Annotated in this window: 49 protein-coding genes and 1 other RNA gene (2 of these 50 running past the window's edge); 33 read left to right on the top strand and 17 right to left on the bottom strand. The window is 32.6% G+C overall.

The genetic code is table 11. The features are described from left to right. The 3 genes from BQ4446_RS01275 to BQ4446_RS01265 form a co-directional block, all read left to right on the top strand. Positions 1 to 175, top strand: partial view of a hypothetical protein gene (locus tag BQ4446_RS01275; RefSeq protein WP_135100570.1) — the 3' portion only. 86 nt of this gene lie to the left of the window's left edge; only the last 175 of its 261 coding nucleotides appear in the window; the start codon falls outside the window, past its left edge; it ends in the stop codon at positions 173 to 175. Positions 176 to 297: 122 nt separating this feature from the next. Then, positions 298 to 1,899, top strand: a complete 1,602-nt coding sequence (locus tag BQ4446_RS01270; protein WP_071025959.1) for a Na/Pi cotransporter family protein — start codon at positions 298 to 300, stop codon at positions 1,897 to 1,899. Between the two features lie 62 nt (positions 1,900 to 1,961). Beyond that, positions 1,962 to 2,249, top strand: coding sequence for a putative quinol monooxygenase (locus BQ4446_RS01265; protein WP_071025957.1), 288 nt, complete (start codon positions 1,962 to 1,964; stop codon positions 2,247 to 2,249). 229 nt (positions 2,250 to 2,478) lie between these two features. Here BQ4446_RS01265 and BQ4446_RS01260 read toward each other — a convergent pair whose 3' ends face one another. From BQ4446_RS01260 to BQ4446_RS01240, 5 genes are all read right to left on the bottom strand, one after another. Next, a complete protein-coding gene (locus tag BQ4446_RS01260) occupies positions 2,479 to 3,666 on the bottom strand; it encodes a restriction endonuclease subunit S (protein WP_071025956.1) in 1,188 nt (395 codons plus the stop codon). A gap of 219 nt (positions 3,667 to 3,885) precedes the next feature. Then, positions 3,886 to 5,583 carry a gamma-glutamyltransferase gene (gene ggt / locus BQ4446_RS01255; protein ID WP_071025954.1) on the bottom strand — a complete coding sequence of 566 codons (1,698 nt, stop codon included), beginning with the start codon at positions 5,581 to 5,583 and terminating at the stop codon, positions 3,886 to 3,888. A gap of 235 nt (positions 5,584 to 5,818) precedes the next feature. Further along, positions 5,819 to 6,925, bottom strand: a complete 1,107-nt coding sequence (locus tag BQ4446_RS01250) for an SH3 domain-containing protein (protein WP_071025952.1) — start codon at positions 6,923 to 6,925, stop codon at positions 5,819 to 5,821. Positions 6,926 to 7,042: 117 nt separating this feature from the next. Beyond that, entirely contained in the window at positions 7,043 to 8,167 is a 1,125-nt protein-coding gene (locus BQ4446_RS01245) for a DUF3048 domain-containing protein (RefSeq protein ID WP_071025950.1), read from the bottom strand. Positions 8,168 to 8,170: 3 nt separating this feature from the next. Further along, a complete protein-coding gene (locus tag BQ4446_RS01240; RefSeq protein ID WP_071025948.1) occupies positions 8,171 to 9,052 on the bottom strand; it encodes a LysR family transcriptional regulator in 882 nt (293 codons plus the stop codon). 183 nt (positions 9,053 to 9,235) lie between these two features. On the opposite strand from BQ4446_RS01240, the gene BQ4446_RS01235 reads away from it, so the two are divergent. Continuing rightward, positions 9,236 to 10,597, top strand: coding sequence for an MATE family efflux transporter (locus BQ4446_RS01235; protein ID WP_071025946.1), 1,362 nt, complete (start codon positions 9,236 to 9,238; stop codon positions 10,595 to 10,597). A 73-nt stretch (positions 10,598 to 10,670) separates the two neighbouring features. Here BQ4446_RS01235 and BQ4446_RS01230 read toward each other — a convergent pair whose 3' ends face one another. After that, positions 10,671 to 11,189 carry a nitroreductase family protein gene (locus tag BQ4446_RS01230; RefSeq protein WP_071025944.1) on the bottom strand — a complete coding sequence of 173 codons (519 nt, stop codon included), beginning with the start codon at positions 11,187 to 11,189 and terminating at the stop codon, positions 10,671 to 10,673. A gap of 429 nt (positions 11,190 to 11,618) precedes the next feature. Between BQ4446_RS01230 and BQ4446_RS01225 the strand changes: the two genes are divergently transcribed. Continuing rightward, positions 11,619 to 12,272, top strand: coding sequence for an S-layer homology domain-containing protein (locus BQ4446_RS01225; protein ID WP_245149635.1), 654 nt, complete (start codon positions 11,619 to 11,621; stop codon positions 12,270 to 12,272). A 48-nt stretch (positions 12,273 to 12,320) separates the two neighbouring features. Here the strand turns inward: BQ4446_RS01225 and BQ4446_RS01220 are convergent, their stop codons facing one another. Beyond that, the gene (locus BQ4446_RS01220; protein WP_071025940.1) at positions 12,321 to 12,791 is read right to left on the bottom strand and encodes a nucleoside deaminase; all 471 of its coding nucleotides are present in this window, start codon (positions 12,789 to 12,791) and stop codon (positions 12,321 to 12,323) included. A 109-nt stretch (positions 12,792 to 12,900) separates the two neighbouring features. Between BQ4446_RS01220 and BQ4446_RS01215 the strand changes: the two genes are divergently transcribed. The 8 genes from BQ4446_RS01215 (at position 12,901) to hydF (ending at position 22,231) form a co-directional block, all read left to right on the top strand. Next, positions 12,901 to 14,538, top strand: a complete 1,638-nt coding sequence (locus BQ4446_RS01215; protein ID WP_071025938.1) for a M20/M25/M40 family metallo-hydrolase — start codon at positions 12,901 to 12,903, stop codon at positions 14,536 to 14,538. Between the two features lie 140 nt (positions 14,539 to 14,678). Further along, a complete protein-coding gene (locus tag BQ4446_RS01210; RefSeq protein WP_071025937.1) occupies positions 14,679 to 15,557 on the top strand; it encodes a DegV family protein in 879 nt (292 codons plus the stop codon). A gap of 48 nt (positions 15,558 to 15,605) precedes the next feature. Continuing rightward, on the top strand, positions 15,606 to 17,099 hold the full coding sequence (glpK, locus tag BQ4446_RS01205) for a glycerol kinase GlpK (RefSeq protein WP_071025935.1): 1,494 nt from the start codon (positions 15,606 to 15,608) through the stop codon (positions 17,097 to 17,099). Between the two features lie 83 nt (positions 17,100 to 17,182). Continuing rightward, positions 17,183 to 18,136: a thioredoxin-disulfide reductase gene (gene trxB, locus BQ4446_RS01200; protein WP_071025933.1), complete on the top strand. Its 954-nt coding sequence runs from the start codon at positions 17,183 to 17,185 to the stop codon at positions 18,134 to 18,136. A 205-nt stretch (positions 18,137 to 18,341) separates the two neighbouring features. Then, the gene (locus tag BQ4446_RS01195) at positions 18,342 to 18,578 is read left to right on the top strand and encodes a TM1266 family iron-only hydrogenase system putative regulator (protein ID WP_071025931.1); all 237 of its coding nucleotides are present in this window, start codon (positions 18,342 to 18,344) and stop codon (positions 18,576 to 18,578) included. Beyond that, positions 18,579 to 19,607, top strand: a complete 1,029-nt coding sequence (gene hydE / locus BQ4446_RS01190) for a [FeFe] hydrogenase H-cluster radical SAM maturase HydE (protein WP_071025929.1) — start codon at positions 18,579 to 18,581, stop codon at positions 19,605 to 19,607. Positions 19,608 to 19,643: 36 nt separating this feature from the next. Then, positions 19,644 to 21,059: a [FeFe] hydrogenase H-cluster radical SAM maturase HydG gene (gene hydG / locus BQ4446_RS01185; RefSeq protein WP_071025927.1), complete on the top strand. Its 1,416-nt coding sequence runs from the start codon at positions 19,644 to 19,646 to the stop codon at positions 21,057 to 21,059. Then, entirely contained in the window at positions 21,059 to 22,231 is a 1,173-nt protein-coding gene (gene hydF, locus BQ4446_RS01180; protein WP_071025925.1) for a [FeFe] hydrogenase H-cluster maturation GTPase HydF, read from the top strand. Before hydG ends, hydF begins: the two co-directional genes overlap by 1 nt. A gap of 37 nt (positions 22,232 to 22,268) precedes the next feature. On the opposite strand, the gene epsC is transcribed toward hydF, so the two are convergent. Continuing rightward, a complete protein-coding gene (gene epsC, locus BQ4446_RS01175) occupies positions 22,269 to 22,823 on the bottom strand; it encodes a serine O-acetyltransferase EpsC (protein WP_071025923.1) in 555 nt (184 codons plus the stop codon). Beyond that, positions 22,816 to 23,697 (bottom strand): cysteine synthase A, encoded by an 882-nt coding sequence (gene cysK / locus BQ4446_RS01170; RefSeq protein ID WP_071025921.1) that lies wholly within the window; start codon positions 23,695 to 23,697, stop codon positions 22,816 to 22,818. Before cysK ends, epsC begins: the two co-directional genes overlap by 8 nt. A gap of 462 nt (positions 23,698 to 24,159) precedes the next feature. Here cysK and BQ4446_RS01165 point away from each other — a divergent pair, with 462 nt between their 5' ends. The 4 genes from BQ4446_RS01165 to BQ4446_RS01150 all read left to right on the top strand — a co-directional run bounded on the left by BQ4446_RS01165 (position 24,160) and on the right by BQ4446_RS01150 (position 29,423). Then, entirely contained in the window at positions 24,160 to 24,390 is a 231-nt protein-coding gene (locus tag BQ4446_RS01165) for a preprotein translocase subunit SecG (RefSeq protein ID WP_071025919.1), read from the top strand. Between the two features lie 22 nt (positions 24,391 to 24,412). After that, entirely contained in the window at positions 24,413 to 26,416 is a 2,004-nt protein-coding gene (locus tag BQ4446_RS01160; RefSeq protein ID WP_071025917.1) for a sodium-translocating pyrophosphatase, read from the top strand. A gap of 140 nt (positions 26,417 to 26,556) precedes the next feature. Then, positions 26,557 to 27,858, top strand: a complete 1,302-nt coding sequence (locus tag BQ4446_RS01155) for a pyrimidine-nucleoside phosphorylase (RefSeq protein ID WP_071025915.1) — start codon at positions 26,557 to 26,559, stop codon at positions 27,856 to 27,858. Positions 27,859 to 27,869: 11 nt separating this feature from the next. Continuing rightward, positions 27,870 to 29,423, top strand: a complete 1,554-nt coding sequence (locus BQ4446_RS01150) for an S-layer homology domain-containing protein (protein WP_071025914.1) — start codon at positions 27,870 to 27,872, stop codon at positions 29,421 to 29,423. Between the two features lie 137 nt (positions 29,424 to 29,560). Here the strand turns inward: BQ4446_RS01150 and ssrA are convergent. From ssrA to BQ4446_RS01135, 3 genes are all read right to left on the bottom strand, one after another. Then, positions 29,561 to 29,912, bottom strand: a transfer-messenger RNA (tmRNA) gene (gene ssrA, locus BQ4446_RS01145). Between the two features lie 49 nt (positions 29,913 to 29,961). Then, on the bottom strand, positions 29,962 to 30,561 hold the full coding sequence (locus tag BQ4446_RS01140) for a VanZ family protein (protein ID WP_071025912.1): 600 nt from the start codon (positions 30,559 to 30,561) through the stop codon (positions 29,962 to 29,964). After that, positions 30,558 to 31,196: an HAD family hydrolase gene (locus BQ4446_RS01135; protein ID WP_071025910.1), complete on the bottom strand. Its 639-nt coding sequence runs from the start codon at positions 31,194 to 31,196 to the stop codon at positions 30,558 to 30,560. Before BQ4446_RS01135 ends, BQ4446_RS01140 begins: the two co-directional genes overlap by 4 nt. Before the next feature lie 162 nt (positions 31,197 to 31,358). Here BQ4446_RS01135 and BQ4446_RS01130 point away from each other — a divergent pair, with 162 nt between their 5' ends. Continuing rightward, positions 31,359 to 31,766, top strand: coding sequence for a metal-dependent transcriptional regulator (locus tag BQ4446_RS01130; protein WP_071025908.1), 408 nt, complete (start codon positions 31,359 to 31,361; stop codon positions 31,764 to 31,766). A gap of 44 nt (positions 31,767 to 31,810) precedes the next feature. Then, complete coding sequence (gene ymfI / locus BQ4446_RS01125) at positions 31,811 to 32,545, top strand: elongation factor P 5-aminopentanone reductase (RefSeq protein ID WP_071025906.1); 735 nt, start codon at positions 31,811 to 31,813, stop codon at positions 32,543 to 32,545. Positions 32,546 to 32,573: 28 nt separating this feature from the next. Here ymfI and BQ4446_RS01120 read toward each other — a convergent pair whose 3' ends face one another. Further along, positions 32,574 to 33,113, bottom strand: coding sequence for a phosphatase PAP2 family protein (locus BQ4446_RS01120; RefSeq protein WP_071025904.1), 540 nt, complete (start codon positions 33,111 to 33,113; stop codon positions 32,574 to 32,576). 15 nt (positions 33,114 to 33,128) lie between these two features. Then, positions 33,129 to 33,374, bottom strand: a complete 246-nt coding sequence (locus BQ4446_RS01115; RefSeq protein ID WP_071025903.1) for a CDIF630_02480 family spore surface protein — start codon at positions 33,372 to 33,374, stop codon at positions 33,129 to 33,131. 98 nt (positions 33,375 to 33,472) lie between these two features. Here BQ4446_RS01115 and BQ4446_RS01110 point away from each other — a divergent pair, with 98 nt between their 5' ends. Beyond that, complete coding sequence (locus BQ4446_RS01110) at positions 33,473 to 35,215, top strand: ABC transporter ATP-binding protein (protein WP_071025901.1); 1,743 nt, start codon at positions 33,473 to 33,475, stop codon at positions 35,213 to 35,215. Next, entirely contained in the window at positions 35,202 to 37,067 is a 1,866-nt protein-coding gene (locus BQ4446_RS01105; protein ID WP_071025899.1) for an ABC transporter ATP-binding protein, read from the top strand. Before BQ4446_RS01110 ends, BQ4446_RS01105 begins: the two co-directional genes overlap by 14 nt. Before the next feature lie 203 nt (positions 37,068 to 37,270). Here the strand turns inward: BQ4446_RS01105 and gap are convergent, their stop codons facing one another. Then, on the bottom strand, positions 37,271 to 38,287 hold the full coding sequence (gene gap / locus BQ4446_RS01100) for a type I glyceraldehyde-3-phosphate dehydrogenase (protein WP_071025897.1): 1,017 nt from the start codon (positions 38,285 to 38,287) through the stop codon (positions 37,271 to 37,273). Between the two features lie 207 nt (positions 38,288 to 38,494). Here gap and glmU point away from each other — a divergent pair, with 207 nt between their 5' ends. From glmU to pyk, 10 genes are all read left to right on the top strand, one after another. Then, complete coding sequence (glmU, locus tag BQ4446_RS01095) at positions 38,495 to 39,871, top strand: bifunctional UDP-N-acetylglucosamine diphosphorylase/glucosamine-1-phosphate N-acetyltransferase GlmU (protein WP_071025895.1); 1,377 nt, start codon at positions 38,495 to 38,497, stop codon at positions 39,869 to 39,871. A gap of 9 nt (positions 39,872 to 39,880) precedes the next feature. Further along, complete coding sequence (locus tag BQ4446_RS01090; RefSeq protein ID WP_071025893.1) at positions 39,881 to 40,834, top strand: ribose-phosphate diphosphokinase; 954 nt, start codon at positions 39,881 to 39,883, stop codon at positions 40,832 to 40,834. Continuing rightward, on the top strand, positions 40,835 to 41,413 hold the full coding sequence (pth, locus tag BQ4446_RS01085; RefSeq protein WP_071025892.1) for an aminoacyl-tRNA hydrolase: 579 nt from the start codon (positions 40,835 to 40,837) through the stop codon (positions 41,411 to 41,413). A gap of 8 nt (positions 41,414 to 41,421) precedes the next feature. Continuing rightward, positions 41,422 to 44,895 carry a transcription-repair coupling factor gene (gene mfd / locus BQ4446_RS01080; protein WP_071025890.1) on the top strand — a complete coding sequence of 1,158 codons (3,474 nt, stop codon included), beginning with the start codon at positions 41,422 to 41,424 and terminating at the stop codon, positions 44,893 to 44,895. A gap of 54 nt (positions 44,896 to 44,949) precedes the next feature. After that, positions 44,950 to 46,062, top strand: a complete 1,113-nt coding sequence (locus BQ4446_RS01075) for a peptidylprolyl isomerase (RefSeq protein WP_071025888.1) — start codon at positions 44,950 to 44,952, stop codon at positions 46,060 to 46,062. 143 nt (positions 46,063 to 46,205) lie between these two features. Beyond that, positions 46,206 to 47,150, top strand: a complete 945-nt coding sequence (gene whiA, locus BQ4446_RS01070) for a DNA-binding protein WhiA (RefSeq protein WP_071025886.1) — start codon at positions 46,206 to 46,208, stop codon at positions 47,148 to 47,150. Beyond that, on the top strand, positions 47,140 to 47,406 hold the full coding sequence (locus BQ4446_RS01065; protein ID WP_071025884.1) for an HPr family phosphocarrier protein: 267 nt from the start codon (positions 47,140 to 47,142) through the stop codon (positions 47,404 to 47,406). The genes whiA and BQ4446_RS01065 overlap by 11 nt, the downstream gene beginning before the upstream one ends. Before the next feature lie 80 nt (positions 47,407 to 47,486). After that, positions 47,487 to 50,924, top strand: coding sequence for a DNA polymerase III subunit alpha (locus tag BQ4446_RS01060; protein ID WP_071025883.1), 3,438 nt, complete (start codon positions 47,487 to 47,489; stop codon positions 50,922 to 50,924). An 11-nt stretch (positions 50,925 to 50,935) separates the two neighbouring features. Next, positions 50,936 to 51,892 carry an ATP-dependent 6-phosphofructokinase gene (locus BQ4446_RS01055; protein ID WP_071025881.1) on the top strand — a complete coding sequence of 319 codons (957 nt, stop codon included), beginning with the start codon at positions 50,936 to 50,938 and terminating at the stop codon, positions 51,890 to 51,892. A gap of 8 nt (positions 51,893 to 51,900) precedes the next feature. Beyond that, positions 51,901 to 53,640: a pyruvate kinase gene (gene pyk, locus BQ4446_RS01050; protein ID WP_071025879.1), complete on the top strand. Its 1,740-nt coding sequence runs from the start codon at positions 51,901 to 51,903 to the stop codon at positions 53,638 to 53,640. Positions 53,641 to 53,686: 46 nt separating this feature from the next. Here the strand turns inward: pyk and BQ4446_RS01045 are convergent, their stop codons facing one another. Both BQ4446_RS01045 and murJ read right to left on the bottom strand, forming a co-directional pair. Then, on the bottom strand, positions 53,687 to 54,679 hold the full coding sequence (locus BQ4446_RS01045; protein ID WP_071025878.1) for a hypothetical protein: 993 nt from the start codon (positions 54,677 to 54,679) through the stop codon (positions 53,687 to 53,689). A gap of 310 nt (positions 54,680 to 54,989) precedes the next feature. Beyond that, on the bottom strand, positions 54,990 to 56,582 hold the full coding sequence (murJ, locus tag BQ4446_RS01040) for a murein biosynthesis integral membrane protein MurJ (protein WP_071025876.1): 1,593 nt from the start codon (positions 56,580 to 56,582) through the stop codon (positions 54,990 to 54,992). A gap of 169 nt (positions 56,583 to 56,751) precedes the next feature. Here murJ and BQ4446_RS01035 point away from each other — a divergent pair, with 169 nt between their 5' ends. Further along, positions 56,752 to 57,336: a nitroreductase family protein gene (locus tag BQ4446_RS01035; RefSeq protein WP_071025874.1), complete on the top strand. Its 585-nt coding sequence runs from the start codon at positions 56,752 to 56,754 to the stop codon at positions 57,334 to 57,336. A gap of 27 nt (positions 57,337 to 57,363) precedes the next feature. Next, positions 57,364 to 57,671 carry the 5' portion of a LamB/YcsF family protein gene (locus BQ4446_RS01030; RefSeq protein WP_071025872.1) on the top strand. The gene runs 466 nt beyond the window's last position, so only the first 308 of its 774 coding nucleotides appear in the window; its start codon is at positions 57,364 to 57,366; the stop codon falls past the right edge of the window.

Below are 57,671 nucleotides of genomic sequence, written 5' to 3'. Positions count from 1 at the left end.
AAGAAAAGAAGCTGAAGAAAAATATTTTAAACCGATTTTAGAAAAATATAAAGATAAAATTTTAAGATTAAATAAGCCCTGCATCAAGCAGGGTATTTTATTATGTAATTTACTCTCCCAGTGTTACTCGGTCAAATCTCGTCAAAAATCGTCAAAAATAAATAGTATTTTTTGATATTATTTGGATTTTTAATTTTTAAAAACATTGATATTTATGGCTAAATGCTCTAATATATAGACTATATTATTAAAAAATTAAATTTAAAAAATTAATATATAAATTATGTGGAGGAGATAATGGAAACATCTTATTTTATCGGTCTTTTGGGAGGACTCGCCCTATTTTTATATGGGATGGAGCTGATGAGCAAGGGGCTTGAACTGGTAGCAGGAACGAGATTAAGAATAATAATTGAGACTATGACTTCAAATCTTTTTAAGGCTATTCTTGTGGGTACAGTTGTAACTGCAATAATTCAGTCTTCTTCCGCAACGACTGTTATGGTTGTGGGATTTGTAAATGCCGGAGTCATGAATATTTACCAGGCCGTGGGAATTATTATGGGTGCAAATATTGGTACAACAATTACTGGTCAATTAGTAGCCCTAAATATAACATCCATGGCACCTTTAATTGCCTTTATAGGTTTTGTTTTATTTACATTTTCTAAGAAAAAAGTTAAAAAATATTTTGGACAAGTTGTTATAGGACTTGGATTTTTATTTATGGGTATGGGCTTTATGTCAGAATCTATGGCACCCCTTCAAAATAATCCGGATTTCATAAGTCTTATGACAAAATTTTCAAACCCAATTTTAGGTGTTCTTGTTGGGACTGGCATCACAGCTATAATTCAGTCTTCATCAGCTTCTGTTGGTATTTTGCAAGCTATAGCCAATCAAGGACTTATTCCTCTATCATCTTCCATGTTCATCGTATGCGGATTTAATATTGGTACTTGTATAACATCAGTTTTATCCGCCATAGGCACTTCAAAAAATGCACAGAGAACAGCTGTCGTTCACGTTTTATTTAATCTTATAGGAACAATTATCTTCGTAGTCCTATCACTATTTATTCCTATCGAAAAAATTGTAATACATTTTTCAAGAACTTTGCCAGCAGCACAAGTTGCCAATCTTCACACAATTTTTAATATTGGCACAACAATTATATTACTACCTTTCTCAAGAAAACTTGCCGACCTATCAAAACTTGTAATTGTGGGTCGTGACAAAGCTTATGATGAAATGAGCCTTCAATATATTAATCCTGAAGTAAAAAAAGAACCGACCCTTATGCTTACAGATATTAAGGCAGAAATAAACAGAATGTTTAGAATCTGCAATGATAATTTTATGGCAACTTTCAGCATAATTGGCAATTTTGATGACGAAAAATATGAACACATATACCAAAGGGAAGAAGTTATAAATTTACTTAATAAAGAAATAACAAGATATATAATTACAGGCCTTGGCAAGGAAATGGATGAGATGACTTCAAATGTCTTTGCTGGATATTTACGTGTTGTTCGTGACCTTGAAAGAGTGGGCGACCACTGCAAAAACATTGCAGAAGAGGCGAAACTTATGGATGATGAAATCCTTGAATTTACACCTATTACAGATGATGAATTAAAACTTATTAGGACACACATTGAAGATATTTTTAGGGTCCTTAGTGAAGATTTAACTAAACATGAAACAGATATCGAAATGAAAAAAGGCCTTGAAAGAGTTCAAAAAGACGTTGAAGTTATTAGAAATTCACATATGGATAGAATGAAAGAAGGGATTTGTAACCCCGAAAGTGGCCTTGTATATGAAAAAATGCTCACAGCCTTTGAAAGGATTGCATCCTATCTTTCAAATGCAATTAGACTTTCCTATGATTAATTAAATTTCTTAAATCTTGCCCCACCCTTATTCTTATGATAAATTAAAGGTGGGGTGATTTTATGAAATTTTTTACTAAAAAGATTTTAAAAAGAGAAGACTATGACAAGGGGCTTGTTTTATTAAAGGAATTAAGAGATAAATCTCAAAAAGAAAAGGGCTGCATTTCTTATGAACTCTATAGGGATTTTGATGATGAATATACAGTTATAATTAATGAAGAATGGGAAAGCTTAGAAGATCAAAAGGTCCACAGCAAAAGCGAGCACTTTTTAAGAATAGTACCTGCAATGAAAGAACTTTGTAAAGAAAATTTTGACCTTGTGAGATATGAAGAAAAAATAAAATAAAATTTAGGGCAGCCTTTTGTTTCTTTTACAAATAAGCCGCCCGTTTTGGGAGGACTGTTTTTAGTGTAGCCTAAGGCTGTCCCCCTTTTTAATTTAGGGAGGGCTGTCTTTAACGTAGTGTAAGGCTGTCCTCATCGTTATTTTTTTATTTTATTATCTTTTCTTTTCCTTTTTTAAGCAGGGCAGCCTTACGTTCGCTTTGCTCACTAAAGACAGCCCTGCTTTTTTATTATTTAAAAGTTAAAAGCCTTTCACAATAATATTCATATTGTTTTTGTCTTTGCTCTATTTCTTGAGGCAAAAGTCCCTCTATTTCATTTACAAATTCTTCAAATTTATCTAATATTTCTACAATTTTTACTTGTAAATCAAAACTTGGTAGCTTAATTTCAATTTTTTTAATCATTGGGATTGTTAGTTGCTGAATCCCACTAGGTGGCAAATTATATTTCCTTTTCTTCATAAAATAATACAAATATTTTGGATTGCATTCATTATTATTTTTCGGTGTCAAAGAAATAAGTCTAATTATAGGGTAGAATGAATAGTCTCGATATTCAGCATTTCCTATAGTTCCTCTTGCAGAAATTGTTACAGCAGGTCCTGTAATTTTTGCTTCATTTGTATAACCATAAAAGGCATTTTCACCTATACCATTGCTTATTATAGGAATATTATAGGAATCATTTTTTTCTAAGGTAAAATTATTTTTAGGAACATCTCCCCCTGCTGAAATATTACAAAGTTCTTCCAAGTTTGTTTCTTTTAAAAACTTATTGGATTTAAAAAATAAATCTTCACTTAAAAGCATGTTCCTATAATATTCATATTGCTTTTGTCTAGCTTGCGATTCATTCTGTAGTTCAATCTGTAATTCAGTAACATAAGATGTAAATTTGTCAAGTATTTCTACAATTTTTTCTTGAGTTTCAATTGAAGGCAATGGAATATTAATATTCAAAATTTTTGTCATATCTGGATGCTTAATACCTGCTCCTCTATAAAAACTTGTTATAAGATCTATTTTATTCAATAAGTAATAATATAAAAATTTATTACTAAGTATTTTTGTATTTATAGATGTCGCAATTCTATTGTCAGCTGTTATAAATTCACCTTTATAGTATTGAACTATTGGATTTCCACCACTGGGTATACAAACCACTTCTCCACAACTTATATAGTCCTTAATCTTATTTCTATCTGCATAAAGGTCGCTTTTATAAGTCGTTAAAATTTTTATAGTTCCGTTTGCATCTATAAACTCTTTTAATTTTCCAGATAAAAAATAATGATATTTTTTAATTTCCCTTTGTTTAAATTTTTCAACTCCACTAAATTTTTTATCCCAAATAGTAAGCTCCCAAAGTTTTTTCCATTCAACTTTTTCGTTTTCTATTTCTTCTAAAATCTTCATAATTTCCTCTATGTATTATAACTAATATTTTAATTTTAGCATTAAAAAGTACTCTTTAAAAGCATATTAATTATATTTAAGGTTCACGTCATTTTAATTTATTAAGCTAAAAAAGTAGATATGAATTTAAAATCATATCTATCTTTTTATAATAAAAAGGCCCATACTGAGCCTTTTATAATTTGTATATAGTTTTGAAATTATTAATTAAGATCTTAATTAAAATTCAGTTCTTGGATCTTTTGTGCCATAGAATGTTGAGTTTTCTTTGTCATAATATATTGCATTAACATCGCCCATTGGGTCGTCAACTTTTATTTTATAGCCCATTTTTTCAAGTTTTTCTCTAACGTCTTTTACAAGAGTATCTTTTTCAACTCTTATTTCATCAGGTAGCCATTGCATATGGAATCTTGGTTGACAAACGGCTTCTGCTATATTCATTTTATGGTCTATTACATTTGAAATAACTTGTAGCACAGTTGTAATTATTCTTGTTCCGCCAGGGCTTCCAACTACCATTACAACATCATTGTCCTTTAAAATTAAGGTTGGTGACATTGAAGATAGGGGTCTTTTGCCAGCTTCAATTGAATTTGCATCAGAACCTACCGCTCCATAAATATTAGGAACGCCAGCTTTTGCTGAGAAGTCGTCCATTTCGTCATTTAACAAAAATCCCGCTCCTTCAACTGCACAGCCGCTTCCAAATGTCCAGTTAATTGTATAAGTTACTGAAACGGCATTTCCCATTGAATCCATTACTGAATAGTGAGTTGTCTGGTCACTTTCCTTTGGCAAATTAAGTCCTGGTTTTACATCTTTACTAGAAATTGCATTAGGACTTTTTATTATTTTATTATAAAGATTTTTAGCATATGTCTTGTCAATTAATTTATCTACAGGAACCTTTACAAAATCTGGATCTCCCATATATTCACTTCTGTCAGCATAGGCCCTTCTTTCTGCTTCTACCATAAGTTTTATTGTATCGGAAGAAAGGGCGCCCATTTTATTTATATCAGCATTTTCCATAATATTTAATATTTCAATAATATGAGTTCCACCTGATGAGGGAGGACACATTGAAATAATGTCATAACCCCTATAAGTTCCCTTAACTGGCTCCCTCCAAATTGCCTTATAATTTGCCAAATCTTCCATAGTAATTAGACCATTATTTTTTTTCATATCTTTTACTATTAATTCAGCAGTTTCTCCCCTATAGAAATCGCTAGGTCCTTTGTTGGCAATTCTTTCAAGTGTTTTTGCTAAATCTTTTTGGACTAAAAGTTCACCTTCTTTATATGAATCTCCATTTTCCTTAAAGAAATACTTTTTTGTAGATGGATATTTTATCATTCTGTCATATTCTTCAACAAATGTTTCTGCTTGCCTTTTTGTAAGTTTAAATCCTTCTTTTGCAGTTTTTATGGCAGGAGCCATTAATTCTTTAAGAGGTTTTGTTCCATATTCATTGAGCATAGCACTCATACCCTTAACAGTTCCTGGGACTCCTGCAGAAAGATGACCAGTTACACTTAAACCATCAATAACATTTTTTTCTTTGTCTAAGTACATATCTCTTTGTGCTTTTGCAGGTGCCATTTCTCTAAAGTCAAGGGCAACATTTTTTCCATCTTTGGTATGTATTAGGGCAAATCCTCCGCCGCCAATATTTCCTGCTGATGGATGGACAACTGCAAGCATATAGCCGACTGCAACGGCGGCATCAATAGCATTTCCACCATCATCTAAAACTTTTTTTCCAACTTCGTTAGCTAGTGGATTTGTACTCATTACAAGGCCCGTTCCCTTATCCTTAACAGGCTCATAAGCCGCTGCAAATAAAAGCTGCGGAACAAGCATTATGATAGCTAACACTAAGCATAGAAAACCTTTGCTTCTCTTTTTCATAAAAACACCTCCGTTTATATTTGTATATTTAGTATAATTTAATAATATTTTTTTGTCAATTAGTAAATAAATAGTATATTATCTTAATAAATGTTTAAATATATTTTAATTATTTTTTAAAAAAGTAACTTTAATTTTATTAAAATTTATGGTTTTTATATTTTAAAGAAAAGAATTTTATAAATTTATAAAAAAAGCGGGCCAAAAGGTCCGCAATTTCATTTCAAATATTTTTTTATAGGCCAGAGCCGTCAAGAGTCCTATAGGATATCCAGCCATATCCTATATTGCACCAAGTTCTTACTGAGTCGTGCTTTGTATCAATTACATAAACTTCGTCGCCATAATTTAAAACATATTGGACAGGATAGCTAAGGCCTGGTCCGCTTCTTACATTTGCAATCTTACTTGTAACATATTGATAGGTATTTATTAGTCTATCCCCTTCCCCTGAAAGCTTTTCTTCCTTTTCCTTATTTTCTTTTTCTTTAGCTTCCTTTTCAGCTTCTTCTTCAGCCTTTTTCTTTTCTTCCTCGGATTTTGTTTGATTATTTAATATTTTGTCCTTTAATTCATTTAATTTGTCATTTTCAAGGTCTATCTTCAAAAGGTCATTAACAATATTTAAAGATTTAGTAAAATTTCCGTCCTTTACATTATCCACTAACTTTTCTTCAATATTTGCCATAAGGACATCTTCTTTTTTACTTGCATCTTCTAATAATTTGTTATTATGTTTTTTAACATCTTCTATATTTTCATAGGCTTCCTTATAAGAGCCGCTTAAAATTAGAGAGTCAACTTTTTCTAGCTTTTTGGCATCAAAGGCGAGATTTGTAGCTTCATCCATAAGGTCTTTTGTCTTGGAGGATGAATTTAATTTATATAAGTTCTCATAGTATTCTGCCGCATCTTCATAGTCGCCGGAAACCATGGCTTCCATAGCATATTTTTCAAGAGAGGCCATTTTTTGGTTTTTATAAAAATAGTAGCAACCAAATCCTGCTCCTGCAATTAATAAAAGTGAAAGGACTAGTAAAAGAAATTTTTTAAAAGGGCTAGTTTTCTTTTTATAGGGTCTTCTCTCCCTGTAGTCATCATAATCATCATAGTCATTATAATCATTATAGGATTTAGGGTTCCTATAATCTTTTCTTAGGGCCTCATAATTTTCTCTTGAATATGGCCTAGATTCTTTGGTATCATAATCCTTATTTTCATATTCATCTTCAATAGGGTTATATTTTTGGGTGTCTTCGTCAAAAATTTCTAAATTACTTCCACAAGAATAACAAAATTTTGCATTATCCCTATTTTCCTTCCCACAAACTTTGCATCTCATAATTTTCTCCTTTATGTAATATTTTTATAATTCTATATATTATAAACTATTATATAGAAATTAAGACTATGAAACAATAAATCATAGTCTTAATAGCTATTTTTAAATTCTAATTGGTTATTTGTCAGCATTTGCTGAATTTTCAGCAGCTGCAGAATTTTCTACATTTTCTTCAGCTGGTAATATTTCATAGGCATCAGTTGGATCGGCAACTGAAATCCATGTTTGGCCAGGAGTGAGATAAATTTCTTCCCCATCTTGTCTTGTAAAAATAGTTTTTTCATCAAAGGAATTTTTTTGCCAATTAATTTCTATTAATTTGCCATTTGAAAGTAAAAGACCATTGCCGCTGCCAACTATATCAATTGTAAGAGTTCCAAGAGGTCCTGTCACCTTGGATGCAGCAAATTCTATAATAATATTTGATGGAGTGACATCTTTTTTGTCGTGTTCATCAATAACTGTTTCATTATTTCTAATGACCCTATATTTATTTAGACTTTCGTCATATTCATAGACTTCCTTATAGGATTTAAAAAAGTTTAAAGTTAAGGATGTACAGATTTTTTCGGCCATTTGCTCTTTTATATTTTCTAAATCTTTTGTAGTGTCAAATTTTAGGGGCTTAACATCGTCTGTAAGATCATATTTATATTTTTCAGCTTGCTCTCTTAAAAGCTTAGATGATGTGTAGCCATCATGTGGTCTTTTTTTGCCAACTTCTTTATTTCTGTAATATGTTATACCTTCAAGGGCAATGCCATCTAAATCATTTACACCAATTTTTGGAATTTCTGCATAGCCAAGTTCTGATCCGCCCCAGTGGGCATAAATTGCATTATATTCTTTTGCAGTGTCAACAAAATATGGTCTTGCAGACCTAACGGGCCCAATAACTTCTGGGGAATTAGATTGAAATATTGCCATATATCTTGTAAATTCTCCTTCAGCCTTAAATTCATAGATAAGATCTGCCATATTTAAAGCGGATTGTGGAATAGCGTCAAAATGATTGTCAAGCATAACTGCAAAGGGTCTTTTATTTAAGCTATCCTCTGAAACTTCAAGCCCACTTAAGGGAGATAAAATTTTTTCTTCCTCTTCCTTAATTTTTTCTGTTTCCATAGACTCCTTTGTATTTTCTTCCTTGTCATTTGATCTAAGGTCTTTACATCCAACTAAGGAAAAGACAAGGCCCATTAAAAGCAAAAGAAGCCCTAACTTTTTTAATTCTAATCTCATTATTTACTCCTTATTATATTTTCTTTCTAAAAAATCTATAAAAGATTTGATATTTGCCTCTTTTTCATGCCCCTTACGAAAAATTATTTTATAGTCCTTTTCCTTTCCCATTTCCTTAATTTTTATTAAAGAAAGGTCTGGACAGTTAAATTCATAAAGGCTACCAATTGTAATGGCTTTTCTAGCTTTTAAAATATTTAAAACCATATCCTTATTGCTGCAAATATATTTAATTTTTAAATTAAAGCCCCTGTCCTTCAAAAGGCAGATAAAATTTTCCTTATCTTCATCTGGAAAATTTTGGGTTACAAAATTTTCATCTTCCAAATCTTTTATAGAAATTTCTTTTTTATTAGCTAAAATGTGATTTTTTGCGACTATTAATCCTTCTCTGTCCCTATAAAAAGAAATATAGTCAAGCTTTCTCTTTAAATCTTCCGGCAAATCTCCTTCTATAATGCCGGCATCAATATAACCCATTTGTGTATATTCTATAAGCCTGTCATTTTCAAGGACGCTTGTTTTAACTTCAAGGTCCTTATGGATGTTTTCAAACTCCCAAATCATATCCATTAAAAAATTTCCTGTAAAACTTGTACTAAAGGCAAGATTTAAATCATAATTATTAGATGAAATCTTTAAAAACAAAATTATATCTTCAAATTTTTCTATTAATTGCAAAGCATTATGATATAATCTAATACCTACGTCTGTTATGTAAAGTTTTTTGGAAATTCTTTTAAATAGCTCAACAGAATATTCTTTTTCTATTTGAGAAATTGCATGAGACACAGTAGGTTGAGAAATGGAAAGATTTTTAGCCGCAAGGGACATATTTTTTGTCCTTACAACTTCGCAAAAAATTTCTAAATCTCTAATTGTCATGATACCCCCCCTTTGTTTAAGTTTAATATTTTAGGGCAGAAAAAGCAATATTTCTATAGAAAAAAACTAATGATAAGATAGAAAAAAATTTTATAAGGATTTAATTTTATGGCTTAATAATGCTATAATCAAATTAAGAGGAATTTGTTTTTATATGTAATTATTTAGAATGAGGAGGAAAGATTGAGGAAATTAAGAAATCTTCTTAGCAAGAATGTATCTTTAACTGAAGGGTCAATTTATGAAAGCATAATTTTATTTGCCATTCCCTTGGTTTTAACAAATTTTTTGCAACAACTTTATAATACTGCAGACCTTATGATTGTTGGTAGATTTGCAGGTGCAAGGCCCATGGCTGCCGTTGGTGCAACAGGACCTATTTCAACACTTTTAATTGGAATGTTTTTAGGTTTGACAACGGGAGCTGGTGTAATAATTTCTATGTATTTTGGGTCTGACGATTATAAGGGACTTCAAAAATCTGTTGAATGTGCATATTTTATAGCTATAATTTCAGGACTAATAATTGCAATTTCCGGAGCTGCCACAACGCCTTTTCTTCTTAAAATTTTAAAAACTCCTGACGATATTATGAAAGATGCCGAAAATTACATGAGGATATTTTTTCTTGGGGCCCTGCCACTTTTAATTTATAGTATGGGAGCTTCCATTTCAATTTCAACAGGGGATTCACGAAGACCCTTTAACTTCTTATTAATTGCAGCTATGGTGAATGTTGTTTTGGACCTTATTTTTGTTGGTCTTTTAAAAATGTCAGTCATTGGAGCTGGGATTGCAACTTTTTGTGCCCAATCAGTTTCTGCAATTCTCGTAACTTTAAACTTAACAGGCTCTGATCAGGCTTTTAGATTAAGGCTTAAAAAAATTTCCTATAAAAAGGAAGAAGCCAATAAAATTTTTGCCATTGGAATCCCAACTGGCCTTCAGGCATCACTTATTTCCTTCACCAATGTTTTAATTCAGGTCAAGGTAAACTCTTTTGGCTCAAATGTCATTGCTGGTGTTGCCGCAGAATCAAGAATTGACGGATTTATTTTTACAACCCTTCAAGCAGTTGCCCTTGCAGCCACAACTTTTGCAGGGCAAAATTTTGGAGCCAAAAAATTTGACAGGATAAAAGAAGGGGTTAAGGTTTCAACAATAATAACTCTTGGCCTAGCAGGATTTTTATCAATACTTGCCATTGTATTTTCTAGGAAGCTTATTTCCGCCTTCAATCCAAATGAAGAAGTTGTGGAAGTTGGTGCAAGAATGCTTAGAATTTTGTGTTATTCAATTTGGGCCTTTGGCCTTTCAGAAAATCTTTGTGCCTTTATTAGGGGGGCAGGAGAAGCCATGGCACCAATGGTTATTTCCTTTGTGGGACTTTGCTTTTTAAGGATGGCCTTTATATATTTGCCCCTTCCAAATTGGGACAATATTAATATTTTATTCTGGTCCTATCCTGTATCCTATGCTGGAAATCTTTTAATGACTTGGATTTATTACAAATATGGGAAGTGGAGAAAAAAAGTACAGGCTTAATTTAATAGTAAATAAGTTATGTTTATTAAAAAAGGACTCTCGTTAGAAAGTCCTTTTTTAATACTTAAAATTATTAAAGTTCGTTATAGTGAACTTTTGAAGAAACATCAAATTCTTCATGGTCTTTTGTTCCACGCTTTTTGTAGCCAACAGGAACTAGGCAAACAGCTTTGTAGCCCTTCTTTATATTATAATTTTCCTTGAAATATTCTTCATAGGGAATTTTTTTAGAAGTATTTCCTTCGCTAACATTTATCCAAGCAGTGGAAAGGCCTTCTTCTTCAGCAAGAAGTTGGAAATATGATGCAACAATTGCACATTCTTCTTCAGCTGTTTTTGAAAGCTCAGTATTTCCTACAAACATAACAACGCAGGGGCATTCTTTTAAATAATTTGTTGCATAGGAATCCATTTCTGAAAGTTCATTAATCTTTTCCTTGTCATCAATTACTAAAAATTCAACAGGGTGAGAATTTCCATTTGATGGTGCCATAGAAGCATACATAAATAATTTATTTAAAAGTTCTCTATCAACTTCTTGATCCTTAAATTGTCTAACAGTCCTACGTTTTTTTATAAGTTCTTGTAACATAAATTCAACTCCTTAAAATTAATTAACTATATTCTACCACAAAAAAATGTTTATTTTTAAATAAATAAAGATTTAAAAAAAGTTATGCAAAGGATGCCACAAATTAAAAATTATAAATTTTACGATAATTTCTTAAAAACTCTTACTTTAATGCCTTTGCTATAGTAAATATAAAAAAATATAAAATTTTTTGAAAATATTTTCATAAAAAGCTTGACAAAATCAATCTAAGATATTATTCTATTAGTGAAGTGAAAACTTCATCATCTTTTTTCTTCCCTAGAGGATGCAATGTTTTGGTACATATCTGCATCCTCTTTTAATTTGTTTCAGTTCTGTTACATTCCATGTTTTTTGTAACATAAATTTAAAGTATTTTTTTTAAAATCTTGCTATAATTTAAGTAGAAGTTTTGGAAGGGTTGAGATTATGAAAAAAATATTTTTAATTTCTTTTTTATCTCTAACTATTTTATTTTCAAGTGCCTATGCAAGAGTTTATCAAGATACTGAAAATCATTGGGCAAAAAAAAGTATTGATGTCGTAACAAATTTTAATTTGATGTCAGCTTATGAAAGAAATTCTTTCAAACCAGACCTACTTATGAAAAAAGTTGATTTTTTTGCAGTCGTAAATAAGCTGGCCGATTTAAAAAAGACCTATACCGTTACTTTTTCTGATGTATCTACAGATGATAAATATTACAATGACGTTGCCAAGGCAATTAAGGCAGGATATTTGACACCAACAATGGGGAAATTATATCCGGAAGATCCCATAACTAGAGAAGAAGTTTGCGAAATTTTAGGTTATATGTATGGTCTTAAGAAGAATACGGAAATTTTAAAGGAATTCTCTGACGCAAATGAAATTTCCGATTCAGCAAAGGGCTATGTTGGAGCGCTTGTTAAGGCAAATATTATAAATGGATATGAAGCAACAAAATTTGCTCCCAAAAATGAAATGACAAGAGCTGAAATTGCTACAGTTTTAGGATCTCTCTTAAATGAATACAATCGCCCTCAAGAAAGAGTTGTCATTGATTCAAAAATAAAATTTGGAGATAGAAATCTGTACGAATAAGTTAAAACTTATGAAAATTAATTAGACATATATAAGAAACCAAGCATTTTATATATGTCTAATTTTTTTGCCCTTTTTTCTAAGATCGGTGAAAAAAGAATTTAAAAGTTCTGATGAAGTTTTTTCCATAATTCCTCCCACATAAAAAGTTTTGTGGTTAAAACCGCCGCCTGTTAATAGTTTTAGGTGAGAGGAAACGCACCCATATCTTTTGTTGTAGGCAGCAAAATATAAATTTTTGATGCGGGCATTTATTATGGCCCCAAGGCACATTAGGCAGGGTTCCAAAGTAACATATAAATCCGTACCTTCTAAATGATAGGATTTTAATTTTTTTGATGCATCTGAAATTGCCATAATTTCTGCATGATATAGGGGATTTTTTTTCTTTTCTTTTAAATTATAGCCCCTGCCAATAATTTTCCCATTTTTTACAAGGACAGCACCAATTGGCACGTCCCCATTTTTATAAGAAATTTTTGCAAGTTCAAGGGCCTTTTCCATAAAAATTTTATTCATAAAAAAATTATAAACTAAAATTAAAAAAATTTCAGCTATTTGACATGTGTTATCAAGATAGTATAATAAAGTAGAGGGAAGAATTTTTTATATTAATTGAGAGGTGCTTATGAATTTAGAAAAACTTAAAACTAGGATTAACGACATAGTATTAGAATATGCAAAAACGGTTACCCATACGGGAACAAAACTTGAAAAAAATAGTGAAGAATTTTTTAACAAGTGGTTTAAAAATTTAAAAGAAATTTCTAAACTTCCCCTTGACTACGGCATCTATCCCTGCAAGGATGATTATTTGGAAAGGTCTGTTGCCTATTCTTTAATCAGGGGAAAATCTAAAAAAACTGTTGTTATGATTCACCATAGCGATACTGTAGATATTGAAGATTTTGGGAAACTAAAGGACATTGCCTATGATCCTGAAAAGATTTTAGAAAAATATAAATCTGGTGAAGTGGATTTAATTAGTGAAGTTAAAAATGACTTAGATGGTAAGTGGATGTTTGGCAGAGGAATTTGCGATATGAAGGCTGGCGGATCAATTCAAATGGCCCTTATGGAAGAATACTCAAAGGATGAAAATTTTCCGGGATCACTTCTTCTTGCAGCAGTTCCTGATGAAGAAAATCTTTCAGCGGGCATGAGAACTCTTACATATATTTTAGATGATCTTCATAAAAAATATGATTTGGAATATATTTTAATGCTTGACGGCGAACCTCATATGAGGGAAAAAGATGACGAAATGATAATCTATGACGGCTCTATTGGAAAAGTTATGCCAATTTGCCTTGCAAGGGGAAAATTAACTCACGTTGGTCAAGTTTACCAAGGCTTAAATCCCATTTCCCTAATTTCTGAAATTATTTCTCTAACAGATGTAAATCCAATGTTTATTGAAAAGAGAGGAAATACTGTAAGTCCTGCACCAACATGGCTTTATTCAAAGGACAGAAAATATGTCTATGATGTTTCTCTACCTATTTCTGCTGGAGCTTATATGTCAGTTCTTCCGCTTTCAAGAACCCCAGATGAAATAATGAATGAATTAAAAAATATTTCCCTTAAAGCTTTTGGCAAGGTAATTAAGAGAACGGATGAATCCTATAAAAAATATTTATCTTTTTATGGAGAAGAGGGAGAAATTTCCTATCCTCCAAAAGTATTTCTTTTTAAAGAGCTTGTTGATGAAGTTAAAAAAGAAAAAGGGGACATTGAAGAAATTTTAAAAGACAAGGAAAATGACTTAACTAAAAAAGTTTTTGATGGCGAAATTTCCATTCCGGAAGCTGTTTTTGAACTTATTGAAAGCCTTCTTTTAAATTACTCCTATAGGGGACCTGTTGTTGTTTGGGGTATGTGCCCACCATATTATCCATCTGTAAACAATATGGAACTTGAAAGCGGAGAATTTATGAATTCTGTTATGGAGAAGACTGAAAAGTTTATAGAGGATGAATTTTCTTTAAAATTAAAGGTTCAAAATTATTTTACAGGCATTTGCGACCTTTCTCTTGCCATGCTAAATCTTTCTGATGAATCTATAAAATATGTGGAAGAAAATCTTTTGATGTGGAATACTTTCCCTCTTGCTCTTGACCTAATTAAAAAATATTCAATGAGCGTTTTAAATGTTGGGCCATGGGGCAAAGATCTTCATAAATATACTGAAAGAGTAAATAAAGATGATATGTTTAAAAAGATACCTGAAATTATGGACTTCATAATTAAGGAAATGTATAAATGATTTCTTAAGATTTAAAGACTCGGCTTTGCCCGAGTTTTTTAATGGTGTAATATTTTTAGCAAAAAAATTTTGTGGCGATTTTAGATTAATAATAATGGATAATCTTTTAGATTTAAGGTATTATATTTATTGAGGTTAATATGAGTATAAAAATAATAGCAGACAACGCTTGTGATTTAAGCAAAGAAAAAACACAAAAACTTGATATAGAAATAATTAATATCTCACTTATCTCAAATGGGGGAGAAGAAATAAAAGATATTGGACCAGAGGAAGTTTTTAAGAGGCAAGAGGAGGGCGAAGTTTTTAAGACTTCTCAAATTTCTCAGTTTTCCTACTATGTTGCCTTTGAAAAATATATTAAGGAGAAAAGACCTTTTATTTATCTAAGTCTTTCTCAGGGTCTGACGGGGGGCTACAATAATTCTCTTATTGCTCTTAAAGAACTTAGAAAAAAATATGGCGATTTTAAGGGAGAGTCAATTGACACTGAGGCAGCTTCTGTTGGTATGGGAATTTTCACCTACCTTGTAGGGAAGACAGCCAAAGAAGATTATTCTTTTGAAGAACTTCTTGAGCTTTCAGAATTTTTAAGGGAAAATATAGGTCATGTCTTTACTGTTTTTGATTTAAAATATCTTTATGAAGGAGGCAGAATTTTAAGAGTTGGGAAAAATCTTTCCGATATGTTAAATTTAATGCCTATAATAAAAGTTAAGGACAAAAAACTTAAGGTTTCTGAAATAATTAGAGGAAGAAATAAGGCCATAAAGAGAATGGCAAATATAATTATTAAGGAATCTGAAGGAAGCCTTAAGGATAAAATAATTATGCCCGTATATGGAAAAGATGAAGACACAATTGAAACTTTTATGGGTCTTTTAAAAAATGGCGGATGCGAAAATATTTTAAGCCACCAAATGGGATATGTTATAGGCTCTCATGTGGGTCCTGACATTATAGGAGCGGGATATTTAAAAAAATCCCTTCCTCAAAAATTTGCAAAGATTTTAAAATGACACGCCGAGGGCGTGTTTTTTGCTAATAGATTATTTTTAAGGAGAATTATGAAAAAATATATTATGGCCTTTGATGCCGGCACAACAAGTGCAAGAACAATTTTATTTAATTTAAAGGGGGAAATTGTATCTTCCGCTTCAAAAAATATTTTGCAGTTTTTTCCCCATCCGGGTTGGGTTGAGGAAGACCCAAGCGAAATATGGTCTGCACAAATTTCAACAGCTGTTGAAGCGATGTCAAAAATTTCTGCATCCACTGATGAAATTTATGCAATTGGAATTACAAACCAAAGGGAAACCACAATTCTATGGGACAAAAAAACTGGAGAAGCTCTTTATAATGCCATTGTATGGCAGTGCAAGAGGACTTCAAAATATTGCAGGGAATTAGAAGAGGTTGATTTAAAAGACAAAATTAGAGAAAAAACTGGCCTAATAATTGACCCCTATTTTTCAGCAACAAAAATAAAATGGATTTTAGACAATGTAGAAGGAGCAAGAGAGAGGGCGGAAAAGGGAGAAATTTTATTTGGTACAGTTGATTCCTATTTAATCTATAAATTAACAGACGGAAAAATCCACATAACAGATTATTCAAACGCTTCAAGAACTATGTTCTTTAATATTAATAATTTGGAGTGGGACAAAGAACTTTTAGAAATTTTTCAAATACCAGAAAAAATTCTTCCGGAAGTTAAAAATTCAGGCGAAATTTATGGAAAGTCCTCTTCAAAATTTTTGGGAGGACAAATTCCCATAGGGTCAGCCATTGGCGATCAGCAGTCATCACTTTTTGGGCAGGCTTGCTTTAAAAGTGCCATGGCAAAAGCAACTTATGGAACGGGAGCCTTTGTTTTAATGAACACGGGATATAAGGCAGTTCAAAGTAAGCATGGGCTTGTTACAACAATTGCATGGGGACTTGACAATAAAATTTCCTATGCCCTTGAAGGATCAATTTTTGAATGTGGTTCTGCCATAAATTGGCTTAAGGATAATTTAAAAATTTTAGATGTAGCAGATGATTCAGAATACATGGCAACAAAAGTTAAGGACACCTGCGGATGTTATGTTATCCCAGCATTTTCTGGTCTTGGCGCTCCCTATTGGGATTCCTCAGCAAGGGGAACAATTGTCGGCTTAACAAGAGCTGTTACAAAAAATCATATAATAAGGGCAACTCTTGAAAGTCTTTGCTATCTTTCAAAAGATGTAATATCTGCCATGGAAGAGGATGCAGGTTTTAAATTAAAAGAGTTAAAAGTTGACGGAGGCGTAAGTGCCAACAATTTTATCCTATCCTTTCTTTCTGATTTAATTGATTCAAAAGTTTTAAGACCAGAAATTCTAGAAACAACAGCCCTTGGTGCCGGCCTAATGGCAGGTCTTGCCTCAGGGGCCTATAAAAATTTAGAGGAGCTTAGTGAAATTTTAAGGATAGAAAAGATTTTTGAACCAGAAATTGATGACATTAAAAGAGAAGAAATTTTAAAAAAATGGCATAGGGCCTGTAAATATTCTCTAGCTTTTGCCGAAGAATAAAAAAATTTAAAATATTAAAAAAATTTACAAAAAATATTTTTAAAAATTTTTTATGGGTATAAGTATCTTAGGAGTGATAAAAGATGTATGATATTATAATTCTTGGAGCAGGCCCAGCAGGTTTAAGTGCTGGAATTTATGCAGCAAGAAGCAAGAAAAAAGTTTTAATTATAGAAAAGGCGGCGCCAGGCGGTCAAATGGCAGAAACAATTTCCATAGAAAATTATCCTGGGTTTGATAAGATTTCAGGGGCAGAACTTGCCATTAAAATGCAAGACCAAGCAAAAAGCTTTGGGGCAGAATTTGTAACAGATGAAGTCCAATGCCTTGAAATTGAAGGCAAGATTAAAAAAATCAAGGGAAAATTTGGAGAATATGAAGGCAAATCTTTAATTATTGCAGAAGGATCAACACCAAGACCCCTTGGAGCAAAAGGCGAAGAAGAATATAAGGGCAAGGGAATATCTTTCTGTGCAACTTGTGATGCAGCCTTTTATGATGGCCTTGAAGTTTATGTTATTGGCGGTGGAGATGCAGCTGTTCAAGAAGCTTTGTTTATTGCAAACTTTGCATCAAAAGTTCATATAATTCACAGAAGAGATCAGCTTCGTGCAGCGGAAGATTTGCAAACTAAGGCAGAAAATAATGAAAAAATTGACTTTATTTGGAATAGCCAAGTTACAGAAGTTAAGGGAGATAAAATTGTCAGATCCTTTGTCCTTAAAAATTTAAAGACAGGAGAAGAAAAGGAAATAAATCCAGGCGAAACTTTTGGACTTTTTGTATTTATAGGATATTTGCCAAACACAAATCTTTACAAGGATATTTTAGACCTTGATGGCAAGGGCTATATAATTACAGATGACGAAATGAAAACAAAAGTAGAGGGAGTTTTTGCAGCAGGAGATATTAGGTCAAAGACAATTAGACAAGTTGTTACTGCAGCAGGAGATGGTGCAATTGCAGCAATGAACGCCCAAAGATATGTAGACGCACAAGAAGGAAACCTATATGAAGGTTTAAAGGAAAATAAATAAAAAAATCGGTTAACTTATTTACAAAAAGAATATCATCAGATGTTCCTCTGGAGGCTTAAGCCTCCATTTTTTATGGAAATTTTCATTAAAAGTGGAAAATGAAATGACGGCTGAAATTAAAAATTTTCATATTTAAAATATTGTTGCTATTTTTTGAAAAACTTTATATAATGATATCGTTAATAAAATGACAAAGGAGTTAATAATGAATAGAATTGCTTTAATTGGCGTAATCGTAGAAGATTATTCTTCAGTAATTAAATTAAATGAATTTCTTCACGAATACAGAGATTATATTATTGGAAGGCAAGGGATTCCCTACAAAGCAAGAACCTTGAATATTATTTCCATTGCTTTAGATGCTCCACTTGACACAATTAATGCCCTAAATGGCAAATTGGGCTCTTTAAAGGGAGTTTCTTCCAAATGTATTATTCAGTAAATGGATGTAAAAAAAGTTTGTCAAAAGTTTTATGAAACAAAAAAAATTTCTCTTGAAGAATTTTCCTTTCTCTATAATTTAGAGGATTATAGGGACTTAAATGCCTTTGCAAGAAATCTATCCTTGAAAAATTTTGGCAACAAGATTTTTATAAGGGGTCTTGTTGAAATTTCAACCTATTGCAAAAATAACTGTCTTTACTGCGGTCTTAGACGGGACAATAAAAATATGACCCGAATGAGACTGGAAAAAGATCAGATTTTAAAAAGAGTTGAAGCAGGTGCTGCCATGGGCATTCACACCATAGTTCTTCAAGGGGGAGAGGACCCCTATTACACCAAAGATCTTATGACTGATATTATTTCTGTCATAAAAAATTCTCATCCTGAAATGGCCCTTACCCTTTCCATTGGCGAAAGGCCTTTTGAGGACTACAAGGCTTTTAAAAAAGCGGGTGCTGATAGGTTTTTATTAAGACACGAAACTAATGACGAAGATCATTACAGGCTTCTTCATCCTAAGAAAATGAGTTTTAAAAATAGGATGAGATGCCTTAATGATTTAAAAAGTTTATCTTATCAGGCAGGCTGCGGAATGATGATAGGTTCTCCCTATCAAAAGCCTGAAAATCTTTACAAGGATTTGCTTTTAATTTTAAAATTTAAGCCGCAAATGGTGGGGCTAGGGCCTTTTATTGCCCAAAAAGATTCGCCCTTTAAGGATTTTGCAAATGGAACTTTAGATTCAACCCTAAAAATTTTATCCATTGTAAGAATTGCTGATGAGAAATTACTTTTACCTGCGACAACAGCTCTTGGTACTATTCGTGAAGGCGGAAGGGAGTTGGGAATTTTAGCAGGGGCAAATGTATTAATGCCAAATATTGGTGATAGCAAATTAAGGCAAAACTATAAATTATATGACGGAAAAATTGGCACTGCGCTTGAAAATAAAGACGATTTTTATTCTCTAAGTTCAAAAGTTGCAGCCATTGGTTATGAATTATCTCTTGTTAGAGGAGATTATTGACAGGAAAGATTAATCTAACCTGGAAAGGAGAAAAATATGTATAACAAATTTTCAAAAGACCCTAATGAATTTATTAGTCACGAAGAAATTCTTGAAAGCTTAAAATATGCAGAAGAAAATAAAAATAACAAGCTGCTTTTAAGACAAATTATTGAAAAGGCAAAAGAAGAAAGAGGTCTTGACCACAGACAAGCTGCCATTCTTCTTTTAACTGATGATAAGGAAACAAATAAAGAAATCTTTTCATTAGCTAAAAAGATTAAGGAAGATCATTATGGCAATAGAATTGTACTTTTTGCACCCCTTTATCTTTCAAATTATTGTGTAAATCAATGCGTATATTGTCCATATCATGCGAAAAATCAAAACATTGTTAGAATTAAACTTACCCAAGAACAAATTAAAAATGAAGTAATTGCCCTTCAAGATATGGGCCATAAAAGGCTTGCCCTTGAACTTGGTGAAGATCCTATAAATAATCCCATTGATTATGTTTTAGAAAGTATAAATACCATATATTCTATAAAACATAAAAATGGTTCAATTAGAAGAGTTAATGTAAATATTGCCGCTACTACAGTTGAAAATTATAGAAAACTTCATGAAGCGGGAATTGGAACTTATATTTTATTTCAAGAAACTTATAATAAAAAATCTTATGAAGAACTACATCCAGTTGGACCAAAACACGATTACGATTATCATACAACGGCCATGGATAGAGCCATGGAAGGAGGAATTGATGATGTTGGAATTGGTGTTTTATTTGGGCTGGAAACCTATAAATATGAGCTTGTAGGTCTTTTAATGCACGCTGAACATTTGGAAGCAAGTTTTGGAGTTGGACCTCATACAATTTCCGTTCCCAGAATCCAGCCAGCAGATGACATTGACCCCAACAGTTTTAAAAATTCTTTGGCAGATGACACTTTTGAAAAAATAATTGCACTTATTCGCCTTTCTGTTCCATATACAGGGATGATTATTTCTACTAGAGAATCAAAAAGAGTTAGGGAAAAGGCCCTTGACCTTGGAGTAAGTCAAATTTCCGGAGGTTCACGAACAACAGTTGGAGGATACTGTGAGGGTGAAGATATAAATTCAGCACAATTTGAACTTGCTGACAATAGAAGTTTAGAAGAAGTCGTGGATTGGCTTATAGAACTTGGATATATTCCGTCTTTTTGCACTGCATGCTACAGAGAAGGAAGAACTGGTGACAGGTTTATGTCCCTTTGTAAGTCAAAACAAATTTTAAATTGTTGCCAGCCAAATGCTTTAATGACCTTAAAAGAATATTTACTTGACTACGGCTCTGATTTTTCTAAAGAACTTGGAGAAAAATTAATTGAAAAAGAATTGGGAAAAATACCAAGAGATTTAGTTAGAGATAGGGCAAAAAAATTAATTAAAGAAATGGCAACAGAAGGAAAGAGAGATTTTAGATTTTAATGGAACTTGCAAGAGCAAATAGACTGCACATTGGAATTTTTGGAAAAGTTAATAGTGGAAAATCTTCTCTAATAAATTTATTGACAAATAGAGAAGTTTCTTTGATTTCTGACAAGGAAGGAACAACAACAGATAGCGTATATAAAAATATAGAATTCGGGGCTTTAGGTCCCGTTGTTTTAATGGATACGCCAGGTCTTGGTGACAAGACTGAACTGGGATTTTTACGGGAAAAGAGATCAAAAAAGGATTTGGAAAGAGCGGATATTGTCTTAATTGTAATTTCAGACCCGGAAATTTCTGAAGAGCTTGAGATTATTAAGAGCTTAAAAAAGACTCCAAAAATTATTGCCATAAATAAATGCGACATCCTTTCACATGAGGATAAGCAAAAGATTTATGACAAACTTAAGGACCTTAAGATAAAAATTATAGAAATTTCTGTAAAAGAAAATACGGGCATTGAAAAATTAAGAAGTGAAATTATAAAATTAAAGCCGGAGGAAGAAATCCAAATTTTTGAAGGATTAGCAAGGGAAAAAGATTTAGTCCTTTTAGTTATGCCCCAAGATATTGCCGCTCCCCAAAAAAGGCTTATCCTTCCCCAAGTGGAATCCATTAGAGAACTTCTTGACAGAAACTGCCTTGTTATGGCAGTAAAACTTGAAGAATATGAAGATATGCTTGAGAATTTAAAAAGACCGCCTAACCTAATTGTGACAGACTCCCAGGTTTTTAAGGAAGTCTTTGAAAAAAAACCAAAAGAATCAAAGCTCACATCATTTTCCGTTTTATTTGCCAAATCCAAGGGCAATATAAAATCCTATATGGAAGGAGTCAGGACCTTTTCAAAAATAAATAAGGATTCAAAAATTTTAATTGCTGAATGTTGCACTCACGCTCCTGCAACAGAAGATATTGGAAGAATAAAAATTCCGAAGATGCTAAAGAAAAAATTTGGAGAAGATTTGCAAGTGGACTTTCAAAGTGGAGCCTTTTTGCCTGATGATATTTCAAAATATGACTTAATTATTCAGTGTGGGGGCTGCATGTTGACAAGAAAAAATATATTGTCAAGAATTGATAGAGCAGATAATCTTCAAGTGCCCATAACAAATTATGGACTAACAATTGCATACTTTAAAGAAATTCTTGATAAAATTGTAATATAGAAAAGGACCTTTTACTAAAAAGTAAGAGGTCCTATTTTTATTCATCTTTTGGCAGGATAGTAAGATCCCTAACTTTCACAACCTTTGCTGGAACGCCAACAGCAGTTGCGCCTGGAGGAATATCAGTTAAAACCAAGGCACCTGCTCCGATTTTTGCATAGTCGCCAATTGTTACTGGGCCTAAAATTGTTGCACCCGTTCCAATAATTACATGATTTCCAACGGTGGGATGCCTTTTGTGGCCTTTTTCATTTCCAGTTCCGCCTAAAGTTATGTTGTGATAAAAGTGGCAATTATTACCAATAACTGCTGTTTCACCAATAACAGTTGCCATACCATGATCTATAAATAAATTTTTGCCAATTGTTGCACCAGGATGGATTTCTATTCCGGTTTTCTTTCGTGCAGCTTGTGAAATCCACCTTGCAAATGTTGTGTGACCCTTTTTGTAAAAATAGTGGGCAATTCTATGTCTTACAATACTTTTGACTATAGGATAGAGAAAAATTGCTTCAAAGAGTGTCCTACAGGCTGGGTCAATTTTTAAAATAAAATTTCCATACTCTTTAAGTCTTTTAAAATACTTAAGCATTAAATACGTCCGCAGAAAGGTATCTTTCGCCAGTGTCAGCTGCAACCGTAACAATATTTCCGCCAAGTTCTTTTTGCATTTCTATAGCTGCAAGGACATTTGCACCTGAAGAGATACCAAGTAAAAGTCCTTCTTCCCTTGCCAAACTTCTTGTCATTTCAATGGCATCATCGGATTTTACTGTAATAACCTTATCAAGAAGATTTATATTTAAAACTTTGGGAATAAAGTTAGCGCCAATTCCTTGAATCTTATGGCTGCCAGCTCGTCCTTCGCTTAAAAGTGGCGATTCATAAGGTTCCATTGCCCAAATTTGTATGTCCTTATTTTGTTTCTTTAAATATGCACCAATGCCTGTAACTGTTCCACCAGTTCCAAAGCCAGCAACAAATCCTTTAATATCTTGAATTCCACTATAGATTTCAGGGCCTGTTGTCTTGAAATGAGCCTTGGCATTGTCAGGATTTGAAAATTGATCAGGCATATAATAACCTCCTTGCGCCACAAGTTCTTGTGCCTTATTAACGCTAGCTTGCATTCCACCCTCTCCAGTTAAAATTATTTCAGCTCCATAGGCCTTAATTAATTTTCTTCTTTCAACAGACATTGAAGAAGGCATAACAAGAGTTACATCATAGCCTAAAGTTTTTCCTATAAGGGCAAGAGCGATACCTGTGTTTCCACTAGTTGGTTCTACAATTTTCATACCCTCCTTTAAATCTCCTCTTTCAATTGCTCCCCTAATCATTTCCATGGCAGCCCTATCCTTAATAGATCCTGCTGGATTTGACTTTTCAATTTTCACATAAATATTCTTGGCAATGTTTTGTAATTCAACTAATTTTGTATTTCCTATTGTTTCTAAAATTTTCATAAATATTCTCCCTATAATTTTTAATTTTTTCTAATAACTACATGCATTTCTTAAAATTTAAAACTTAAATATAATAAAAAAAGGATATATGTAAATCATATACCCTTAAATAACGGATTTATTTACACATTCTAATTAGCCCTATTGTAAAATAGGACAACAGAATGCTTTACTTAAGTTTTGTAGGAAAAATCTTTTCATATAAAACATCTTCTTTCTTAAAAGATAAGTCAATGATAATAAAAAAAGTATAATTTGTCAAGATTTTCTTATAATTAAAATCTTGTTATGACCATATAAATAAAAGTAAATGAAATGCCACATGCCAAAAAATAAAAATTAGAAAGTCTTAAATATTTTTATTTATTTACCATAAAGATTTTAAAATAAGCTATAAAGTATTTGATAAATCGCCTAGCCTGTGTTAAAATCAATATGTTATAAATAAATTGGGGGGACACGATGAAAACTTTATTATCATTAATAATTATAGTTAGCGGTCTTATAGTTACCTTTGTCATTGCTCAAATGGAAACAGAGCAAGCAGGCCTAGGAACTTTACAAGGTGCTAGCGACACAAGTCTTTGGGGTCAACATAAGGGCTCAAGTAAAAAAGACATTCAAAACAGAATCGTAATCGTATCAAGTATAGTTTTTGCACTTGCACTGCTAGTACTTGCGGCTTTTAGCTAAGATTAATTTAAGGAGGATTTATATGAACTTATTATTATTGGCTCCTTGCGCCGGAGTTTTGGCACTTTTATTTGCTGCCTACAAGGCATCATTTGTTTCAAAACAAGATCCCGGCAATGAAAGAATGAAAGAAATTTCTTCTTATATTTCAGAAGGAGCCATGGCTTTTTTAGCAAGAGAATATAAGGCTCTTGTTGTATTTGTAATTGTGCTTGCACTTGTGCTTGCTGTTGGATTAAAATCAATCCCGACTGCAATTTGTTTTGTCTTCGGGGCTTTATTTTCTGTAGCAGCAGGTTTTGTAGGCATGAAAGTTGCCACTAAGGCAAATGTTAGAACTGCCAACGCAGCAAAAACTCACGGACTTGGAAAGGCTCTTGACATTGCATTTTCAGGTGGAGCAGTTATGGGTATGTGCGTTGTTGGACTTGGAATCATAGGCATTACAGTTGCTTATTTTTTTGCTAAGGGTTCTGTAGATATAATTACAGGATTTTCTCTTGGTGCATCATCTATTGCTCTTTTTGCAAGAGTTGGTGGCGGTATTTATACAAAAGCAGCAGACGTTGGGGCTGACCTTGTAGGTAAAGTTGAAGCAGGAATCCCTGAAGACGATCCAAGAAACCCTGCAGTTATTGCAGATAACGTTGGGGATAATGTTGGTGATGTTGCGGGAATGGGAGCCGATCTTTTTGAATCCTATGTTGGAGCTCTTTTATCAGTAATTACTCTTGGCGTTGCTTCTTATGGAGAATCTGGAGTTATATTTGGACTTTTAGTTGCAACTGTTGGAATTGTTGCATCAATTATTGCAGCATTTTTTGTTAGAGGAGATAAAAATCCTCAAAAAGCATTAAATAATGGAGAATATATTTCAGCTTTAGTAACAATTGTTGCTTCAGCTTTATTATCAAATTATATATTTGCATCATTTACACAATTTATACCAGTAATCATTGGTATTGTAGTTGGGCTTGTTATTTCTAAATTTACTGAATACTATACAGCAGACCAATACAAACCAGTTCAAAGAATTGCAGCTGAATCTGTAACAGGTTCTTCTACAAATATTATTGCTGGACTTTCTGTTGGTATGAATTCAACTGTATGGCCAATTGTTGTAATTGCAATTGGAATTATTGCTTCTTATATTGGAGCAGGTGGAAATACATCATCAATTTCCGGCTTATATGGAATTGCCCTAGCAGCAGTTGGTATGCTTTCAACAACTGGTATGACAATTGCCGTTGATGCTTACGGACCAATTGCAGATAATGCAGGAGGTATTGCTGAAATGTGTGACCTTCCTGAAGAAGTTAGAGATATTACTGACTCTCTTGACGCAGTTGGAAATACAACAGCAGCTATTGGTAAGGGATTTGCTATTGGTTCAGCAGCTTTAACAGCCCTAGCACTTTTTGTTTCCTATATAAATGCAACAGGACTTACAGGAATTGATATTTCAAAACCACAAGTAATTGCAGCAACATTTATTGGTGGTATGCTACCCTTTGCCTTCTCAGCATTAACAATGTCAGCAGTAGGTAATGCAGCATCAGCAATGATTGATGAAGTGCGTAGACAATTTAAAGAAATTCCAGGAATTATGGAAAGACAAGCAACTCCTGAATATGCAAAGTGCGTAGATATTTCTACAACAGCAGCTCTTCGTGAAATGATCGTCCCCGGTCTTATTGCAGTTGTTGTTCCAATTATTGTTGGTCTGTTATTTGGAACTGAAGCCCTTGGCGGACTTCAAGCAGGAGCTCTTGTTACAGGCGTTTTAATGGCAATCTTTATGTCAAATGCCGGCGGAGCTTGGGACAATGCTAAAAAATATATTGAAGGCGGAAAGTACGGAGGAAAAGGTTCAGAAGCCCACAAGGCAGCTGTAACTGGAGATACTGTCGGCGATCCATTTAAGGATACTTCAGGACCTTCACTAAATATTTTAATCAAACTTATAACTGTAGTTTCCCTAGTTTTTGCACCATTATTTGTAGCTTTTGGTGGAATCTTAATTTAAGTTTTCAAAAATTATAAATGTATTTTTAATAGAGAGTTTTCAAACTCTCTATTTTTTTGTGAAATTTTGGGAAAGCTTTCCATAATAATTGGATTTTCTCATAATTTTTTCATATAATATAGTTAAGTACGGAGGATTTCATGAAAATTTTAGATATTATCGAAAAGAAAAAAAGAGGAAAAATTTTAAGTGAAGATGAAATAGATTTTTGGATTAAGGGTGTTACGGATGAAAGTATTCCCGACTATCAAACAAGTGCCCTTTTAATGGCAATTTTATTAATGGGCATGAATGAAGAAGAAACTACAAATCTTTGTAAGTCCATGATTAATTCAGGTGATACCATGGATTTTTCGGATATTGATGGCATAATTGCAGACAAACATTCAACGGGCGGAGTTGGAGATAAAACATCTCTTGTTTTGGGACCCTTGGTGTCTTCATGTGGCCTTAAAATTGCAAAAATGTCTGGCAGGGGCCTTGGACACACAGGCGGAACTTTAGATAAATTAGAATCCATTTCTGGCTTTAATATTTTTTTAAGCGAGGAAGATTTTAAAAGGCAAGTTAGAGAAATTGGACTTGCCATTATTGGCCAAACGGGCGAACTTGTGCCAGCAGATAAAAAACTTTATGCCCTAAGAGATGTTACGGCAACTGTCGATTCAATACCATTAATTTCTGCATCTATTATGTCGAAAAAACTTGCCCTTGGCTCTCAAACAATTTTACTTGATGTAAAATATGGGGAAGGGGCCTTTATGCACACAGTTGAAGATGCAAAAAAACTTGCAAGGACAATGATTAGTATTGGAAATAATCTTGGCAGAAATACTGTTGCCATGATTTCTGATATGAATAGTCCGCTGGGAAGGACAATTGGAAATGCCCTTGAACTTACAGAAGCCATTGAAGCCTTAAGGGGAGAAGGCCAAAAGGAATTTACAGAATTTATTATTGATGCAGGAGAAATTATGCTTATGCAAGGCGGAGCTTATAATTCAAAGGAAGAGGCAAGAAAGGCCCTAAGAGAAAATATTAAAAACGGAGCGGCCTTTGAAAAACTTTTAGAAATGGTCAAGGCTCAAGGCGGTGATGTGGAAGAGATAAAAGATCCATCAAAACTTCCTAAGGCAAAATATGTAAGCGAGATAAAGGCAAAGGAAGGTGGCTATATTTCAAAAATTCATTCGCAAAAGCTTGGAAGGCTATCCATGCTTCTTGGAGGCGGAAGAGAAAAAAAGGATGACAAAATAAATTATGCAGTGGGCCTTGTTATGGATGTTATGAAGGGAGATAAGGTGGAAAAAGGAGATCTTCTTTGTACAGTTCACCACGATAAGGAACTTAGTGATGAATGGCTTGAAAGCCTTTATAAGTCTTTTGAATTTTCGAAAGATTATGTTGAAAAGGAAAATATAATTGAAGAAGTCTTAAAATAAAGGAGAGATTTATGAAAAAATTTTTATTATTGCTAGCCTGCCTTTTTATGGTTTTTGGCCTAGTGTATGGAGAAGAGGACATTCAGGTTACCTTGGAGCAGCCTGCAATTTCAAGGGCCAAAAGCGGTGAGAGCCTAAAGTATAACCTTGTAGTTAAACTCCCAGATGACTATAAAAACAAATATGAATCTTTCTCTGTAACAGTTCTAATGGACGGAAATTTAAGCCTAGATGGGACAGGGCTAGAAGGGGCTGAAATTACAGCTGGGAAAATTGAAGTAAAATCAACAGAAGTTTCTAACACTTCACAAAATATAGTAACCTTAAATGTAAGTGATCTTGATCTTGTAAAGAATAAGATCTTAAATTTAGAAATAAAGACTAAAGTCAAGGAAGAAATTAAATCTTCACAAAATTTAAAAAATTCTTTTGTCCTATCCTATGTGGACAAGAAAGGAAAAACATCATCAGCTCAAAAGGATTTAGAATCTTCAACGAAGGCTCAAAATGGCAGCTTAAACATAGATGATGTCTATGCAAATTCCAAAAAGATTACAGGCAAAACAGAGGCAGATTCAACAATAATTTTATATATGGATTCTAAAGAAATTTCCAAAGGAAAAGCTGACATCAAGGGAAATTTTAGCCTTAATATAGATCCTATAAAGGCTGGAGAAAGCATTAGAATTTATTCCTTTTTTGGCAAGGAAAGCCTGTATTTAGACTATATAGTCAAGGATGCCGAAGATTCAATAAAAACTAAGGAAATAAAAAAAGATGATGGTGACGAAATTGTAAATGCCATTGGAAAGCTAGGAAAATTAAATGATTTTTCAAATTTTGCCAAAAATCTTCCTGATGTAAATGCCAGCAAGGAAGAAAGTGCGAGGCTTAAGGCAGCAATTGCAAATGCAGAATATATTGTAGTAAAAAAATCTGTTAAAGATGAGGAAATTGATAAGACCTTAAAGGAAATTCAAGAATCTGTAAAACTTGTAAGAAAACCTTATATGGTTGGTTCAGGAGGAAATTTTAAACCCAACAAGGCTATGAAAAGATCTGAAGTTGCACAGGTCTTATCAAAAATAATCTTGGGGAATAAGGAATATAAAGATTTTTCATCCTTTAAAGATGTGGAAGAGGAAAAATGGTATGCGCAAGCCGTTGCATGCGTTGAAAGTAAAGGTCTTATATCAGGATATGAAAATGGAACTTTTAAGCCTGAAAAGGAAATAACAAGAGCAGAATTTGCCATGGTTATTTATAATTATTTAAATCCCGATGACAAGAATAAAAATATTAACTTTAAAGATGTGCCTGATGATTTTTGGGCAGCAAAGGCAATAAATATCTTGGCAGCAAATGAAATAATGGTTGGTAGAAATAAAAATGAATTTAACCCAAATGCAAAACTAAAAAGATGCGAGGCGGCCGTTATTATAAATAAAATCCTAGACAGAAAAGTTGATGAAGAATTTTTAAATAAATATTCTAAAAATCCATATAAAGATATAGATAAAAATCATTGGGCATACTACCAAGTATTGGAAGTTGGCGGAATATAAAAATAAGGCTCGTGGGAGCCTTATTTTTAATGGGAATTAATGGTTATTTTTAAGATATTTATAAGATTTAGATTTTTTATACTTTTATAATCATAGCAGTTTAATTATGTTTATAAAAAAGTCCTAAAAAGGGAATATGGTGGAGGCGGTGGGTGTCGAACCCACGTCCAAAGATTCGTCTGCAAAAAGTTTCTCCGAGTGCAGACTATTTTTTAATTTTCACGATTATTAACTAAATAGTCAAAAAAATAACCGCTAGCATCATAAATTCCGTCCCAGATTATGGTGCCTAGTCTGGTGCGGTTCCCCGCTTAATTTGATACCCTTCTCAAGCTGCGGGAGACTCAAGTCGGATAGTAGCCTTTACTTAGGCTGCAAATGCGAAATTATTTTCGTCGTTTATTTTTTTGGACCTGTTTAACGCTATATGATCCAATAGCGGCTCGCTACTTAAAGCTCAAAATCCCTGTCGAAGCCAATTTCGCCCCCATGTGAAATTTAATTATAACTAAAAATGCGTTTTATGTCAATTATAGGCCTAAAGGGAAAGATTTTTAATATTTGCTGGCAGATTTTTATAAATAAAATATCCTACAAGAGCCCCAAGGCTATTTAATATTAAATCGTCAATATCGACACTTCTGCCAATAAAAAATTGGATTGATTCTATAAAAAGTGAAAGTAAAATGGCATGGATTAAGAGCTTAGTTATTCTTTTATAATTTTTGTATAAAATGGGGAGAAGAATTCCAAGTGGCACAAAAATTAAGATGTTACCAAAAATATTTGTTAGGCTATGAAAAAAGCCTGAGTATTTAATATATGATTTAATTGTCCTAAAGGGAACTAAATTCACGCCCCAATTTCCAGCATCAATTCTGTCTTTAAAGTTGCCCACAAAATCAAAGTGTTCGTTTGTAAGGTCTATGCCATAATTTGCTATATAGGAATTGGGTGTAAAAAGTAGGACGGCTAAAACTGCAAGGTAACCTGCAAAAATACAGAGAAAAAATTCTCTTGCACCCTTTGATTTAATCCTATTTTTTTTGAAAAAATGTTTCCTTAATTGGGAAAAACTTACAAAGCTTAGGATAAAAACAATTAGGGCTCTAATAAAGAAAAAGTAAAATAATTTCATATATTTTTGAGGTCTAAAAGATTTTTAATGCTGTGAGGATTTTCCCTTTTAATATCCTCCCAAGTGTCTTTTGAATTTTCATCATAAATTCCAATAGTTACAAGGCCTGCTTCTTTTGCCGACCTAAGGGCTATAAAAGAGTCATCAACTAAATATGAAGATTTTTCCAAAATCCCATACTTTTTGCAAAGTATGTGAAAAAACTCAGCTTTATTTTTTGTTGTCCCAATATTTTCAACTGTGTTAATATCCTCAACATATTTTTTAAGGCCAAATTTTTCAAGAGGAATACGGGCATATTCTTCATTTGTTGAAGTTCCAAGGACAATTTTAAGCCCCCTTTCCTTAAAATATTTTAAAATTTCAAGGGCCCCATCCTTTAGCTTAACTTTATTTGAATAGAAATCTATAATTCTATTGTCAAATTCGCTATAAAGCTGATCAAAGGATTCACGTAATTTATAGTAGTCCTTTAAAAAACCAATAGATAATTTTAAATTGTATGTATTTAAAAAATGCAAAACTTCTGTAGAAATTTTTAAATTTCTTGCTCCTAAAAAATCTATAGTCAAATTTCGCCAATAACTCATTGAATCTACAAGAGTTCCGTCTAAATCAAATATTATTAAGTCCATAATCCCTCCGTGTTCTTGATTATATAAAAAATTAAAGGGCCTGTCAATTCTGGGCATCTTGTCTAATTTTATAAAGTCTTTATCCTAAAAAAATTCGCAAATTTAAGGAGAATATTGTAAAATATTAAAGTAAAGATGAAACTAATTGTCAAAGGAGAAATTATGAGTCCAAATAGAGAAGATTATATAAAAAATATTTTTAAGGGGATTGAAGCTTGCGGCTATTCGTTGAATAAGGATTTGTCCCTCTATCTTGAAGTTTCAAAGCCCTCTGTTACGGAAATGATTGGAAAATTAAAAGATGACAATTTAGTTTATACAGAGAATTCTAAAATTTATTTAAGTGATGAGGGTTTAAAAATTGCAAAAAAATTAATTTCTAAGCATAGACTTTGGGAAAAATTTTTGCAAGAAGTTTTGGATTACAAGGCAACAGATGTCCATGAACAAGCAGAAAAACTTGAACATGCTACAGATGATGGACTTTTGGAAGCCTTAAATAAATACCTATCTTATCCAAAAAAGTGTCCTCATGGCAGGACAATTTATATTAATACAGAAAAACTTTAAAATGCCCTAAGGCATTTTTTATTTGAAAGTTTTAAGGAGGACTTATGGGAAAAACTATTTTAATTACAGGCTCATCAAGGGGAATTGGCAGGGCAACTGCTTTATCCTTTTATGAAAAGGGCTTAAATATTGTTATAAATTATATAGAAAGAAAAGATAAGGCCGATGAGGTTGTGGAAATTTTAAAGTCAAGAGGCATAAATTCTATGGCAATTAAATGTGACGTTTCAAAATATGAAGAAGTTCTTGAAATGTTTAAAATAATAGAAAAAAATTATGGAGGAGTTGACTATCTTGTAAACAATGCAGGAATAGCTTTTCCAAAACAGTGCCAAGATGTGACTCTCGATGAGTGGGGAAAAATTTTTGGCGTAAATATTAATGGATGCTTTCACACAGTAAAACTTGCTGCTCCCCACATGATTTCTCAAAAATGGGGTTCAATTGTAAATGTATCATCAATTTGGGGACAAACTGGCGGTTCAATGGAAACTCACTATGGGGCAACAAAGGGAGCAATTATTTCTTATTCTAAGGGTCTTGCTAGAGAACTTGGTCCATCAAATATTAGGGTAAATGTTGTGGCACCTGGCTGCATAAAGACAGATATGATTTCAGTTTTGCCAGAGGAAGTTTTAGATTCCTTTGCTGAGGAAGTTTCTCTAATGAGAATTGGAAAGCCCGAGGAAGTGGCGGAAGTAATTCACTTTTTATTATCAGATAAGGCTTCTTATATGACTGGCCAAGTTTTGGGAGTAAATGGAGGCTTTTATGACTAAAAAATAAACCGGATTGTTCCGGTTTTTTTTAATGTATAAAATTCAAGAGATCTCTGGCATTTAAAAAGTCAAAGACATAACTTTTAAATAAATATTCACTTATAAAGGCAATTGTTATTCCAATAAAAATTCCTACAATAACATCTGAAGGATAGTGGACAAAATGATAAATTCTTGAAAAGGCAATTAAAAATGCAAGAACTAAAAATATTATGCTCAAATTTCTTATATAAAAAAAGATTGTTGTTGCAGCAGCAAATGATGATGCAGCGTGACCTGATGGAAAGGAAAAATCGTGGGGATTTTTTATTAAGAGGTCAACTTTTTTTATCCATGAGGGTCTTTTCCTTCTCAGGAGGGGTTTTAAAATAAAGTTACATAAAATTCCATTTAAAAAAAGGGAGAGGATAATATTGTAAGCTAGAGCCTTATAAGAAACAAAATAAAAAATTATTGCACTTAAGATCCATAAAAATCCTCCCGTACCCAAATGGGTGATAAAGACCATAAATTTATTTAATTTTTTTGTCCTCAGATTAAGCATCCATCTTAAAAATTTTTTATCCATAAACTCCCTTTATTATTACATTTGATTTGCATTGTCAACCCAGTCTTTTGCTTCTTCAACGGCTTCCTCAGTTGGAATTTCTACGCCTGACTTTTCGTCTTTCTTTTCAACTTTAGAATATACATCTCCAGCAGGACGATTTTCATGATCAATCTCCTTTTCTTGGTCAAGCCTTGCCTTCATTTGTTTTTTCTTGCTTTCAGATATTGTTTTTGAATTATCAAGAAGTTTTTCTACTTCTTCCTTTTTATTATCTTTCATATTCATTGCTCCTTTAATTTATATTAACTTAAATACCCATTTTATTGTATAATAAAACGAAGACAGTTTTGAAGTACAGTTTGGGAAGGAAGAAAAAAATGAAAAAATTTATTAAGCTATTTTCTTTTTTTAAGGAATATTCAAAGGACGCCTTAATAAGTCCTGTACTTGTAACATTTGAAGTTATTTTAAATACGCTAATACCATATCTTATGTCCCTTTTAATTGACAGGGGAATTTTAGGTTATTCCCAAGATATGGTAATTAAGCTCTCGCTTATCTTATTTTTAGCAACCCTCCTTTCATTTATATGCGGCCTTTTATCCACATATTTTGCAACAAGAGCATCATCAGGTCTTGCTAAAAATTTAAGATATAGGATGTTTGAAAAAATTGGAGAATTTACTTTTAAAAACATAGATTCTTTTAAAAAAGGATCTCTTGTCACAAGGATGTCAACAGATGTACAGTTTGTTCAAATGGCATCTCAAGTTGCCGTAAGGCTAGCGATTCGTGCTCCTCTTATGCTTTTGTTTTCATTTTTTATGGCCTTCAAATTAAATGATCATGTGGCCATTTATTTTTTAATTATAATTCCCATAATTACAATAGGAATGTTTTTTATAACGACAGGTGCCCATCCTGTTTTTAAAAAAGTTTTTAAGACAACGGACAAATTAAACACTATGGTTTCTGAAAATTTATCAGGTATTCGTGTTGTCAAATCCTATGTCAAGGAAGGTAGGGAAAAGGAAAAATTTAATGAAATTTCCACAGATCTTTTTCACAATTATAGGAAGGCATCAAGACTTCTTGCCTTGGCATCTCCTCTTATGCAGTTTTCAACATATTTAATGAGTCTTTTAATTGCAAGAGTTGGAGCAGGACTTATTGTTAAAAATTTAATGACAACAGGAGCCTTAACATCACTTATTACCTATGCAATTCAAATTCAAATTTCTCTAATGACCCTATCCATGGTTTTAGTTCAGATAACAATTGTTAGAAATGCAGTGGATAGAATTTTTGAAATTTTAGAAACAAAACCCGACATTTTAAGTCCTGAAAATCCAATAAGACAAGTAAAAAACGGTTCAGTAGAATTTAAAGATGTGCATTTTTCCTATGCAGGTGACGAAAATAAATGCGTCTTAAAGGATATTAATTTTAAAATCTCATCAGGAGATTATGTTGGCATTATTGGCCCAACAGGCTCTGGAAAGTCTACTCTTGTTAATTTAATTGCAAGATTTTATGATACGGACAAGGGAGAAGTTATTGTTTCAGGAGAAAATGTTAAAAATTATGAACTTAAAATTTTAAGGGACAAGGTTTCTGTTGTCCTTCAAAAAAATCAGCTTTTTTCTGGAAGCCTTAGGGAAAATTTAAAATGGGCAGGAGAAGATTTGTCTGATGAAAAATTAATTGATGCCTTAAAAAGAGCAAAGGCCTATGATTTTGTTATGGAAAAGGGTGGCCTTGATGGTGAAGTTGAAAGAGAGGGAACAAATTTTTCTGGAGGTCAAAAGCAGAGAATTTCTATTGCAAGATCTCTTTTAAAAGATCCCAAAATTTTAATATTAGATGATTCAACATCAGCTCTTGATAATTCAACGGAAAAGGCAATAATAGATTCCCTAAGAACTGTAAATAAGGATATGACAAAAATAATAATTTCCCAAAGAGTTAATTCTCTTAAGGACTGCGACTATATTATAGTTTTAAATGATGGAGAAATTGAATCCGTAGGCAGCCACGAAGATCTAATTAAAAGGTCAAAGATTTATGGGGAAATTTTTGTGTCCCAAGAAGGGGAGGGTGATTTTGATGAAAAAGAATAATGAGGCAGATAAGGATATTATCCTAAGGATTTTAAGACTTGTCTTTAAGGGCAACACTCTAAAATTAATATTTGTCTTTTGCCTTGTCATCTATTCAACTTTAACAAATGTATTTTTATCCCTTTTCATTAGAAATTTAATAGATAATAATATTCTGCCTTTATTAAAAAATGGAAGCACAGATTTTGCCCCCTTAAATGCCTTAATTTTTAAAATGGCAATAGTCTTTGCTCTTGGAGTGTTATCAACCTTAATTTATACTAGGCTTATGGTGGATATCTCTGAAGAATCAATAAATAAATTAAGGATAAGAATGTTTGATAGGATGGAGGATCTGCCTGTTTCATATTTTGACAGGAAGAGCCATGGCGATGTTATGTCCTATTACACAAATGACGTTCAAAATCTTGGCCAGGCAATTGCAAATTCAATTCCCGCAGCCCTATCATCTATAATGACAATTGGTTCATGTATAGTTGCCATGATTATCCAGTCTTTTTTGCTAAGCCTTATAATTTTTCTAACCATGGGCCTAATGACTCTTGTAATTAAAAAAATTGGCAAAATTTCTTCAGGCTACTTTTTAAATCAACAAAAATCCCTAGGGATTACAAATGGTTTTGTGGAAGAAATGGTAAACGGAATGAAGGTTGTTAAAATTTTCAGCCATGAAGAAAAATCTCTTGAGGATTTTTCAAAAATTAATGACGAACTTGCAAAAAATACAATGATGGCAAATAGACTTTCCCTTTCCTTAATGCCAATAATTTTTGGCATAGGAAATTTTCAGTATATTTTATTTGCCTTTTTTGGTGCTCTTCTTGCCATAAATAATATTGGAGGCATAAGCGTTGGCCTTGTGGCTTCCTTTCTACAGCTTTCAAGATCAGTAACAGGTCCTATGTCGCAAGTTGCAACTCAAGTTAACCAAGTTGTCCTTGCTATGGCAGGAGCCGAAAGAATTTTTGAATTTTTAAAAGAGGATCCAGAAAAGGATAAGGGCACAGTTGACCTTGTAAGAATAATAAAAGAAGAGGGCAAGTTTATAGAAAGTCAAAATAACCAAGGGATTTTAGCGTGGAAGGATGTAGAAGCTGAAAATATTTATATTCCTCTAAGGGGAGATATTGAATTTAAAAATGTCAACTTTTCCTATGACGGTAAAAATTTAGTCCTAAAAAATATAAATCTTTTTGCAAGACCAGGCCAAAAAATTGCCTTTGTTGGGGCAACGGGTGCTGGTAAGACAACAATTACAAATTTAATAAATAGATTTTATGAAATAGATTCAGGACTTATATCCTATGATGGAATTGATATTAGAAGGATAAAAAAATCAGCCCTTAGAAAAACTCTTGGCATGATTTTGCAGGATACTCATTTATTTACGGGAACGGTTTATGATAATATAAAATTTGGGAACCCAGAAGCAAGTGAAGAAATTGTAAAAGGAGCTGCCCAAAGAGTTATGGCCAATAAATTTATAGAAAATCTTGAAAATTCTTACCAAACAGAAATTTCAGGAACGGAACTCGAACTTTCACAAGGTCAAGCCCAACTTCTATCCATAGCAAGAGCGGAAGTTTATAATCCGCCCGTTATGATTTTAGATGAGGCAACTTCATCAATTGATACGAGAACAGAAAAAATTGTCCAAAGGGGCATGGATAAACTTATGAAAGGAAGGACAACTTTTGTCATTGCCCATAGGATTTCAACAATTATGGATTCAGATGTCATTCTTGTTTTAGATAGAGGGGAAATTGTTGAAAGAGGGGATCATAATGAACTTTTGGAAAAAAAAGGGATTTATGCAAGCCTTTATTTGGGAGACTTTGAAGAAGAGGCATAAAAAAATTAAAATTTAGCTTTCAAAAAAATAAAAATAATTGAAAAGCCAGCTAACAAAAAATTGTCAGATGACAAAAAAATGCAAGGCGACAAAAAGATCTTAACTGACAAAAAAATTATCAGCTAAGAAAAAAATAAAAAGTTAAAATTAAAAAGTCGAAATTCAAGAGGGATCTTCCACAAGGGACAGTCCCTCTTTATTTATTATTCTAAAGATTTAGAAACCTTATCAACTAAATCAATTACTCTTGAAGTATAGCCCCATTCATTGTCATACCAAGAAATAAGTTTTACCATATTTCCCTTAACAAGAGTTAGGGATGAATCAAAAATTGAAGAGTGACTGTCACCAATAATGTCAGAAGAAACAATTTCTTCATCAGTATAGGCTAAAATTCCCTTTAATTCATATTCACTTGCCTTTTTCATAACTGCATTAATTTCTTCAAGGCTTGCTTCTTTTTCAAGTTCAAAAGTTACATCAACAAGAGAGCCAGTAGGAACTGGAACTCTAATCGCAAAACCTGTTAAAATGCCATTAACTTCAGGAATAACTTTGCCAACTGCCTTTGCAGCACCAGTTGTTGTAGGGATAATATTTTCTGCAGCCATTCTTGCACGGCGCATATCCTTATGAGGAGCATCATGCACTTTTTGATCATTTGTGTAGGCATGAACTGTTGTCATAAGACCCTTAACAATTCCAAAATTTTCAAGCATAACCTTTGTTACAGGAGCAAGGCAATTTGTTGTGCACGATGCATTTGAAATAATATTATGCTTTTTTGCATCATATAAATTATCATTAACTCCCATTACAATTGTAATATCTTCGCCTTTGGCAGGAGATGTAAGAACAAGTTTTTGAGCGCCAGCTTTAATATGACCTTCGGCATCTTCTCTATCCTTAAAAGCTCCCGATGAATCTATAACAATATCAATACCATATTTTTTCCAGTCCATGTCTTTAGGAGATTTTGCTTCTATAAAAGTTATTTTGTGGCCATCTAAAATCATACCGTCGTTAGTTAATTCTAAATCTCCGGGATATCTCCTATAAATTGTATCGTATTTAAAAAGATGGATTCTATCTTTCATTGTCTTTTCTAAATTTCTTACAGCAACATGGGTAATTTCAAAATCTTTTTCTTTTCTAAGAGCCCAAATTCTTAGGGCATCTCTTCCAATTCTTCCGAAACCCATTATAGCAACTTTTTTCATTATGATCCTCCTTAAATTTATCAAATAAATAATTTTCCATAAATAATTATATCATAGTGAAAATTTTTTTCATCTTGTCAGTAATTTTTTTCAATTAATTTAAAAATTTAAAATTATTTGTCCTCATCTATAAATTATTTGATATTTTCTTGAATATTTAAGGTTTATTTAGTTATAATGTAATAAGAAAATATTAAGAGGTGGATTATGGAAGTTTCAATTATCTTGGCTGCAGGTGAAGGAACTAGAATGAAATCTAACAGGGCAAAGGTCCTCCATGAAATTTTAGGTAGACCTATGCTTTTTTACGTTCTAAATGCCTGCAAGAAGTCAGAAATTGATAAAAATATAGTGATTATTGGCCATCACAAAGAGCAAATTAAAGAGGCCTTTAAGGATGAAGATGCACTTTTTGTGGAGCAGCCTGTGGGCAATGGTGCCCCATATGGAACGGGTTTTGCAGTTTCATGTGCCCTTGGAGAAATTAATGACGATGATGACGTTATAATTTTAAATGGAGACGCTCCCCTAATTTCATCTAAAACTATTAATAAATTTTTATCCTATCACAAGCATAACGAAAATGATTTAACTGTAATGACAGCTGACTTAAATGATCCTACAAATTATGGGAGAATCATTAGGGATAGCGATGCAAATATAGTAAAAATTGTGGAACAAAAGGATGCCAGTGAAAAGGAAAAATTAGTTAGGGAAATCAATTCTGGAATTTATGCCTTCAAGGGAGTCAATTTAAAATATGCCATTTCAAAATTAAAAATGGATAATGCCTCTCATGAACTCTATTTGACAGATGCCCTAAAAATTTTAGTTGAAGAAGGCAAAAAAGTTGGCACTTATAAATTAAAGGATAAAAAAGAAATACTTGGCGTAAATTCAAGGGCGGAACTTTCAAAACTTGAATGTATTTTAAGGGAATGTGTAAATTATAAATATATGATTGAAGGGGTAAGTTTAATTGACCCCAAAAATACCTACATTGAATATGGAGCAAAAATTGAAAGAGATGTTATAATTTATCCAGGATCATATATTGACAAGGATACTTTTATTGAAAGCGGATCAGAAATTATTTCATCAAGAATTTTAAAGTCCCATATTGGAAAAGATGTTAAAATTACCTCATCTCAAATCGAAGAGTCTGAAGTTGGTGAAGGTACAAGTATTGGTCCTAATGCCCACCTAAGACCAAATTCAAAAATTGGCAAAAAGTGCAAGGTTGGAAATTTTGTGGAAGTTAAAAATTCAAATATTGGCGACGGAACAAAAATGTCACATCTTGCCTATATTGGTGATGCAGATGTTGGAAAAAATGTAAATATTGGATGCGGCGTAATTTTTGTAAATTATGATGGCAAGAAAAAATATAGGTCAAGGGTTTTAGACCATGCTTTTATTGGTTCTAATTCAAATATTGTTGCTCCTTGTCTTGTGGAAGAATATGGCTATATAGCAGCAGGCTCTACAATAACAAAAGATGTTTTGAAGGGCCAGCTTTCTATAGAAAGAAATCGTCAAAGAAATATTGACGGTTGGGTAAATAAAAAGGGATTCGATAAATAGGAGGATAAAATGAATCAAACTTACAATGATATTGTAATATTTACAGGAAATTCAAATACTCCCTTAGTGGACAGTATTTGTAAAAATTTAGGAATTGAAAAAGGAAAATGCAGAGTTTCCACTTTTTCAGATGGAGAAATTTCAATTGACATTGATATTTCTGTAAGAGGAAGTGATGTTTATATTATTCAGTCAACTTCTTCACCTGTAAACAATAATCTTATGGAGCTTTTAATTTTAATGGATGCCATTAGGCGTGCTTCTGCCGGCAGAATAAACGTAGTAATTCCCTATTACGGATATGCAAGACAAGACAGAAAAACAAAGGCAAGAGAACCAATTACATCAAAGCTTGTGGCAAATTTAATTTCAGAAACAGGTGCTGATAGAGTTGTTGCCATGGATCTTCATGCTGGCCAAATTCAAGGATATTTTGACATTCCAGTTGACCATTTAACAGCAATTCCATATCTTTCAAGATATTTTAAACCAATAACTGAAGGGGAAGATTTTGTTGTTGTTTCTCCTGACCTTGGAGGAGTTACAAGAGCAAGAGCTTTTGCCAATGAATTAAATTTACCAATAGCTATAATTGAAAAAAGACGTCCAAAACCAAATGTTAGTGAAGTTATGAACATTATTGGAGATATTAAGGGCAAAAATGCAATTTTAGTAGACGATATTATTGATACTGCTGGCACAATTTGTAAAGCTTGCGATTCTCTAAAGGAAAAGGGAGCAAAAAAAGTTTATGGATGTGCAACTCATGGCGTTTTGTCAGGCCCTGCTATTGAAAGAATTGGAAAATCAAATCTTGAAAGATTTGTTATCACAGATACAATTCATCTTCCTGATGAAAAGAAAATTGATAAGATTGAAATTGTTTCAGTTGCACCAATTTTTGCCTCTGCAATAAAGAGAATAAATACAAACTCATCAGTAAGCGAGATGTTTAATAAATAATTGGATAATCTATATATAATATGTGGCTTGGGAAATCCAGGTCCAAAATACGAAGATACAAGACACAATATTGGTTTTATGACCATTGATAAACTGGCAAATGACCTTAATGTAAAATTAAATAAAATTAAGTTTAAGGGGCTTTTAGGCGAGGGAAAAATTTTCGACAAGAGGTTTTTCCTTTTAAAGCCTCAAACTTTTATGAATAATTCTGGAGAAAGCCTTAGACCCCTAAGGGATTTTTATAAGATTAAGGATGAAAATATTTTAATTATTGCAGATGATATTGACATTCTTTTTGGGCAAATAAAAATTAAAAAAAATGGGTCTGCCGGAACTCACAATGGTTTAAAATCTATTGTAAATCATTTGGGGACCAAGGAATTTCCAAGAATAAAAATTGGTGTTGGCAAAAAAATGGAAGGGGAAAATTTGGCAGATTTTGTCCTTTCAAAGTTTACTCCCTCAGAAAGAAAACATATTGATGCGGCAACAGATGCTGGAGCAAAAGCCTGCATAGATTTTTTGGAAAAGGGAATAGAAAAAACTATGAATATTTATAATAATAAAATTTATTGAGGTGAATTTTGGATTTTCTAGCTCAAATAATTGAAAATTTAAAGCCCTTTGGAGAAATTAAAGAGGCCATAGATTCTAAAAAAAGTCCCATATCAACATATGGGACCACAAGGGGATTTTGTGGTCTTTTTACTTATGGACTTTACAGAAAACTTAATAAAAAAATTATAGTCATAGGAAAAAATCGCCTTGACGCTAGGGGAATTTACGAAGATCTTATAAATATAAGTCCCTTAAAAATAGAAATTTATCCTGAAAAGGACATATTTTTATATGACAGGGATTCAAAGTCCACTTCAAATTTAAAAAATAGGCTTAAATCCTTAGAGGCCTTTGCAGATGGGTCTTGGGACATTGCCGTTACAACTTTAAAGGCCCTTGGGGACAAAATTTCCACAAGAGAAAATTTTAAAAAACATACCCTAGAAATATCCCTTGAATCTCAAATTAATTTAAAGGATCTTAGCAAAAGACTTTTGGAAATGGGCTATGAAAGATATCCTCAAGTTGAAGGGATGGGACAGTTTTCCATTAGGGGATCTATAATTGATATTTCAACAAATGATGAAAATTATAGGCTTGAATTATTTGATGACACAGTTGATTCCATAAGAACTTTTGATTTGGATTCCCAAAGATCTATTGAATCCCTAAAAAGAATTGGAATTTTCCCAGTTGTTGACATATTAATTGAAGATGAAGACAAATTATATGCTAAGAAAAAAATTGAGGGAGAATTAAAAAAATCAAAATTAAAGGGCGAGGACAGGGAAAGGCTTATGGAAAAATTTTCATCCTATAATGAAAGGCTTGGAGATTTATCCTACATTAAAAATCCTGACCTTATAATTCCCTATTTAAAAGAAGATAGGTTGTCATCATTTTTAGAATTTATTGAAGAAGATTTTATAGTTCTTTTAAATGAGCCTAGAGATATTTTAGAAAGAGAAAATTCATTAGAACTTGAATTAAAGTCATCAATAGCAGATATGATAAGTTTTGGAGAGGCCCTTCCCTCTCACAAAAATATATATTATCCCCTAGAGGATTCAATTGATGAAATTAAAAAAAGAGATCTTATAACTTTAAATTCTCTCCTTGTAACCCCCAAAGAATTTGAACCCAAGTCAGTTATTAATTTTAAAATGAAATCTACCACAAATTATTCTTCAAAAATAAAACTCTTTAGGGAAGATTTAGATTATTATCTAGCAAATTCCTATAGGGTAATTTTACTTGGAGGGTCTGAAAAAAGGGCCAAAAGGCTTTTCACCAGTCTAAGAGATATGGGCTATTCATTAAGTTTTTCTCCCCATAGGCATGAAAAATTTGATGGCAATCTTCTTGTGACAACAGGCACAACTCATGATGGCTGCGTTTTTGAAGTTTCAAAAATTGTCCTTTTAAATTATGGGGAAATTTATGGAACTTTTAGGGAAAAGAAGAGAAAAGAAAAAAAGAAGACTAAATCTTTGAATTTTGAAGACCTAAAAATTGGAGATTATGTTGTTCATGAATCTCACGGAATAGGCCGTTATGTTGGCACTCAGGAGCTGGAAATTTATGGCATTAAAAGAGATTATATTGTTATAAAATATTTTGGAGATGACAAATTATTTCTACCCATTGAATCTCTTGATTTAATTTATAAATATATAGGAGATGAAAAGACTGCTCCCAAAATTAATAAATTAAATTCTATTGAATGGACAAAAACTAAGAGGAAGGCAAAAAAATCCATCGATGATATGGCAGATGATTTAATAAAACTCTATGCCAAAAGAAAAGAAAAAGAGGGTTTTGCTTTTTCAAAGGATTCTGATTTTCAAAGGGAATTTGAAGATGCCTTTATCTATGAAGAAACGGAGGGTCAATTAAAATCTGCAGAAGAAATTAAGGCAGATATGGAAAAAAGCGTGCCAATGGATAGGCTTTTATGTGCAGATGTTGGCTATGGGAAAACTGAAGTTGCTCTTAGGGCTGCTTTTAAAGCAATTCTTGACGGTAAACAAGTTGCCTTTTTAGTGCCAACAACAATTTTAGCCCAACAGCATTACAATACAATGATGGAAAGATTTAAGGATTTTCCTGTTGAAGTTGCCATACTTTCAAGATTTAGGTCTAAAAACGAACAGGCCCAAGATATAAAAAAGATAAAATCGGGAGTAATTGATATTGTTGTTGGAACTCATAGACTTCTTTCCAAGGATGTAGCTTTTAAAGATTTAGGTCTTTTAATTATTGATGAAGAACAAAGATTTGGAGTAAGGCATAAGGAAAAATTAAAAATGCTAAAGGAAAACATTGATTCTCTAACTCTTTCTGCAACACCAATTCCAAGAACTCTTCAAATGTCCATGTTAGGAATCCGTGATATGTCAGTTATTGAAGATCCTCCGGAAGAAAGATTTCCAGTTACAACTTATGTTTTGGAATACAATCCTCTAATGGTAAGAGAGGTAATTTTAAAGGAAGTAGAAAGAGGGGGTCAGGTTTATTTTGTCTATAATAAAGTGGCCCATATGGAATATAAATTAAGGGAACTTGAAGAGCTTGTGCCAGAAGTTTCCTTTGCCATGGCAAATGGTCAAATGACGGAAGAAGCTCTTGAAAAAACAATGCTTTCTTTTTTAGACGGAGAAATTGATGTTCTTTTATGCTCAACAATAATTGAAACGGGAATGGATGTTCAAAATGCAAATACAATGATTGTTACAGATGCAAATCGTCTTGGACTTTCACAGCTCTACCAATTAAGAGGAAGAATAGGGAGATCATCAAGGACATCCCATGCCTATTTCACCTATGAAAAGGACGCATCTATTTCAGAAATAGCTCAAAAAAGATTGAAGACCATTAAAGAATTTACAGAATTTGGTTCAGGTTTTAAAATTGCCCTAAGGGATTTAGAAATAAGGGGCAGCGGTTCAATTTTGGGTTCAAAACAGCATGGTCATATTCAGCAAATAGGCTATGATTTATATATGAAGTATTTAAAAAATGCTATTGGGAAATTAAAGGGCTTTGAAACGCATGAAACAATTGAAACGACTATTGACTTAAAAATGGATTCATTTATTCCTAAAGACTATATTGAAGATGACAAACTAAGGCTTGAAATTTATAAAAAGATTTCAGTTTTAGAATCTGAAGATGAATATAGGGATCTTTTAGATGAATTAATTGATAGATTTTCAGATGTTCCAAGGCAGCTTATTAATCTTATGGATATTTCTCTTTTAAGATATAAGGCATCAATTGCAGGAATAATTTCTATAAGCCAAAAGAATGATGAGTATTATGTAAAAATTGCAGGCGAATTAAAATTCTCAGCCATCAAAGATTTAGGGGAAAATTTTGAAGATATAACTTATGCCATAGGAGAAGAATCTGTGATGACTCTTGAAAATTTAAAGGACCCAATAGAAGATTTAAAGAAACTTATTGTCATTATAAATTCACAAAAAAATCACAACAAATAAGGATTTTTAGTGTATAATAAGAAATGTTTATAATTAAGCTAAAGGAGAAGATTTATGTTTTTTAAAAAAGTAGGAACGCTAGTACTTGCAGGAACTTTACTTTTAAGCCTTAGTGGCTGTGCAAAAGGACCTGAAGGAGTAGCAGCAAGTGTAAACAAGGTAGACGTACAAATGGAAGACTTTTACAAGTCATATGCAGTTAGAAGAAATCAATACATTAGTCAATCAGGTGGAGATGAAAAAGTTCTTGAGAATTTAGTAGATCCCACTGGAAAACAATCTAAATTAACTATAGATCAATATTTAAAACAAGTAGCTATAAAGGATTTAACTGAAACAGAAGCCTTAAAACAAGATGCTCTTGCAAATGATATTAAAGTTGAAGACAAGGAAATTGATGAAATAATTGACAATTATAAGGCACAACTTGGTGGAGAAGAAGGATTAAAAGCCTATCTTGACTCCATGGGAATCCCTCTTGACTATTTAAAAGAAGTTATCTATAACCAAACTTTAATTGGAAAATATACACAAGATAAATTTAACAAGGTAAAAGTTACAGATGATGAAGTTAAAAAATATTATGATGACAACAAAGATACATTTTTCAAGGCTAAGGCATCACATATTTTAGTTAAAGATTTAAAAAAGGCCAACCTTTTAAGGAAAGATATTAAAAAGGGCAAGGATTTTGCTGAAGTTGCAAAACTTGAATCAGAAGATACAGGCTCTGCAAGAAATGGCGGAGAATTAGGAGAATTTACTAATGGCCAAATGGTAGAATCCTTTGACAAGGCAATTAGAGATTTAAAGGAGGGAGAAATTTCTGAACCTATCCAATCTAATTATGGCTTCCATATTATTAAACTAGAAAAGAAGAGTGCAAGAACTTTTGATGAAGTTAAGGAAGAACTTAAAAATAAATTAACTCAAGAAAAATATCAAAAGGAAATTAAGGATGTTATTGACAAGGCAAAAATCAAAACTTATGTTGATCCTAAAAAAGATTTGGAACTTCCTGATGAATATAAAAATTATGGAAAAGTAAAAACTGATACAGCAAATACAGAAGAAGCAGCAAATGAAAGTGCAAATAAAGAGGCAAATGCCAGCGCAAAAAATGGAGAAGCAGAAAAAACTGAAAGTGCCGAAAAAAATGAAAAATAAATAAAAAATGTGGGCCGGATTTTTTCCGGCTTATTTTTTTGCCATGATCTTAAATTTACTGGAAATAAATTAATTATTATTTATTTTTTATGGAAAAAAGATTGAATTTCTGTTAATATTATACATGGATAAGAGGTGGGATTATGAGTTTTTCAGCCTCTGTAAAAAATGAACTTTCTAAGTATAAGCTGGAAGGTTTTGAGAATGTAATTGCAGAGCTTTCTGGTCTGGTGCCTATGTGCGGACTTTTGTCCTACAAAAATGGCAAGGTATTTTTAAAAATAAATAGCGAAAGTGCATCAGTCACAAGGCGTGTGTTTACTTTTTTAAGAAGATTTTTTGGCTTTGACTTGTCAATAAAAAACACAAGATCTAAACAGTTAAAGAATAATTTATATACTATAAGTTTAGATGAGGAGTCTTCAAGAGTCCTTTTAGATGAAATTGATTTTATAAAAGGTGAAAACGTATTTATACCAAATTATGTACCTAGCTTTTTAAAGAATAATGCAGCTGCAAAAAAAGCCTATATCAGAGGAGCTTTTTTGGGTGCTTCAACAATCGTAGACCCAAAAAAATCCTATCATTTGGAATTTATAACCAATAATTTGGATCATGCAAATTTTTTGCAGAAGACTATTTTAGAATTTTCAATTTCTGCAAAAATTGCTCCAAGAAGGGAGTCCTTTATAGTTTATCTAAAAGATTCTCAGGCCATTAGCGATCTTCTTTCCCTTATGGGGGCTCATAAATCAGTTCTTGCCTTTGAGGATACAAGAGTTTTAAAAGATATGAGAAATAGGGTAAATAGAATAGTGAATTGCGAAACATATAATTTAAATAAAATTGTTGCATCTTCCATAAATCAGGTAAAGGATATAGAATATATAAGAGATAAAATAGGTCTTGAAAAACTTCCAAAAGAATTAAGGGACCTTGCTGAAATTAGGCTTGAGGATAGAGAAATTTCCCTTGCCGACATTGGAAGGCTTGTTGATCCGCCAGTGAGCAAATCAACAGTAAATTATAGATTTAAAAAGATTGAGAATATATCAAATAAATTAAGGGGTGGTATAGATGACAGATAAAAAAGTGACATTAAATAATGAAGACGGACTTCACGCAAGAGCAGCAGCTCTTTTTGTAAGAGAAGCTAATAAATATTCTTCAGACATAAGTCTTGAAGCCCACGGGGAAAAAGTAAACGGAAAATCCATAATCGGAATTATGTCCTTAGGGGCTTTTAAAGGAGAAACAGTAATAATTTATGCCAGCGGGGCCGATGAGGAAAATGCAGTTCTTGGTCTTTGCAAATTAATTGAGAATGATTTTGTAAATATTTGATTATATTAAACTAAGGGCCTTGTCCTTAGTTTTTTATAATATAGGATTTTTAAATAGAATTTTTAAGGAAAGGAAGACATATGACAGATTTTGTTCATTTACACGTCCACAGCGAATATTCACTTTTAGATGGATCTTGCAGAACTTATGAACTGCCAAAAAGGACAAAAGACCTTGGCATGGATGCCATAGCCCTAACGGATCATGGAAATATGTATGGGGCGATTGCCTTCTACAAGGCCTGTCTAAAGGAAAATATAAAAGCGATTATAGGTTGCGAAATTTATGTGTCCAGCAAGTCTTTAAAAATAAAAGATAAAACTAATGAAAGATACCATTTAATTCTTTTGGCAGAAAATAATGAGGGCCTTAAAAATTTAATGAAAATTGTTTCTGTTGCCTATGTTGATGGCTATTATTATAAGCCAAGAGTGGATAAGGAAATTTTAAAAAAATATTCTGAAGGTATTATTTGCACGTCAGCTTGCCTTGGAGGAGAAGTTGCATCAAAACTTTTAAACAGACATTATGAGGGAGCAAAACTTGCTGCCCTTGAATATGAAGAAATTTTTGGCAAGGGAAATTTTTTCCTTGAAATGCAGGATCATGGCATCCCTGACCAAAAAAGAGTTAATAAGGACCTTATTAGACTTTCAAAAGAGCTTTCCATAGATTTAATTGCAACAAATGATGTCCACTATCTAAATAAGGATGATGCTAAGAGTCATGATGTTTTGCTTTGCATCCAGCAAGGGGCAAAATTAAAAGATGAAAAGAGATTAAAATTTAAAAGTAATGAGTTTTATTTAAAGTCAAAGGAAGAGATGGAAACTATTTTTTATGATCTTCCACAGGCTCTTGAAAATACAAAAAAAATTGCAGATAGGTGTAATGTTTCCTTTGAATTTGGGACTTATCACCTGCCAAAATTTGAAGTTCCAGAAGGATATACAAATGAAAGTTATTTAAAAAAGCTTGCAACAGAAGGCCTTAAAAAGCGTTATAAAATAATAAATGATGAAATAATAAATAGGTTTAATAAGGAATTTGAAACCATATCCCAAATGGGCTTTGTAGATTATTTTTTAATTGTTTGGGACTTTATTAATTATGCAAAAAAAAATAAAATTGAAGTTGGTCCAGGAAGAGGTTCAGCAGCTGGGTCAATAATTTCCTATTCATTAGGAATAATTGACATTGACCCCCTTAAATTTAATCTGCTCTTTGAAAGATTTCTAAATAAGGAAAGAGTTTCAATGCCGGATATTGACATAGATTTTTGCTATGAAAGAAGAGAAAAAGTTATTGAATATGTAACAAAAAAATATGGCACAGATCATGTTGCTCAAATTGTTACTTTTGGAACTTTGCAATCTCGCCAAGCCGTTAGAGATGTTGGAAGGGTTTTGGACATTGCCTATAAAAAAGTGGATTTTATTGCAAAACAAATTCCTCATGCTCTAAAGATGACAATTGAAAGGGCCCTTGAAATTTCTGAAGGATTTAAGGACCTCTACCAAAAGGATAAGGAAGCTAGGGAAATAATTGACATTGCAAAGAGAATTGAAGGCCTGCCCCGTCATACTTCAACCCATGCTGCAGGAGTTGTAATTTCAAAAAATCCTTTAACTGATTATGTACCTTTAACGAGAAATGACGAAATAATTGCAACTCAGTTTAATATGATTGAACTTGAAGAGCTAGGGCTTTTAAAAATGGATTTTTTGGGTCTAAGAACTTTAACGGTTATTAGAGATGCTCTAAGGCTTATAAGAGATAATTATAATAAAGAAATTGACTTTTCAGATATTACTTATGATGATCCTGAAGTTTTAAAGATGTTTGCAAGAGCAGAAACTCTTGGAGTTTTTCAATTTGAATCTTCTGGCATGAGGGCTTTTTTAAAAGAATTAAGACCTGATGCCTTTAATGATTTAGTTGCGGCTAATGCCCTTTTTAGGCCGGGACCAATGAAGCAAATTCCCAAATTTGTGGAGTCAAAACACGATAAAAATAAAATTTCCTATATTCATCCAATCCTTGTGCCCATTTTAAAAGAAACTTATGGATGTATTGTCTACCAAGAACAGGTTATGCAAATTGTGCAGGCCGTTGGCGGTTATTCTCTTGGCAGAAGCGACATTGTCAGAAGGGCAATTTCAAAAAAGAAAATGCTTGTTATGGAAGAGGAGAGGAAAAATTTCATCTATGGAAATGAAAAGGAAAATGTCAGCGGTGCCATAAGTCACGGAGTTGACGAAAAGACGGCAAATGATATTTATGACTTAATAATAGATTTTGCCGACTATGCATTTAACAAATCCCATTCCGTAGCTTATTCAGTTATAGCATATAGGACGGCATGGTTAAAATATTATTATCCTAAGGAATTTATGGCAGCTCAGATTTCAACTTACACTTCAGATATAAAACAGGTGAGCCTTTATATTGAAGAAATTAAAAGGCTGGGCATAAAACTTTTAAGACCTGATGTAAATAAATCATTTAGAGATTTTACTGTTGAAGGAGATGGGATTCGTTTTGGCCTTAAGGCAGTGAAAAATGTTGGAGTTAATTTAATAGCAAATATTATTGAAGCTAGAGAAAAAATTGGAGAATTCACAAGTCTTAAGGATTTTGTGGAAAAAGTTCAAAGATTTGACAATGCTTCAGTAAATAAAAGAGCCGTGGAATCCTTAATTAGGTGCGGAGCTTTAGATAAATTTAAGGGAAATAGGGCCCAATATTTGGCAGTATATGAAAAAACAATAGAACAAGCCTCTAAATCTCATAGAAATAATATAAGGGGCCAGGTTTCCCTTTTTCAAAATGTTCAGGATAAGGAAGAACTGCCAAAATTAAAGGATTTTTCCTTAAGAAATAAACTAGAAATGGAAAAGGAAGTTATAGGAATTTATGTTTCGGGCCACCCTCTTGATCCCTACAGGAGAATTATTTCATCTTTTTCAAATACATCATCTCTTGAAATTTTTGAAAGATATAGGCAGGGAGATTTAAAGGCAAGGGAAAAAGTTAGGCTTGTAGGTCTTTTGAAAAATAAAAAAACTATGATTACAAAGACAAATAAGCAAATGGCCTTTGCAGCTTTGGAAGATCTTTACGGGACAATTGAGCTTATACTATTTCCCCAAACTTTCACAGCTTTTAAAAATATTATTGAAGATGATAAGGTCCTATCCCTTGAGGGAAGTCTTTCCTTTTCAGAAGTTGAAGAGCCAAAGATTATTGTAGATATTTTAAGGGAAATTAAGGAGCCAAGTGACAAAAAATTATTTATATCCCTTCCATCAATGAAGGATGAAAATATAATTTTGGGTATAAAAAATATATTAAATCGTTACGGTGGAGAAACGCCCGTTGTATTTTATGCAGAAGATGAAAAAAAAGCCTATGGGGCAAATTCATCAATGTGGATTAATGAAAAATTTTTTGATTCAATAAAAATAGAAATTTTATCATATTTGGGCGAAGACCCCAAAAAAATAATTTTAAAATAAAGTAGGTAATTATGAAAATTGGAATATTAACTAGCGGCGGCGATGCACCAGGAATGAATCCTGCCATTAGAGCCTTTGTTAGAAGCGGAATATATAATGGTTTTGAAGTTTATGGAATTGAATCGGGCTTTGAGGGCCTAATAAATGGAAGGCTAAATAAATTAAATGAGTCTTCAGTTGGAGATGTAATTCAAAGAGGAGGAACTTTTTTAGGGACTTCAAGATCTGAAGAATTTATGACCAAAGAAGGTTTTGGAAAAGCCTTAAATATTTTAGATATTTTTGAAATTGATGCACTTGTTGTCTGTGGCGGAGATGGATCTTTAAGAGGAGCCTTGAAGCTTAAAAAAAGTGGGATTAATGTTTTAGCAATCCCTATTTCCATTGATAATGACTTAGGATACACTGACTACACAATTGGTTTTATGTCATGCCTTGAAACTGTTACAGAAATAGTTTCAAAAATTCGTGACACCACAGAATCTCATTCAAGGGCAAATGTTGTGGAAGTTATGGGAAGGGGTTGTGGAGATATTGCCCTCTATGCAGGTCTTGCTGCTGGAGCTGAAAATATTATTATTCCAGAATATAAAACTCCCTATGAAGAGATTTATAAAAAGGCAATTATGTGTAAAAATCGTGGCAAAAAACATCATATAATTTTAATGGCAGAGGCTATGGGTGATCCCTATGAATTTGCAAGAGAATTTGAAAAGCATACAGGAATTGATACAAAAGTTACAATTCCCGGCTATATTCAAAGAGGAGGAAGTCCATCAGTTTTTGATAGGGTTTTGGCAAGTCAAATGGTCTTTAAGGCCATGGAAGAAATTAAAAAGAAAAATTTTGGCCTTGCCATTGGAATTTCAAGGGACCAAATAATAAGTATGGAAATTGAAGAGGCTCTTAAAGTTAAGAAGAAATTTAATAAGGAGCTTCTTGATATTTTAAAGGTGATTTCTATTTAGGAGGGATTATGCGAAGAACAAAAATTGTTGCAACAATCGGTCCAAGCTGTGATGACTATAAAGTTTTAAGAGAGATGTTTATAATAGGAGTTGACGTTGCAAGGCTAAACTTTTCTCATGGCTCTCATGAAGAACATAAAAAGAGAATTGAAAATATAAAAAAAATTAGGGATGAATTAAATATCCCCATTGCTATTATGCTTGATACAAAAGGCCCGGAAATTAGACTTGGCACTTTTAAGGATTCTATGAGGCCAGTTTTAAAGGCTGAAGAGGAATTTATTTTAACGGCAAGAGAAGTTTTAGGAGATGAAACAATTTCCCAAGTTTCCTACAAAAATCTTCCAAAAGACATGAAGGTAGGAGCAAGAATTTTAATTGATGACGGACTAATTTCCCTAAAAGTTAGGGATATTAAGGGTGAAGATATTTATACAGTTGTTGAAAATGGAGGAGAAATTTCTGGCCACAAGGGGGTAAATGTTCCTGACACTCATTTGGAACTACCTTCCTTAACTGAAAAGGACATTGAAGATTTAAAATTTGGCGTAGAAATGGGAGTCGATTTTATTGCGGCCTCCTTTGTAAGATCCAAGGAAGATATAAATGACATTAGAAAGGTTTTGGAAGATGCAGGAGATTTTTCAACTCTTATAATTTCAAAAATAGAATCTAAAAAGGCCATGGATAATATTGACGATATTATTGAAGCCAGTGACGGAATAATGGTTGCTCGTGGAGATTTGGGAGTGGAAATTGAAACGGAAGTTGTGCCAATTGCCCAAAAACAAATAATAGAAAAGTGCAATTTAAAGGGTAAGGCAGTAATAACTGCAACTCAAATGCTGGATTCAATGATTAGAAATCCAAGGCCCACAAGAGCTGAGGCAAATGACGTGGCAAATGCAGTTTTAGACGGAACATCTGCTGTTATGCTTTCAGGAGAAAGTGCAGCTGGAAAATATCCCTTGGAATCTGTAAGGACAATGAAAAGAATTATTGAAGTTACAGAAAATTCTATGGATTTTTCAGCGATTTTAAATAAAAAAATAGAAGAAATTTCCAATACAACAACAAATGCCATAGGAAAATCTACCTGCACCATGGCAAGGGATTTAGGTGTAAATTTAATAATTACAGCCACAACATCAGGACAAACATCTCGTGCAATTTCAAAATTCAGACCAGAAAATCAAATTCTTGCAGCAACGCCAAATGAAAAAGTTAGAAGGCAGCTGAATTTAGAATGGGGAGTAAAATCCATTAAGGTTAAAAATTTTGAGGACACCGATTTAATTATAAAAACTTCCTTTGAAAGGGCCATGGAAGAAAATTATTGTAAGGCTGGCGACAAGGTAATAATAACGGCAGGAGTGCCAGCAGGGCTTGCAGGTTCAACAAATTTAATTAAAATAGAAAATATTGCCCATGTTATTGCCAAGGGAACAGGTTTTGGTGACGTTAATTTTACAGGCAGAGCCCTTGTTGTAAAAAATTATAATGACCTAATAAATAAATTTAAGGACGGAGATATAATTGTGGCCAAGGGAACTGACAAGGAAATGATAAAATTTTTAGAAAGAGCAGGCGGAATAGTTACAGAAATTTCTGGCTATACATCTCATGGTGCAGTTGTTGGAGTTAGTCTTGGAATTCCAACAATTGTGGGCACAGAAAATATTAGGGAAAAAATAAAAACAGGAGATTTAATAACTTTAAATCCAAAAGAAGGAACGATTACAAGATAAGTTGAAAAGCAGCCCCTTTATGAGGCTGCTTAATTTTTATATGTTTTTAATATGTTTTTGTAAGTGAAATGTAGTTGGCAGCAGAAAGGTTTATAAGTTCTGTTACTTCAGAAATTTTCCTCTCTTCTTTATCAATATTAATTGTTGCTGTTAAATTAGAATTATCGTCAATTTTATCCTTAAATTCTGAAAGTTTATTTTTATCAAGGAATTTTTCTAATTCTTTTCTATCTTTTGTGATGTACTGAAGATTTAGAAGTTTTTTCTTATTTATTACAGTTGGTTTAACTTCTGTATTTTTCATAAAATCTATTATATCATATAGGTTGTATTCACCGTCTTTAGCTTCAAGTTTTTCTTTTTCTTCAGATCCTAAGCCATTAAGAATGGTCCTATGGAAATCATCATCCTTATTAAATTTTGACCTATAAATTAGTTTTGGAGAAAGTTCTTTTAGTCTTTGTGGATCTTCTAGGGAATTTAAGTAATCGTCTAAAGAGTTAATACTTTTACTAGCTTGACTAATTTCTTCTCTTGCTTCTATTTTTTTATCTTCCAATTTTTGTCCTTCCTTCTTTTCTTCTTTAATTTCACTATAATCAAGTTTTTCCTCGACCTTTTGACCTTCTTGGTCATTTATTTGCTCATCATTATTTTCCTTATTTTTTTTATCCTTTGGGGAGGACTCTTTTGCCTTTTTCTCGCCTTCTTCAGGAGTATTTGTTACAAATTTTTCCTTTAGAGATTCATCTTCACTTGATTTTAAAATTTCCCCATCAGAATCACTATTGATATTCTTATCTTCAATTTTTTCTTCTTCAATTTTAGAATTTTCATGGGCAAGAACTGTCTTATCTAAATTATTTGTCTTTAAATCTTCAGCTTCTTTCCAGTCAATATCCCTCTTATCCTTAAAATTCATTTTTTCTTGGGACTCTTCTAAAGATTCATATGCATCTATTCTCTTGTCCTCTGTATTTTTCTTAATTATAAAATAAGCAAAAACACAAACAATAACACAAATTATAATTAAAAGCATAAAACACCTCCAATTAATATTATACCCCTCTAATAGAATAAAAACATAAAATAATATAAAAAAAATCCCTGCCGGGGGATTTTTTTAGGGGTGATTATTTTTTTGTAAGGTCAATTTTTATTATAAGAGGGCTAAGAAAATTTGTCAAGAAAAATTTCAAATAAAGAAATATATTCCGTATTCTGAAACAAAATTGTTTTTTTGATTTTTTATGGAAATTTGAAAAACCATTAAAAAACAAATAATTAAAACTTTAAAGAGTACAGCACATAAAAAAAGCTGACCAGAGGATCAGCTTAAAAATTTTATTTTAATTTCTTATACGGCGTTTTTCAATTTTTTCCTTTCCAATGGCGACTAGGTCTTTAATTTCCCTAACTCCCAAAAAGTATAGGCAGATTAAATAAATGACCATAGCAACCGTAACAACAAGCAGAAGTACTAGAAGCCTTGAAAGGGTTAAAAGACCTCCTGATAAAATAAGTTTTAAAATATTTTCAAAAGGGAAATATAAAAGAGCCACAAGCCCCATAGCAAAAGAGGCCATTAAAGTTTTTATAAGAGCTTTTATATAGGAAAAAGTTCCAAGGTTTCCAATTTTTTTTCTTAAAAGATAAAAGCCTATTAAAACTGCACAGGTTGTTGCAAGAGATACGGAAGCCGCAAGGCCATCTGTTCCAAACCTATGGGCCACTAAAATATTTAAGACAACATTTATAAATACATTTAAGGCTCCAATAATAAAGGGGGTTTTTGTATCATTTAAGGAATAGTAAATCCTATTTAAGACATTGGTAAGGGAAATTGAAATCAGGGATAGGGAATAAAATCTTAAAGTTGAAGTTGCATTTATCCCGTCTTCTGTGGTAAAAGCTCCTCTTACAAAGGCTATTTCTATTAAGGGCCTTGCCAAAATGACCATGCCAATTGTAGCAGGCACAGTTAAAAATAAAACGGATTTAATTGATGCATTCATAACCCTTTTGCCCTCTTTAATATTTCCTCCAGAAAAATATCGAGTTAAAATTGGGAAGACAATGGCTGTTATGGCAGTTATAAAAATCCCAATAATTAAAGTATTCATCTTATTGGAAAAATACAAAATAGAAGGAGCACTATCGCCCATTCCTGATGCAAGTGACCTATTTACAGCTGTATTTATATCATTAACTGAAACAGAAACTAATACAGGGAGGGAAAGCTCCACAGCTTCTATTACATATTTATCCCTTAAGTCAAAAATAAATTTTGGTCTGTAACCAAGTTTAAAGGAGTCTGGAAGTAAAAATAAAAACTGAGCCAAGGCTCCAACAACAGAGGCAACTGTTAGGCCAACAATCCCTATGTGATGGGCAAAAATTATTAGATAAACTATATAAACTAAGTTTAGAGGAATGGAAATTGCACCAGTTGCTGCAAATTTTCCACCATATTGCAAATATCCAGTAAAAATTCCAACCCAAGCAGAAAATAAAACGACGGGCATGCCAAGCTGAATTAGTCTAACAACTATATCAAAAGTTTCCTTTTTTGCCCTAGATGCCGTTAAAAATGCAATCTCCCTTGGGAAATAATAACCTAAAATAATTAAAATTATAGAAATAACTGTAGTTATGGAGAGTAAATTATTGGTGAAATAATTTTTACGACCTTCTCCAAGATCATTTTCCGCCTTCTGTAGAGAGGGAATAAAAGTTGTGGCTATGGCCTGAGTAACAAATCCTGCAATCATGGCAGTTGCCGCTTGGGCTAAAGAATATGCACTCATTTCAATTGAAGTTCCAAAAACGCTGGCCGTTAAGGATTCTCTTGCAAATCCAAAAACTTTGCCAATTAGTGAAAAAATTACAAGGGCAAGAGTTGATTTAGCAATTCTTGAGCCGGCTGATGAATTTTTTTCCATGTAAACCTCCATTTCTAATAAATTATAAGTAGAAAAAGGCTAGATGTCAAGAAATTAAGGACAATTTAAAGGCTACAAAAGAGAGGAACCATTTATTTACTATAGGATTAATATGATAATTTATTATTAGCATTTATTTGGGTATATAGTTTTTAAAGGGAGGGGTAAAATGGAGTATACAGAAATTATTAGAAAAAGACGTTCTATTTATGATTTGGGAGATAAAATTGATTTTTCAAATGAAGAATTAAAATATTTTTTTGAAGATATTTTAAATTTTTCTCCATCATCAATGAATTCTCAGTCCACAAAAATTATTTTGCTTTTAGATGAGGAGAGTAAAAAATTTTGGGAAAAGATAAAAGAAAATGAAAATGCTAAACTAAGGCCTGAAAGATACAAAGGTTTTCACGGAGCAAAGGGCACAGTTTTATTTTTTATTGACATGGATATAGTAAACATACTTCAAGAAAAATTTCCAAGTCTTAAAGAAAATATTAGACTTTGGGCCTATGAAAGCAGTGCAGTGATCTATACAAATATTTGGAATGGACTTATGGGCATGGGTCTTGGTGCAAATATTCAGCACTACAGTGCTTTCGTAGAAGACTATGTAAGAGAAAAATATAAGGTAGCTAAAAATTTAAAATTAGTTGCACAAATGCCCTTTGGAAAAATTTTATCAACAGAAGAGGAAAAAGAAAAAACCCCTATGGATGACTTATTTAAAATGTATGGTGGCCAAAAAGGCTAAAAATAAATTATTTTAAGGAGGAAAATTATGGAATATTATGTAGACTTAAATAGTGACATTGGTGAATCTTTTGGCTCATATAAAATGGGTATGGATGAAGAAGTAATTAAATATGTTACAAGTATAAACTGTGCTTGCGGTTTTCATGCTGGTGACCCATTAATTATGGATAAGACAGTAAAAATGGCAGGAGAAATGGGCGTAAGAGTTGGAGCTCACCCAGGCTATCCAGACCTTATAGGTTTTGGCAGACGTAAAATTGACGTAAGCCCAGAAGAAGCAAGAACTTATATGCTTTATCAAGTTGGAGCTCTTTCAGCTTTTTTAAAGTCACA

This window comes from Peptoniphilus raoultii, assembly GCF_900099555.1.
Lineage (GTDB): Bacteria > Bacillota > Clostridia > Tissierellales > Peptoniphilaceae > Peptoniphilus_A > Peptoniphilus_A raoultii.
This window is presented reverse-complemented; position numbering and strand designations above follow the sequence as displayed.

Bases quoted from the DNA above. Each gene is read 5' to 3' on its own strand.
- BQ4446_RS01065 (WP_071025884.1), top strand. From the start codon at position 47,140: ATGACAGATAAAAAAGTGACATTAAATAATGAAGACGGACTTCACGCA.
- pyk (WP_071025879.1), top strand. From the start codon at position 51,901: ATGCGAAGAACAAAAATTGTTGCAACAATCGGTCCAAGCTGTGATGAC.
- epsC (WP_071025923.1), bottom strand. From the start codon at position 22,823: ATGCTTAAGTATTTTAAAAGACTTAAAGAGTATGGAAATTTTATTTTA.
- BQ4446_RS01210 (WP_071025937.1), top strand. From the start codon at position 14,679: ATGAGTATAAAAATAATAGCAGACAACGCTTGTGATTTAAGCAAAGAA.
- murJ (WP_071025876.1), bottom strand. From the start codon at position 56,582: ATGGAAAAAAATTCATCAGCCGGCTCAAGAATTGCTAAATCAACTCTT.
- ymfI (WP_071025906.1), top strand. From the start codon at position 31,811: ATGGGAAAAACTATTTTAATTACAGGCTCATCAAGGGGAATTGGCAGG.
- trxB (WP_071025933.1), top strand. From the start codon at position 17,183: ATGTATGATATTATAATTCTTGGAGCAGGCCCAGCAGGTTTAAGTGCT.
- hydG (WP_071025927.1), top strand. From the start codon at position 19,644: ATGTATAACAAATTTTCAAAAGACCCTAATGAATTTATTAGTCACGAA.
- BQ4446_RS01265 (WP_071025957.1), top strand. From the start codon at position 1,962: ATGAAATTTTTTACTAAAAAGATTTTAAAAAGAGAAGACTATGACAAG.
- BQ4446_RS01270 (WP_071025959.1), top strand. From the start codon at position 298: ATGGAAACATCTTATTTTATCGGTCTTTTGGGAGGACTCGCCCTATTT.
- BQ4446_RS01115 (WP_071025903.1), bottom strand. From the start codon at position 33,374: ATGAAAGATAATAAAAAGGAAGAAGTAGAAAAACTTCTTGATAATTCA.
- BQ4446_RS01165 (WP_071025919.1), top strand. From the start codon at position 24,160: ATGAAAACTTTATTATCATTAATAATTATAGTTAGCGGTCTTATAGTT.
- BQ4446_RS01130 (WP_071025908.1), top strand. From the start codon at position 31,359: ATGAGTCCAAATAGAGAAGATTATATAAAAAATATTTTTAAGGGGATT.
- BQ4446_RS01225 (WP_245149635.1), top strand. From the start codon at position 11,619: ATGAAAAAAATATTTTTAATTTCTTTTTTATCTCTAACTATTTTATTT.
- BQ4446_RS01195 (WP_071025931.1), top strand. From the start codon at position 18,342: ATGAATAGAATTGCTTTAATTGGCGTAATCGTAGAAGATTATTCTTCA.
- BQ4446_RS01140 (WP_071025912.1), bottom strand. From the start codon at position 30,561: ATGAAATTATTTTACTTTTTCTTTATTAGAGCCCTAATTGTTTTTATC.
- BQ4446_RS01105 (WP_071025899.1), top strand. From the start codon at position 35,202: ATGAAAAAGAATAATGAGGCAGATAAGGATATTATCCTAAGGATTTTA.
- gap (WP_071025897.1), bottom strand. From the start codon at position 38,287: ATGAAAAAAGTTGCTATAATGGGTTTCGGAAGAATTGGAAGAGATGCC.
- BQ4446_RS01240 (WP_071025948.1), bottom strand. From the start codon at position 9,052: ATGACAATTAGAGATTTAGAAATTTTTTGCGAAGTTGTAAGGACAAAA.
- hydE (WP_071025929.1), top strand. From the start codon at position 18,579: ATGGATGTAAAAAAAGTTTGTCAAAAGTTTTATGAAACAAAAAAAATT.
- BQ4446_RS01055 (WP_071025881.1), top strand. From the start codon at position 50,936: ATGAAAATTGGAATATTAACTAGCGGCGGCGATGCACCAGGAATGAAT.
- BQ4446_RS01120 (WP_071025904.1), bottom strand. From the start codon at position 33,113: ATGGATAAAAAATTTTTAAGATGGATGCTTAATCTGAGGACAAAAAAA.
- BQ4446_RS01090 (WP_071025893.1), top strand. From the start codon at position 39,881: ATGAATCAAACTTACAATGATATTGTAATATTTACAGGAAATTCAAAT.
- glmU (WP_071025895.1), top strand. From the start codon at position 38,495: ATGGAAGTTTCAATTATCTTGGCTGCAGGTGAAGGAACTAGAATGAAA.
- BQ4446_RS01160 (WP_071025917.1), top strand. From the start codon at position 24,413: ATGAACTTATTATTATTGGCTCCTTGCGCCGGAGTTTTGGCACTTTTA.
- BQ4446_RS01035 (WP_071025874.1), top strand. From the start codon at position 56,752: ATGGAGTATACAGAAATTATTAGAAAAAGACGTTCTATTTATGATTTG.
- cysK (WP_071025921.1), bottom strand. From the start codon at position 23,697: ATGAAAATTTTAGAAACAATAGGAAATACAAAATTAGTTGAATTACAA.
- BQ4446_RS01045 (WP_071025878.1), bottom strand. From the start codon at position 54,679: ATGCTTTTAATTATAATTTGTGTTATTGTTTGTGTTTTTGCTTATTTT.
- BQ4446_RS01075 (WP_071025888.1), top strand. From the start codon at position 44,950: ATGTTTTTTAAAAAAGTAGGAACGCTAGTACTTGCAGGAACTTTACTT.
- BQ4446_RS01220 (WP_071025940.1), bottom strand. From the start codon at position 12,791: ATGAATAAAATTTTTATGGAAAAGGCCCTTGAACTTGCAAAAATTTCT.
- BQ4446_RS01150 (WP_071025914.1), top strand. From the start codon at position 27,870: ATGAAAAAATTTTTATTATTGCTAGCCTGCCTTTTTATGGTTTTTGGC.
- BQ4446_RS01110 (WP_071025901.1), top strand. From the start codon at position 33,473: ATGAAAAAATTTATTAAGCTATTTTCTTTTTTTAAGGAATATTCAAAG.
- whiA (WP_071025886.1), top strand. From the start codon at position 46,206: ATGAGTTTTTCAGCCTCTGTAAAAAATGAACTTTCTAAGTATAAGCTG.
- BQ4446_RS01250 (WP_071025952.1), bottom strand. From the start codon at position 6,925: ATGAGATGCAAAGTTTGTGGGAAGGAAAATAGGGATAATGCAAAATTT.
- BQ4446_RS01060 (WP_071025883.1), top strand. From the start codon at position 47,487: ATGACAGATTTTGTTCATTTACACGTCCACAGCGAATATTCACTTTTA.
- ggt (WP_071025954.1), bottom strand. From the start codon at position 5,583: ATGAAAAAGAGAAGCAAAGGTTTTCTATGCTTAGTGTTAGCTATCATA.
- BQ4446_RS01155 (WP_071025915.1), top strand. From the start codon at position 26,557: ATGAAAATTTTAGATATTATCGAAAAGAAAAAAAGAGGAAAAATTTTA.
- BQ4446_RS01215 (WP_071025938.1), top strand. From the start codon at position 12,901: ATGAATTTAGAAAAACTTAAAACTAGGATTAACGACATAGTATTAGAA.
- BQ4446_RS01135 (WP_071025910.1), bottom strand. From the start codon at position 31,196: ATGGACTTAATAATATTTGATTTAGACGGAACTCTTGTAGATTCAATG.
- BQ4446_RS01260 (WP_071025956.1), bottom strand. From the start codon at position 3,666: ATGAAGATTTTAGAAGAAATAGAAAACGAAAAAGTTGAATGGAAAAAA.
- hydF (WP_071025925.1), top strand. From the start codon at position 21,059: ATGGAACTTGCAAGAGCAAATAGACTGCACATTGGAATTTTTGGAAAA.
- glpK (WP_071025935.1), top strand. From the start codon at position 15,606: ATGAAAAAATATATTATGGCCTTTGATGCCGGCACAACAAGTGCAAGA.
- BQ4446_RS01245 (WP_071025950.1), bottom strand. From the start codon at position 8,167: ATGAGATTAGAATTAAAAAAGTTAGGGCTTCTTTTGCTTTTAATGGGC.
- BQ4446_RS01230 (WP_071025944.1), bottom strand. From the start codon at position 11,189: ATGTTACAAGAACTTATAAAAAAACGTAGGACTGTTAGACAATTTAAG.